Annotated in this window: 42 protein-coding genes and 1 riboswitch (1 of these 43 cut by a window edge); of the genes, 28 read left to right on the top strand and 14 right to left on the bottom strand. The window is 33.1% G+C overall.

Features of this window, described 5'->3' with window-relative positions:
• The 14 genes from BLS90_RS06270 to BLS90_RS06205 form a co-directional block, all read right to left on the bottom strand.
• On the bottom strand, positions 1 to 243 hold the start of the coding sequence (locus tag BLS90_RS06270; protein ID WP_091256811.1) for a LysR family transcriptional regulator. It extends 654 nt beyond the left edge of the window; the window shows 243 of its 897 coding nt (coding positions 1–243); the start codon lies at positions 241 to 243; its stop codon lies off the left edge, out of view.
• A gap of 14 nt (positions 244 to 257) precedes the next feature.
• On the bottom strand, positions 258 to 2,285 hold the full coding sequence (locus BLS90_RS06265; protein ID WP_091256524.1) for a hypothetical protein: 2,028 nt from the start codon (positions 2,283 to 2,285) through the stop codon (positions 258 to 260).
• A gap of 82 nt (positions 2,286 to 2,367) precedes the next feature.
• Complete coding sequence (fabG, locus tag BLS90_RS06260) at positions 2,368 to 3,114, bottom strand: 3-oxoacyl-[acyl-carrier-protein] reductase (protein WP_091256521.1); 747 nt, start codon at positions 3,112 to 3,114, stop codon at positions 2,368 to 2,370.
• A 183-nt stretch (positions 3,115 to 3,297) separates the two neighbouring features.
• Entirely contained in the window at positions 3,298 to 4,620 is a 1,323-nt protein-coding gene (locus tag BLS90_RS06255) for a Na+/H+ antiporter NhaC family protein (RefSeq protein WP_091256517.1), read from the bottom strand.
• Positions 4,621 to 4,674: 54 nt separating this feature from the next.
• A riboswitch (SAM-I-IV-variant riboswitch) is annotated at positions 4,675 to 4,771 on the bottom strand.
• A 132-nt stretch (positions 4,772 to 4,903) separates the two neighbouring features.
• The gene (locus tag BLS90_RS06250; RefSeq protein ID WP_091256514.1) at positions 4,904 to 5,326 is read right to left on the bottom strand and encodes an ADP-ribosylation factor GTPase-activating family protein; all 423 of its coding nucleotides are present in this window, start codon (positions 5,324 to 5,326) and stop codon (positions 4,904 to 4,906) included.
• Between the two features lie 219 nt (positions 5,327 to 5,545).
• A complete protein-coding gene (gene sucD / locus BLS90_RS06245; RefSeq protein WP_091256513.1) occupies positions 5,546 to 6,418 on the bottom strand; it encodes a succinate--CoA ligase subunit alpha in 873 nt (290 codons plus the stop codon).
• Between the two features lie 94 nt (positions 6,419 to 6,512).
• Positions 6,513 to 6,875: a hypothetical protein gene (locus tag BLS90_RS06240; RefSeq protein ID WP_073351280.1), complete on the bottom strand. Its 363-nt coding sequence runs from the start codon at positions 6,873 to 6,875 to the stop codon at positions 6,513 to 6,515.
• 1 nt (position 6,876) lies between these two features.
• The gene (locus BLS90_RS06235; RefSeq protein ID WP_091256510.1) at positions 6,877 to 7,806 is read right to left on the bottom strand and encodes a UDP-3-O-(3-hydroxymyristoyl)glucosamine N-acyltransferase; all 930 of its coding nucleotides are present in this window, start codon (positions 7,804 to 7,806) and stop codon (positions 6,877 to 6,879) included.
• A gap of 85 nt (positions 7,807 to 7,891) precedes the next feature.
• Entirely contained in the window at positions 7,892 to 8,458 is a 567-nt protein-coding gene (efp, locus tag BLS90_RS06230) for an elongation factor P (protein ID WP_066077467.1), read from the bottom strand.
• Between the two features lie 59 nt (positions 8,459 to 8,517).
• Positions 8,518 to 9,303, bottom strand: a complete 786-nt coding sequence (gene lpxA / locus BLS90_RS06225) for an acyl-ACP--UDP-N-acetylglucosamine O-acyltransferase (RefSeq protein ID WP_073351284.1) — start codon at positions 9,301 to 9,303, stop codon at positions 8,518 to 8,520.
• Positions 9,304 to 9,371: 68 nt separating this feature from the next.
• Complete coding sequence (locus BLS90_RS06220) at positions 9,372 to 10,760, bottom strand: bifunctional UDP-3-O-[3-hydroxymyristoyl] N-acetylglucosamine deacetylase/3-hydroxyacyl-ACP dehydratase (RefSeq protein WP_091256809.1); 1,389 nt, start codon at positions 10,758 to 10,760, stop codon at positions 9,372 to 9,374.
• A complete protein-coding gene (gene lpxD / locus BLS90_RS06215; protein WP_091256507.1) occupies positions 10,753 to 11,796 on the bottom strand; it encodes a UDP-3-O-(3-hydroxymyristoyl)glucosamine N-acyltransferase in 1,044 nt (347 codons plus the stop codon). Before lpxD ends, BLS90_RS06220 begins: the two co-directional genes overlap by 8 nt.
• Before the next feature lie 131 nt (positions 11,797 to 11,927).
• Positions 11,928 to 13,157 carry an HD domain-containing protein gene (locus BLS90_RS06210; RefSeq protein WP_091256504.1) on the bottom strand — a complete coding sequence of 410 codons (1,230 nt, stop codon included), beginning with the start codon at positions 13,155 to 13,157 and terminating at the stop codon, positions 11,928 to 11,930.
• 120 nt (positions 13,158 to 13,277) lie between these two features.
• Positions 13,278 to 14,072 carry a 3-keto-disaccharide hydrolase gene (locus tag BLS90_RS06205; RefSeq protein ID WP_091256501.1) on the bottom strand — a complete coding sequence of 265 codons (795 nt, stop codon included), beginning with the start codon at positions 14,070 to 14,072 and terminating at the stop codon, positions 13,278 to 13,280.
• A 239-nt stretch (positions 14,073 to 14,311) separates the two neighbouring features.
• Between BLS90_RS06205 and BLS90_RS06200 the strand changes: the two genes are divergently transcribed.
• The 28 genes from BLS90_RS06200 to BLS90_RS06060 all read left to right on the top strand — a co-directional run bounded on the left by BLS90_RS06200 (position 14,312) and on the right by BLS90_RS06060 (position 57,331).
• Positions 14,312 to 14,809 (top strand): GbsR/MarR family transcriptional regulator, encoded by a 498-nt coding sequence (locus BLS90_RS06200; RefSeq protein WP_091256499.1) that lies wholly within the window; start codon positions 14,312 to 14,314, stop codon positions 14,807 to 14,809.
• Between the two features lie 22 nt (positions 14,810 to 14,831).
• Positions 14,832 to 15,938 carry an efflux RND transporter periplasmic adaptor subunit gene (locus BLS90_RS06195; RefSeq protein ID WP_091256497.1) on the top strand — a complete coding sequence of 369 codons (1,107 nt, stop codon included), beginning with the start codon at positions 14,832 to 14,834 and terminating at the stop codon, positions 15,936 to 15,938.
• Positions 15,939 to 15,971: 33 nt separating this feature from the next.
• A complete protein-coding gene (locus BLS90_RS06190; protein WP_091256495.1) occupies positions 15,972 to 19,142 on the top strand; it encodes an efflux RND transporter permease subunit in 3,171 nt (1,056 codons plus the stop codon).
• Positions 19,132 to 20,532, top strand: a complete 1,401-nt coding sequence (locus BLS90_RS06185; RefSeq protein ID WP_091256493.1) for an efflux transporter outer membrane subunit — start codon at positions 19,132 to 19,134, stop codon at positions 20,530 to 20,532. The genes BLS90_RS06190 and BLS90_RS06185 overlap by 11 nt, the downstream gene beginning before the upstream one ends.
• Positions 20,533 to 21,151: 619 nt before the next feature.
• Entirely contained in the window at positions 21,152 to 21,880 is a 729-nt protein-coding gene (locus tag BLS90_RS06180) for an LOG family protein (protein WP_091256490.1), read from the top strand.
• Positions 21,881 to 22,264: 384 nt separating this feature from the next.
• Positions 22,265 to 25,012 (top strand): gluzincin family metallopeptidase, encoded by a 2,748-nt coding sequence (locus BLS90_RS06175; RefSeq protein ID WP_091256488.1) that lies wholly within the window; start codon positions 22,265 to 22,267, stop codon positions 25,010 to 25,012.
• A 186-nt stretch (positions 25,013 to 25,198) separates the two neighbouring features.
• Positions 25,199 to 27,607 carry an alpha-ketoacid dehydrogenase subunit alpha/beta gene (locus BLS90_RS06170; protein ID WP_091256486.1) on the top strand — a complete coding sequence of 803 codons (2,409 nt, stop codon included), beginning with the start codon at positions 25,199 to 25,201 and terminating at the stop codon, positions 27,605 to 27,607.
• An 812-nt stretch (positions 27,608 to 28,419) separates the two neighbouring features.
• A complete protein-coding gene (locus BLS90_RS06160; protein WP_091256484.1) occupies positions 28,420 to 29,097 on the top strand; it encodes a peptidoglycan DD-metalloendopeptidase family protein in 678 nt (225 codons plus the stop codon).
• A 3-nt stretch (positions 29,098 to 29,100) separates the two neighbouring features.
• Entirely contained in the window at positions 29,101 to 29,577 is a 477-nt protein-coding gene (locus tag BLS90_RS06155; protein ID WP_091256482.1) for a hypothetical protein, read from the top strand.
• Positions 29,578 to 30,417: 840 nt separating this feature from the next.
• The gene (locus tag BLS90_RS06150; protein WP_091256480.1) at positions 30,418 to 30,972 is read left to right on the top strand and encodes a helix-turn-helix domain-containing protein; all 555 of its coding nucleotides are present in this window, start codon (positions 30,418 to 30,420) and stop codon (positions 30,970 to 30,972) included.
• Between the two features lie 15 nt (positions 30,973 to 30,987).
• Entirely contained in the window at positions 30,988 to 34,236 is a 3,249-nt protein-coding gene (locus BLS90_RS06145; RefSeq protein WP_245705053.1) for a PAS domain-containing hybrid sensor histidine kinase/response regulator, read from the top strand.
• On the top strand, positions 34,233 to 34,667 hold the full coding sequence (locus tag BLS90_RS06140) for a response regulator (RefSeq protein ID WP_091256476.1): 435 nt from the start codon (positions 34,233 to 34,235) through the stop codon (positions 34,665 to 34,667). The genes BLS90_RS06145 and BLS90_RS06140 overlap by 4 nt, the downstream gene beginning before the upstream one ends.
• Positions 34,668 to 34,760: 93 nt before the next feature.
• On the top strand, positions 34,761 to 35,585 hold the full coding sequence (locus tag BLS90_RS06135; RefSeq protein WP_091256474.1) for a CheR family methyltransferase: 825 nt from the start codon (positions 34,761 to 34,763) through the stop codon (positions 35,583 to 35,585).
• A gap of 1 nt (position 35,586) precedes the next feature.
• Positions 35,587 to 36,159: a chemotaxis protein CheB gene (locus BLS90_RS06130; RefSeq protein ID WP_091256472.1), complete on the top strand. Its 573-nt coding sequence runs from the start codon at positions 35,587 to 35,589 to the stop codon at positions 36,157 to 36,159.
• 26 nt (positions 36,160 to 36,185) lie between these two features.
• Positions 36,186 to 39,710, top strand: a complete 3,525-nt coding sequence (locus tag BLS90_RS06125) for a response regulator (protein WP_091256468.1) — start codon at positions 36,186 to 36,188, stop codon at positions 39,708 to 39,710.
• 113 nt (positions 39,711 to 39,823) lie between these two features.
• Positions 39,824 to 42,271 carry a response regulator gene (locus BLS90_RS06120; RefSeq protein ID WP_091256465.1) on the top strand — a complete coding sequence of 816 codons (2,448 nt, stop codon included), beginning with the start codon at positions 39,824 to 39,826 and terminating at the stop codon, positions 42,269 to 42,271.
• 199 nt (positions 42,272 to 42,470) lie between these two features.
• Positions 42,471 to 46,646 (top strand): CheR family methyltransferase, encoded by a 4,176-nt coding sequence (locus BLS90_RS06115; protein WP_091256462.1) that lies wholly within the window; start codon positions 42,471 to 42,473, stop codon positions 46,644 to 46,646.
• A gap of 279 nt (positions 46,647 to 46,925) precedes the next feature.
• Entirely contained in the window at positions 46,926 to 47,120 is a 195-nt protein-coding gene (locus BLS90_RS06110; protein ID WP_091256460.1) for a hypothetical protein, read from the top strand.
• 744 nt (positions 47,121 to 47,864) lie between these two features.
• Complete coding sequence (locus tag BLS90_RS06105) at positions 47,865 to 48,203, top strand: DUF892 family protein (RefSeq protein ID WP_091256458.1); 339 nt, start codon at positions 47,865 to 47,867, stop codon at positions 48,201 to 48,203.
• 36 nt (positions 48,204 to 48,239) lie between these two features.
• The gene (locus tag BLS90_RS06100; protein WP_091256455.1) at positions 48,240 to 49,622 is read left to right on the top strand and encodes an NAD-dependent succinate-semialdehyde dehydrogenase; all 1,383 of its coding nucleotides are present in this window, start codon (positions 48,240 to 48,242) and stop codon (positions 49,620 to 49,622) included.
• 453 nt (positions 49,623 to 50,075) lie between these two features.
• Positions 50,076 to 51,164 carry an alkene reductase gene (locus BLS90_RS06095; RefSeq protein ID WP_091256452.1) on the top strand — a complete coding sequence of 363 codons (1,089 nt, stop codon included), beginning with the start codon at positions 50,076 to 50,078 and terminating at the stop codon, positions 51,162 to 51,164.
• Between the two features lie 52 nt (positions 51,165 to 51,216).
• On the top strand, positions 51,217 to 52,278 hold the full coding sequence (locus BLS90_RS06090) for a class I fructose-bisphosphate aldolase (protein ID WP_091256450.1): 1,062 nt from the start codon (positions 51,217 to 51,219) through the stop codon (positions 52,276 to 52,278).
• Between the two features lie 332 nt (positions 52,279 to 52,610).
• Complete coding sequence (locus tag BLS90_RS06085; protein WP_175455438.1) at positions 52,611 to 53,084, top strand: Dps family protein; 474 nt, start codon at positions 52,611 to 52,613, stop codon at positions 53,082 to 53,084.
• 470 nt (positions 53,085 to 53,554) lie between these two features.
• The gene (locus BLS90_RS17300) at positions 53,555 to 54,940 is read left to right on the top strand and encodes an OmpA family protein (protein ID WP_091256447.1); all 1,386 of its coding nucleotides are present in this window, start codon (positions 53,555 to 53,557) and stop codon (positions 54,938 to 54,940) included.
• A gap of 371 nt (positions 54,941 to 55,311) precedes the next feature.
• Complete coding sequence (locus BLS90_RS17070; RefSeq protein WP_245705052.1) at positions 55,312 to 55,524, top strand: hypothetical protein; 213 nt, start codon at positions 55,312 to 55,314, stop codon at positions 55,522 to 55,524.
• A gap of 405 nt (positions 55,525 to 55,929) precedes the next feature.
• On the top strand, positions 55,930 to 56,151 hold the full coding sequence (locus BLS90_RS06070) for a hypothetical protein (protein WP_091256445.1): 222 nt from the start codon (positions 55,930 to 55,932) through the stop codon (positions 56,149 to 56,151).
• Between the two features lie 122 nt (positions 56,152 to 56,273).
• Positions 56,274 to 56,714 carry a hypothetical protein gene (locus BLS90_RS06065; RefSeq protein WP_091256443.1) on the top strand — a complete coding sequence of 147 codons (441 nt, stop codon included), beginning with the start codon at positions 56,274 to 56,276 and terminating at the stop codon, positions 56,712 to 56,714.
• 161 nt (positions 56,715 to 56,875) lie between these two features.
• Positions 56,876 to 57,331 carry a PA2169 family four-helix-bundle protein gene (locus tag BLS90_RS06060; protein WP_091256441.1) on the top strand — a complete coding sequence of 152 codons (456 nt, stop codon included), beginning with the start codon at positions 56,876 to 56,878 and terminating at the stop codon, positions 57,329 to 57,331.
• Positions 57,332 to 57,671: the final 340 nt, after the last annotated feature.

Genomic DNA, 57,671 nt, shown 5'->3' with positions numbered 1-57,671 from the left:
CATATCAAAATCAATCTCGCGGTATACTTCAAAAATGTTTTTAGTATGTTTTAATAACACTTCACCTGCAGGTGTCAATGCGATTTTGGAACCATTCCTGTCAAACAGCTTGATTTTATATTGCTCTTCTAACTCTTGAATATGTTTGGAAATCGCAGGTTGCGTAATGAATAATTCCGTTGCAGCTTTTGTAAAACTCAAACGATTTGCAACAGTATAAAATACTTTCAGTCTAAAATCCATGTTGTTTAATTGTATTAGAGTAATCCATTGTATTTTCGAACAAACCATTCCGTTGCCAACAAAAATGAAATTAAAACCAATAACCAAATCCAATCTATCAAAGGAGTTTTAGTAACAATGTTCTTCTCTATCGCTTTATATTCATCATTTTCCAAAAGCGTTTTAATTAACACATCAACTTGGTCTGTGAAAAAAGCTTTTCCTTGCGTTTGCGTGGCTAATTGCGTCAATTTCTCCACATCGGGATTGACAAATTGCTTTTCGATATCAAAATCAAGAATTTCAAAATTACTGGAATAGGTCGTTTTTGAATTCAATTCTTTGACAGTAAACGCATAAGAACCCGCTTTCAATCCATCAAGATTGACTTTGTAGGAATTATTTCCTTTTAATAAATCGTAATTTTTCGTTTGCTTCGTTTTAGTATTGGTCACCGCAATTGTCAAACGGGCTTTTTCATCAAACTCATAATTTTTATTGAAAAATTGCGCGTTTATTTCAATGGCTTCACCTGAATTATAGAAACTTTCATGTTCTACCACCAGTGATTTTTTAGAATTATTAGAAGCCAAAAATTGAATAATCTTATCAATGAAAACATCATATTTTTCAAAGGATTGATTGTTGACATGAGTTTGCAAACGCCATTTCCAACTGTTTTCTCCTAAAAGATAAGCGGCTCGTTTGCCTTGATTTTCGGCAAAAGCTAACAAAGGTGAATTAGTATTTATAGCTCTGATTTTGGACGAAAGCAAAACAGACACCGACCCTTTTACAGTTACGGTTCCAAAAGCATTTTGCAAAGGCGGTAAATTTTCAAAACCGATATTGTCAGCTGCAAATAAATTAAACTGCTCATTAAAAACCGACAAATAATCTTCTTTTTGTCCGCTCATTTTAAAGTTCAAATTATTCTGCTGCTGAATCAGAAAATTAAAATCAGTGTTGTTTCCAGTAATGATAAATGTATTGATTCCGGCAACTTTATTATTCTCAAAAATAGTTTTGAATTCAGTCGTTGGTTGGTATAAAATCAAAACATTATAATCTTGCAATGTCTTGATTTCATTTGGTTTAACAATCGTTACTTTACGCTGTACATTCGATTCAATTGCTCTTTTCATTGCTCCTAAATCAGGATGATTTATAGCTGAAATAATAGCAATATTTGTTTTTTGGTCAATGACTTCAACCGCAAAATTCTTAGTGTTATTATATGTGTTTTTTTCTTTTTCTTTTGATGATATTGTAGCTTTAAAAACCTGTAATCCTATTTTATCAGCCGGTAAAAATATGTTTACAGTTGCTGTTTTCTTAGATGGAGAAAAAGTAATTGATTGTTTACTGAATACTGAATTGCCTTGTGAAATAACAAAATCAGCTGTTACACTTTTAGTTCCTGAATACTGTAAAAAAGCTTCTACAGGAAATTTATTCTTATGAAAAGCATATTTATTAACATTCAGTTGATTGATTTTAAAATCTAAAAAAGTCGTTGTATCACCTACAATCAAAGGATATACTTTATTTACAGCATCAAAACTATAGACATAATCATTCCCGGAAGTTTGATTTCCATCTGTAATTAAAACCGTAGGATAGATTGTGTTTTTATAAATGCTTTTTAGATTTTTGGCTACAACATCAATATTAGTTTGCGTTCCTTTAAAATCAAATGTTTCAGTAGATTCAAAATCATCAGAGAACTGATACGATTGCACATCAAATTTCTCTTGTAAATCAGAGTTTGATTGTATTTTTTTATACAATTCTAATGCTTTTTCATTGGCATTCAAAAAAGAAATAGAACTCGAATTATCAACAACAATCGGCAAAGGCGTTTTAACTGTTTCGAGCGTATTTTTAGTTACTATTGGATTAATCAACAACAATAAAATTCCAAAAATGGATAAAAAACGCAAAAAAGCCAAAAACCAACCGACTTTCGATTTGTTTTTGGCTTTGTAGATATATTGAAAAAAAGACAAACCACCAGCTATTAGTAATGAAAGCAGTAATAATAGTAGCGTGTTTGTTGTCATTCTTTTTTTATTTTAAATGATGAATTTTAAATTTTGAATTCTTTCACCATTTAAAATTCATCATTTATAATTTATAATTATTTTAAGTAAGCATCCCTCCACAAACATTCATAACCTGTCCAGTTACGTAAGCGCTCATATCCGAAGCGAAGAAAAGACATGCATTAGCAACGTCTTCAGTTGTTCCGCCACGTTTCAATGGAATTCCGTCTCTCCATCCTTTTACAACATCTTCGTTTAATTTAGCCGTCATTTCCGTTTCTATAAAACCCGGAGCAATTACATTACAACGAATGTTACGTGATCCTAATTCTAATGCTACTGATTTAGAAAAACCAATAACACCCGCTTTAGAAGCTGCATAATTCGTTTGTCCACCATTTCCTTTTACTCCCACAACAGAACTCATATTGATAATTGAACCAGAACGTTGCTTCAAAAACGTACGTTGAATGGCTTTAGTCATATTAAAAACCGACTTCAAGTTAACATCAATTACTTGATCAAAATCGCCTTCAGACATACGCATCAAAAGATTGTCTTTGGTAATTCCGGCATTGTTTATTAGAATATCAACTGTTCCAAATTCAGCCAAAACCGCGTCTACAAGAGTTTGCGCTTCATTAAAATCGGCTGCATTTGATTGGTATCCTTTGGCTTTTATTCCAAGAGCGTTCAATTCGTTTTCAAGAGCCAAAGCAGATTCTACTGATGAACTATATGTAAAGGCTACATTTGCACCTTGTTTTGCAAAAACTTCAGCAATTCCTTTTCCAATTCCTCGACTCGCACCAGTAATTATGGCAACTTTTCCTTCTAGTAATTTCATATTCAAAAATTAGTTTAAATTTTATTTGGAGCTATTCCTGCTATCCGTTTCAATCTTTTATGACCGCTATCGCTTACATAAAAAGATTTTCACTACTATCAGGGCTATCTTACACTCGTCAAATATATAATAATTCCTTTTTTAAAAAAAATTCAAAAGCAATTACAGTCAAAAATTCAACTCTTAAATTTTAAAGAAACGCTTTGTCCATTTATCCCAAAACGAACTGTATATAGCCACTAATGTAAAAACTAGTAAAAATAAATGATACCATGCATTACTAATTAAGTCAAAGAAATCTAATTTCCCGTTAGCGTAGCTCAATATAAGCAATACTTGAGCACCATAAGGTAAAATCCCTTGAATTATACACGAAAAAATATCCAGAATTGCAGCCGTTTTTTTAGGATTTAATTCGTACTCATCATTAATTTCTTTAGCAATCGGTCCGGTAATTACAATAGAAACCGTATTATTCGCTATAGCTAAATTAGCAAAACCTACTATAGCGCCAATTCCCGCTTGAGCTGATTTTTTACTTTTAATTCTTTTTTTAATCTGAACTAATAAATACGTTATTCCGCCCGCTTTATCAACCATGGCAGCTAAACCTCCGGTAAGCATAGACAACAAGAAAATATCAGTCATACTAGTAAAGCCTTCATATATCTTTTGCGTGAATTCCATTAGCGTAAATGAGCCACCAAAATATCCTATAATACCTGCTAATAAAGTACCAATAAGCAATGTTGAAAATACATTAACACCCACAACAGCCAATACGATTACTAAAATATAAGGTACAATTGCAATCCAAGAAAAATCACTTTTTGCAATGGCAACAGTCACAATATCCGAGTTTGAACCAAGATAAAAGAAAACCAGAATCGTCAAAAATGCAGCCGGAAAGGCAATAAACAAGTTAATTTTGAATTTGTCTTTTAGATCACATCCTAATGATTGTGTCGCGGCAATTGTAGTATCAGAAATCATGGAAAGATTATCCCCTAGCATCGAACCACCTAATAAAGCACCAGCTATCAGTGGTAATGAAGCACCACTTTTATCAGCTAATGCTACAGCTATCGGGCCAATCGCTACAATTGCACCTACTGAAGTTCCAGTGGCTGTCGATAAAAAAGAAGCAATCAAGAAAATTCCTAACGGAAAATAAGCAACGTCGATAGTATTTATTCCAAGATTCACAACTGCATCAACTCCGCCCATCGCTTTACTTACCACTGCGAACGCTCCCGCTAGCAAGTAAATTAAGCACATGGTCATTATTTTACTTTCCCCACATCCTGCAATTAAAGTTTCAACTTTATCCTCAGTTGAGGATTTGAAAAGTAAAAAAGATGTAATGATACCAACTACAACTGCCACTGGCGATGGAAAAGCATAAAAATCATTCAAAATGATTCCTGCTCCTAAAAAAGTAAAAATGAAAACAAATAAAGGAATTAATGCAAAGGCATTTCCTTTGTCTTTTGAAAATAAAGTCATAAAAATAATTTTAAATTTAAAATTATGACGAAAAACAAAGCTAAAAATGGGAATGTAAACAACATTTTTTCCAAAGGATTTGGCTTATCGTTTTAGCACCTTGCTTGTTGTTGCAGGTTGCTATCCTATTACAGGATTCGTGATAACGGGTGCAAAAGTACTCAATTATTTATGAAATAAATTGGATTTAATTCAAAAATAAGACAATTCAAAAAAAAGCGCTACATAAAAATGTAGCGCAATTATAAAATACTGAAAAACAACTCTAAAATTATCGAAATAATTAAAAAGCTACATTCCATCTTGGTAATCTACCGTTTTCGTCTAAGAAGTTTTGTAAAACTTGTCCTTCTACAAAAGTTGGAATTACTTTGGTCCTGTCATTAAATGTTTCATACCAAACCACTTCTAGCGTACTTATATCTTCAATTTTCATTTGTGCTGGCCAAGAATATTTTCTTCCTGTTTTTGCAAATTGGTGTCCTTCTACAATTTTTTCTTGAAGACCACCATTTTTAATTTTCAAAGTTCCGTTATTTTGAACGGTACCTGTAGAACCAACCATTATTAACTCTTTTTCATCCCCTACTGAATACACTAAAAACACTCCAGATCCTTCTGAAGCATTGCATACTTCTGCCAGACTATCTTCTGCAGTAAATGAAAACTGATTGGTAACTTTGAATTTTTTTAATTCTTTGTACATATTATTTTATTTTTATTTGAAATGACTTCGACAAAAAAATACCCCACAAAATCGTGAGGCCCATTAGAAACCATTCGTTTGTATTTACTTTTATTAGTATTGAATCTGAAAAAAAAAATCCATTTAATAAAGTGCAAAGATATTTCTTTAATTCAATTTATAATTAAAAAAGCCCCACAAATTGCGAGGCTTTTTAGAATATTTAATTGGAGTATAAGATTAACCTAAAACTTCTTTAACTTTTTTACCAATTTCTGCTGGAGAATCTACTACGTGAATACCACATTCTCTCATGATTTGTTTTTTAGCTTCTGCAGTATCGTCAGATCCACCAACGATTGCACCTGCATGTCCCATTGTACGTCCTACTGGAGCGGTAACTCCTGCAATGAACCCTACAACTGGTTTACGGTTACCATCCGCTTTGATCCAATGAGCAGCATCAGCTTCTAATTGTCCACCAATTTCGCCGATCATTACGATACATTCTGTTTCTGGATCATTCATCAACAATTCAACAGCTTCTTTTGTTGTAGTTCCAATGATTGGGTCTCCACCAATACCAATTGCAGTAGTGATTCCTAATCCTTGTTTTACTACTTGATCCGCAGCTTCGTACGTTAATGTTCCCGATTTAGAAACAATACCAACTGTTCCTTTTTTGAATACAAAACCTGGCATAATACCAACTTTAGCTTCGCCTGGAGTAATTATACCTGGACAGTTTGGCCCTATTAATCTTGCTTTTCTTTCTTTAACATAACTATTCGCTTTGATCATGTCTGCCACAGGAATTCCTTCAGTAATTGCAATAATTACTTTTATTCCCGCGTCAGCAGCTTCCATTATTGCATCTGCAGCAAAAGCTGGCGGTACAAAAATGATAGTCGTATCAGCTCCTGCTTGTTCTACAGCATCTTTTACAGTATTAAAAACGGGTCTATCTAAGTGCGTAGTCCCCCCTTTTCCTGGAGTTACACCACCAACAACGTTAGTACCGTACTCAATCATTTGAGAAGCATGGAAAGTTCCTTCACTTCCTGTAAAACCTTGAACAATTATTTTGGAATCTTTATTAACTAAAACACTCATGATATATTTTTTATGTAGTTTTTAAAATGGTTATGCAAAAGTATAAAATAGTAAGCACTAATCCGTATTCAGTATTCAGTTTTTTGACACTAAATTAGGATAATTGGCTCATTTGATAGCCTCGAAATAATTTATTGTCTTTTATTTGCCAAATAACTATAAAATGTGCCAATAACATTTCTTCTCTTGGGTTCTCAATCGTTTTCACAAAATGAGAATAACGTACCGAAATCAAATCATTTTCACCAATAAGATGGCTTATACGAACCTTAGAACGGACATAAGCTTTACTTAAATCATTGGACAAATTTAATAACGAATCATAATTAAGTTCCACAAATCCTGTACTACTATTCCATTCTACGATTACCTCTGGATGCAAAAAATCTTTGATAACTTCACGATCAATCAAAGCATCCGATTTATAAAATTTCTGAACAATTTCTTTAGCAGACATATTATTTTAGTTTATTTAGAATTTCGGGTATCTTTTTGATATTGGCCAGTTGCTTCAATTTTTCTCTTGATTCTTCAATTGGAGTACCAAAATAAGACTTTCCGCCTTCAACCGATTTTGTCACTCCAGTTTGACCCAGAATAATTGCCTTAGCCCCTATAGTAATACCGCTGGTGGTTCCTACTTGTCCCCAAATCGTTACTTCATCTTCAATAACCACACAACCTGCTATTCCAGTTTGAGAGGCGATTAAACATTTTTTTCCAATAACAGTATCATGACCTACATGTACTTGATTGTCAATTTTAGTGCCTTCGCCAATTGTTGTGTCACCAGTTACACCTTTGTCAATAGTACAAAGCGCTCCAATACCCACATTATCTTTGATTACCACGCGACCACCGGAAAGTAATTGATCATAACCTTCAGGTCGCTTTTTATAGTAAAAGGCATCTGCGCCTAGAATCGTTCCTGCATGAATAATAACATTGTCGCCAATTATGGTATAATCATAAATGGAAACATTAGAATGAATTAAGCAATTCTTGCCAATAAAAACATGATTTCCAATAAATGTATTCGGCTGTATCACAGTTCCCTCGCCTATTAAAGCTGAAGTTGCTATGGAAACATTTGAAAATTGAAAAGGCCTGAAATAATTTGTCAATTTATTAAAATCCCTGAAAGGATCTTCTGATATCAGTAATGCTTTTCCTTCGGGACACGCTACATTTTTGTTAATCAAAACTATGGACGCAGCAGAATTTAATGCCTTGTCATAATATTTTGGATGATCCACAAAAACAATATCGCCAAATTCGACAACATGAATTTCATTCATTCCTAAAATAGGAAAATTGGCATTACCTACATATTCGCAGCCAATGATACTTGCAATTTCTTTTAAGGTATACGCTTTTTGGAATTTCATAATTTTAATTGGAAAATGAGAAAATGTGAAAAATTAGAAAATGTTGCTATTAGATAAAGGTCACATTTTCTAATTATCAAATTATCTACTCTTTTACACGTTCCATGTAAGAACCTGACGCGGTGTCAATTTTAATTTTATCTCCTTCATTAATAAACAAGGGAACATTTACACTTGCACCCGTTTCAACAGTGGCTGATTTAGTTGCATTTGTAGCCGTATTTCCTTTGATTCCTGGTTCCGCATAAGTGACTTCTAGGATAACTGAAGCAGGCATATCCACAGAAAGCGGTAAGTCAGTCTCTGTATTGATACTTACCATTACGTTCTCTCCTTCTTTTAGCAAATCTGGTGAGTCTAAAATATTTTTGTTCAATGTAATTTGCTCGAAAGTCTCTGTATTCATAAAATGAAAATCATCACCTTCCGGATACAAAAATTGAAATTTATGATTTTCTACTCTAACTTCTTCTATTTTATGTCCTGCAGAAAAGGTATTGTCTAACACTTTTCCATTAGTTAAACTTCTCAGTTTGGTTCTAACGAAAGCTGGTCCTTTTCCTGGTTTAACGTGAAGAAATTCAATAATTTTGTAAATATCATTGTTGTATTTGATACACAATCCGTTTTTAATATCTGATGTAGATGCCATTATATTTTTTATTTTATATTACTATTTTTATTTTTTTGATAACTGAAATTACTTTATTTTTAGTAGTTCCCAGAATATCCTTTCATTACTCCTCTTGATGAATTTCTAATAAAATCAATAATTTCATCTCGTTCAGGTGTTGCTTCCATTTCAGCTTCAATAATCCCCAAAGCTTGTGTAACGTTATAATTTTTTTGATACAAAATTCTATAAATATCTTGAATTTCTCTGATTTTTTCAGATGTAAAGCCTCTCCTTCTCAATCCAACCGAATTAATTCCAACATAGGACAATGGTTCTTTAGCTGCTTTTGTGTACGGTGGAACATCTTTTCTTAGTAAAGACCCTCCCGAAATCATGGCATGGTCTCCCACACTAATAAATTGATGAACTGCTGATAAACCTCCAACAATAGCATAATTACCAATAGTTACGTGTCCTCCTAGAAGAACCCCATTAACAATAATAGCATTATTTCCTACGTGACAATCATGAGCAATGTGGGCTGTAGCCATAATTAAACAGTTGTCGCCAATTACAGTTTGTCCTGATGCAATTGTCCCTCTATTAATGGTAACGCACTCTCTGATTGTACAATTGTCCCCAATAATTACAAGCGAATCTTCTCCTCCAAACTTTAAATCTTGCGGAACAGCGGAGATAACTGCTCCTGGGAATATATTACAATTTTTTCCAATTCTTGCACCTTCCATAATCGTAACATTGGATCCTATCCAAGTACCGTCTCCAATGACAACGTTGTTATGAATGGTTGTAAAGGGTTCTATTACGACATTTTTGGCGATTTTAGCACCGGGATGAACATAGGCTAAGGGTTGATTCATTTTATTTTGTTTAACCGTTTAACTGTTTAAGCGATTGATCGAATAATCGATAATCAAATCAACAAAAATTATTGTTTTTTAGCAATCTGAGCCATTAATTCCGCTTCAGCAACTAGTTTTCCGTTTGCATAAGCATTTGCTTGCATGTGACAAATCCCTCTTCTGATAGGCGTTATCAAATCACATTTAAAAATTAAGGTGTCACCGGGTAATACTTTATGTTTGAATTTGACATTGTCAATTTTCATAAAATAAGTCAAATAATTTTCAGGATCTGGAACTGTGCTTAAAACTAAGATTCCTCCTGTTTGTGCCATGGCCTCCACTATTAAAACGCCTGGCATAACTGGTGCTTCTGGAAAATGACCAACAAAGAAATTTTCATTCATGGTGACATTTTTCATCCCTACAACATGGCTTTCAGACATTTCAATGATTCTATCAATCAATAAAAAGGGTGGTCTGTGAGGCAATACCGCCATTATTTTATGAATATCCATTAATGGCTCTAGGTTTAAGTCATAAACGGGAACATAATTTCTCTGTTCTATTTTTATAATTTTTGCCATTTTTTTGGCAAATTGTGTATTTACAAAATGTCCTGGTTTATTAGCAATAACTTTTCCTTGTATTTTAGTACCTATTAAAGCTAAATCACCCACTACATCAAGAAGTTTGTGTCTTGCTGCCTCATTTGGATAATGCAAAGTAAGATTGTCTAAAATTCCATTAGGTTTTACGTTAATCGTTTCTTTTCCAAACGCAACTTTCAAGTTTTCCATTGTTGCCTCCGAAATTTCTTTATCAACATAGACTATTGCGTTGTTCAAATCGCCTCCTTTTATCAATCCGTTTTCTAAAAGTGATTCTAATTCATGCAAAAAACTAAAAGTTCTGGATTCCGATATTTCAGTTTTGAAATCAGCAATACTTTTCATGTTTGCATTTTGGGTACCTAAAATTTTAGTTCCAAAATCAACCATGGCAGTTACACAATAATGATCACTTGGCATCACTAAAATTTCACTTCCTGAAGCTTCGTCTGTGAATGAAATAACCTCCTTAACTACGTAAACTTTTCTTTTGGCATTTTGCTCTTCAAATCCTGCTTTTTCAAGTGCTTCAACAAAATATTTAGAAGAACCATCCATTATAGGAAGTTCCGAAGCATTCAATTCGATAATTATGTTGTCTAAATCACAACCAATCAGTGCTGCTAAAACATGTTCTGGAGTTTGAATTTTAACACCCAGTTTTTCTAAATTAGTCCCTCTTTGGGTGTTTACTACATAATTTGCATCTGCTTCGATAATAGGATGTCCCTCCAGATCTACTCGAACAAAAGTAAAACCATTATTCACCGGAGCAGGTTTAAAAGTCATTTTAACTTCTTTACCGGTATGTAGTCCAACTCCAGTTAGCGAGATCTCTGTCGTGATGGTCTTCTGTTTAACCATTGTTTGCATTTTTTTGGTTTAATATTTGTTTCTTTAATTCTTTTATTTCTGCAACAATTTTAGGTAAATTCTTAAAATGAACATACGATTTGCTAAAATCGTTGTATCCAAATGCCGGACTTCCCTGCAAAATTTCGTTGTCTTTTATATTTCTTCCAACACCAGCTTGCGCCTGAATTCGGACATTATTCCCTATGGTCAGATGTCCTGAAATTCCTACTTGACCACCGATCAAGCCATTTTTTCCAATTTTAGTAGAACCTGCAACGCCTGTTTGAGCAGCAATCACTGTGTTCTCCCCTATTTCAACATTATGGGCAATCTGAATTTGATTATCCAATTTTACTCCCTTTCTAATAATAGTTGAACCCATAGTGGCTCTATCAATTGTAGTACAAGAACCTATATCAACGTTATCCTCAATGATTACATTACCAATTTGAGGAATCTTTGTATAAGTTCCGTCTGGATTAGGCGCAAAGCCAAAACCGTCCGAACCAATAATAGCTCCTGAATGAATCGTGCAATTGTTACCAATTACAGTTTCCGAATATATTTTTGCACCAGCGAATAAAACTACATTATCACCAACAGTAACATTGTCTCCCAGAAAACAATTGGGATAAATTTTTACATTTTCACCTAAAACAACGTTTTGTCCTACGTAACTAAAACTGCCTAAATATAGGTTATCTCCATATTTTGCACTTTGCGAAAGAAAGGAAGGTTGCTCAATTCCACTTTTATTAAGCTTAACTTGATTGTAAAATTCCAACAGTTTAGAAAACGCTCCGTATGCATCTGGCACTTTTATTAATGTAGTGGTTACAGGCGACTCTGGCACAAAAGAATCATTCACAATTGTTACTGATGCTTTTGTGGAATATATATAATTGAGGTATTTAGGATTTGACAAAAAAGTCAATGAACCTTCAATACCCTCCTCAATTTTTGACAATCTAAAAACTTCCACCTTCGGATTCCCAACAACTTCTCCTTCTAAAATCCCTGCTATTTGTTCTGCTGTAAATTTCATCTTATCTAATTGTATTTCTTATGGGAATAAGATGGATCTCACTATGTAATGTCCTGATGGTATTAAAAAAAAATGTATTAGCTCGTTTCATTGCGACAAAAATATAAAAAAATAGATTTTAAATGGCGTTTTTATAACAGTTGTTTTGGGAAACAGATATAATACTTGGTCACTAATTTAGATAATGATTTTAAATTCAGCTGATCAGATGATTCAATTACGTCCTCAATTGTGCTATCTTTTTTCAAAATTCGTATTGGTTCCGCTTCTTTACTATAGGCTTGGTTTTTTATTTTCCCTTTAAAGATAAAATAATTGGTTTCCAATAATGAAATATTATTTTCCACTGAAAAACGCTCTTTAAGCGGCTGCAATTCTTCAATCGCTACTTTTTCACTAGTTAGCTTTATTTTTAATAAATCTCGGTTTACTATCATTTTACTCAAAGAGGACAATATAAAATCATCGTTCTTTTGCCACGATTTTAATGCTCCAATGATATCAAAATCATCTAATTGAGCAAATAAATCCAAGGTTTCAGCATCAAAAGTAGCAATAGTGACCTTGTTTTGCATGAAAAACAATAGCGGCTCACTACAAGGTAATTGCACTCCTTTTAACGTTAATTCTTTGGCGCGTTTTAAGATTTTCATCAAAATTAACTCTGCGACTAAACTCGTTTTATGCAAATACGCCTGCCAATACATTAATCGTCTGGACATTAAGAATTTTTCAACAGAATAAATTCCTTTTTCTTCAATCACCAAAAAATCGTCCACGACATTCATCATTTGAATCAGTCGTTCTGAGTTGACATTTCCTTCTGCCACTCCTGAATAGAAACTGTCTCGTTTCAAATAATCCATACGATCCATATCCAACTGACTCGAAATCAACTGCAACATGAATTTTCTGTTGTATTCTCCTTTAAAAACCTGAATAGCCAAACTTAACTGACCGTTGAATTCTACATTTAATTGGTTCATGAATAAAAGCGATATTTCTTCATGATGCACATCTTCAACAATGCTTTTTTCCATAGCGTGCGAAAACGGTCCGTGCCCAATATCATGCAATAAAATAGCAATATACAGCGCATTTTCTTCTTCGGGAGAAATTGAAACTCCTTTAAAACGCAACACATCAACTGCTTTTTGCATTAAATGCATACAACCTAAAGCATGATGAAAACGGGTATGATTGGCACCAGGATATACTAAATACGACAATCCCATTTGGGAAATTCGACGCAATCTTTGAAAATAAGGATGCTGAACTAAATCGTAGATTAAGGCATTTGGAATGGTAATAAACCCATAAATGGGATCATTGAATATTTTCAGCTTATTGATTTGACTCACTATAACTTTTTTTTAGGGTCAACAAATATAAGTAATTTAGATTTCAAAATAGAAACGTTCCTTAATCTGATTTAGAGCCAAAAAAAACGGAGCGTTTGCAGCGCTCCGTTGATATACTATTTAAAGTTTTCTAATCCAAATATTTCTGAATTGATTTTTAGAATCATGGTCTTGAAGCGAAATAACATCATCGCCATGAGACGACGGATAATTGTGTAAACCGATATACAGTGTCAACCCGTTTATGGTCGTATTATTTTGTACTAAAACCCCATTCAAAAACACAGTTATTCTAGCTGGAGCATCAATTTTCCCATCTGTTTTGAACCTTGGAGCCGTATAAATTACGTCGTAAGCATTCCACTCTAATGGAGTTTTTACAGCGTTTACTAATGGCGGATGATCTTTATAAATACTTCCCGCCTGGCCATTGCTGTAGGTTCTATTATTGTGGGAATCTAATATTTGCAACTCGTATCTGTTTTGGAAAAACACACCACTGTTTCCTCTTGCCTGTCCGCCATCTAAAACAACATCTGGTGCGCTCCATTCTAGGTGCAATTGGCAATCACCAAAAGCCATTTTGGTTTGAATGGCTCCAGAACCTGGAACAACTTCCATATAATCTTTGTCAACAATTTTCCATCCTGCAGGTTTGCTGGCATCTTTTTGACTTACCCATTGATCTAAGTTTTTACCATCAAATAAAATAATGGCATCCGAAGGTGCATTTCCAATCATTTTAGCCGGCGTTATAACTTTCACTTCCGGTTCCCAAATTTCAGTCATTTCGGGTTTCATTGGCATTGGTGAAACCTCCGGCGGAGTGTTTACATATTTGTGTTGCGCAATAGCCGCCGATGCAGAAAATAAGGCAATCATTAAAAAAGAGTTCTTAAAGGTTTTAGATTTCATAGTTAAATTCATTTGGTTTAATAAAATATAAATAGTGTATAATAGTTCTCTTTTCAATATTAAGCATTTTTTTTTCACGAACTAACTTTTAATTTAAATATAACTAATTGAGGGTTAAACTTTAGATTTTTATTCGCAAGACAATAAGTAAAGAGAAATCGTTTTCTTAAAAATTAACATAATTTTAAGTTCGTTTAGTTCGGTAAATTACGAACTAACTTTACTTTTGCAAAAAAATCATGGCAACAATCCAAAAAGAAAGAGAAGAACTCATCGAAATGTTCGGAATTCATTTTGAGTTATTATACAATTTACCGCCATTAGGTTCCAGAATTCTTGGATTGTTAATAGTAGATGGTTGTAAAACCGGATTAACATTTGAAGAGATAGTCGAAAAGATGGCTGCCAGTAAAAGCTCTATTTCTACGAACTTGAATCTACTCTTAAAGATGGATAAAATAAATTACTACACAGTAAGCGGTGATCGTAAAAAATATTTTAAACCGTCCCCATTCAGTGAAAGACTTTCTAATTATATCAAAATCCTTGATTTTGAAAAAAAAATAATAGACAAATTAATCACCTACAGAGAGCAAACTATTTCTTGCAAAGAAGAACAATGCAACATGGAAAATGTAAAAGCCTATAAAGCCCATGTTTGTGAAGTAGAGGAACTTTTGATTAAAACCATCGAAAAATTTAAGGAAATAGAAATCAATAATAGCAAAAATAATTAATCAATTTTAGTAAATAGTCCGAATGAAAAAGAAATATTTTATAAGTGCAATTGTGTTATCAATAAGTTTGCTCTCCTGCAAAAAAGAAACCGCTCCAACTGCTCCTCCAATTATGTCCTACAAAGTATTCGAAATAGGAACCTCAAATACTACTTTATTAGCGGAATATCCTGCCAGTTTAGAAGGAGTTACAGACATCGATATTCGTGCGAAAGTGGACGGATATATTGAAAAAATCTATGTACAAGAAGGTCAAGAGGTAAAAAAAGGGCAATTGCTTTTTAAATTAGAGACACAAACAGCAACCCAAGAAGCTGCTGCCGCAAAAGCAAAAGTAGCAGCGGCTCAAGTGGAGGTAAATCGTCTAATCCCTCTGGTACAGCGCAACATTATTAGTGATGTGCAATTAGAAACTGCAAAAGCAAACTTAGCTAGCGCCAAAAGTACTTTTCAAAGTATCATTGCCAGAATTAATTATGCTACTATAAAAAGTCCTGTTAACGGAATTGTAGGGACATTACCATTACGCCTTGGAAGTTATGTAAGCAGCCAGACTGTTGAACCCTTAACGCGAATTTCTGATGTGAGTACCATCTATGCTTATTTTTCAGTAAATGAAAAAGAACAATTGGATATCATGATGAATGCGGAAGGAAAGTCATTTCAAGATAAAATAAACAAAATGGAGGCGGTGAATTTGGTTTTGAGCAATGGTATGCCTTACGAACAAAAGGGCAAAATTGAAACTTTTAGCGGTCAAGCCAATATACAAACGGGATCATTTAATGTAAGAGCACGTTTTGCAAACAAGAACAAATTGTTGCGTTCTGGAGAAAGTGGAACGATACAGATTCCTACTGATTTAGAAGATGTTATTATTATCCCTCAAAACGCAACATTAGAATTACAAGACAAGCGAATTGCCCTTGTTGTGGATAAAAATAACAAAGTGCAAGCAGTTCCAATTGTAGTTCGACCAATTCCTGGAGGCAAATTTTTTGTAGTGGATAGCGGATTAAATACAAACGATAAAATACTTGTTGAAGGAGTTGGAATTGTAACTGAAGGAACAATCATTACCCCTGAAGTTGTTGATTTTAAAACTATAATCGATCCTACAACAAAATAATTCTCACACTAACTATTGAATAAATTACAAAATATGTTTTCAAAATTCATTGACAGACCGGTATTGTCAACGGTGATTTCTATTATCATCGTAATTTTGGGAGTTTTAGGGTTAATCTCACTTCCAGTTTCACAATACCCAGAAATAGCACCGCCTACGGTAACTGTATCAGCAAATTATCAAGGTGCCAGTGCCGAAGTGGTAATGAGCTCGGTTGTAATTCCATTAGAAGAACAAATAAACGGTGTCGAAGACATGACTTATATGACTTCTACATCAAATAATGATGGTTCGGCAGCCATAAATATTTACTTTAAATTAGGTACAAATCCAGATTTGGCAGCAGTAAATGTGCAAAATCGGGTTTCTCGCGCTACACCTTTGTTACCGCAAGAAGTTACAAGAGCCGGTGTCACGACTTCAAAGAGACAAAGTGATAATATTTTGATTTTATCATTGTATAGTGACAACCCAGATTATGATGATACTTTTCTTCAAAATTATGCTAACATTAATATTTTACCAAAAATAAAACGTGTAGCTGGAGTTGGAGAAGCAATGATTTTTGGACAAAAAGACTACTCCATGCGTATTTGGCTTAAGCCAGATGTAATGGGTGCATATGGACTTGTTCCTTCGGACATTACCGCTTTATTGGCAGAGCAGAATATCGAAGCTGCTCCAGGCCAGTTAGGTGAAAGTGGGGACCAATCTTTTCAATATGCCTTAAAATACAAAGGGCGTTTACAAAATGTAAAAGAGTTCGAAGAAATTATTATTCGTTCAACCGAAAAGGGAGAAATCCTCAAGTTAGGCGATGTTGCAAAAATAGAATTGGGAGCTGTAAATTATGCTAGTAATGCCTACACTAATGGAAACAAATCTATTGCGATTGCAATTGCTCAAACTGCAGGATCTAATGCACAAGAAGTAATTGAAGGTTCCTTAAAAGTATTAGATGAGGCGGAAGTAAATTTTCCGAAAGGAGTAAAATATGCCACATTAATTAATGCAAACGACTTCTTAGATGAATCTATTACTAAAGTAATTCATACCTTAATTGAAGCTTTTATATTGGTATTCATTGTGGTTTTCATCTTCTTACAAGACTGGAGATCCACTTTGATTCCAGCTATTTCAGTTCCTGTTGCAATTGTGGGAACGTTCTTTTTCCTTAGTTTATTAGGCTTTACCATAAATTTACTAACGCTTTTTGCTTTAGTACTCGCAGTGGGAATTGTGGTCGATGATGCCATTGTCGTCGTTGAGGCCGTGCATGCCAAAATGGAAGCTGGGGAACATAATCCCAAAAAAGCGGCTCACAGTGCCATGCAAGATATTAGTAGTGCAATTATTTCCATTACGCTAGTTATGTCGGCAGTATTTATTCCAGTTTCGTTTATCAGTGGATCAGCGGGAGTTTTTTACAAGCAGTTTGGAATAACTTTAGCTGTTGCAATCGTATTATCAGCTATTAATGCCTTGACACTTTCCCCGGCTTTATGTGCCATTTTCTTAAAAGAACACGATAAAAGTGCTAAGAAAAAAGGTTTTGCAGAGCGCTTTTTTACTGCATTTAATGTTGGATTTGAAACCACAACCGCTAAATATAAAAGATCTATTGAGTTTTTTATAAAACGAAAATGGTTGGCATTTTTAGGAATTGCCATCTTTGCAGGAATTTTTATCTTATTATTAAATATTACTCCAAAGGCTTTTGTACCGGGTGAAGATACAGGTGCTATTCTTTCAGATATTTCTCTTCCGCCAGGAACTTCATTAGAAAGAACAGAAGAGGTTTTATTACAAATTGAAAATAAAGTTAAAGACATTCCTGAAATAAAAGAAGTGCTTCGTATTTCAGGTCGTAGTTTACTTAGTGGTACCGGTAGCAACTACGGAATGGTAATCGTGAAATTGAAAACTTGGGCAGAACGTAAAGAAACGAATCAAGAAATAAATGCAGTTGTACAGGAATTATTTAAACGAACCGCTTCAGTAAAAGATGCAAAAGTACTTTACTTTGCTCGTCCTACACTTGTTGGTTTTGGTTTTACCAATGGTTTTGAATTTCAATTACAAGACCAAAAAGGAGGAACAATTTCGGAGTTAAGTGAAGTAAATAATAAATTCTTGGCAGCTTTAAACAGCCGTCCCGAAATCAAATATGCAACTACTTCTTTTTCTCCAAATTATCCGCAGTACCGAATTGATTTGAATGTGGCTTCCATAAAAAAATCAGGTTTGACGGTTACCGATGTTTTAGGAACGATGCAAGGATATTATGGTGGCGTTTATGCTTCTAATTTCAACAAATTTGGAAAACAATTTCGTGTGGTTTACCAATCTGAACCTGAATTTAGAAGTAATCCAGAATCATTAAATCAAGTATTGGTCAGAAATAAAAACGGTCAAATGGCACCTATTTCACAATTTGTGACGTTAGTAAAAGTATTTGGCCCTCAAGCAATAGAACGATTCAATTTGTTTACTTCTGTAAAAATCACAGGTGCTCCTAACGAAGGCTTTAGTTCTGGTGATGCCATCAAAGCAGTCGAGGAAGTGGCAAGTCAAAGCTTACCTGTTGGTTTTGGTTATGAGTTTTCAGGAATGACCCGAGAGGAAATAAGTGCAGGCGGTCAAACTTTGTATATTTTCTTATTGTGTTTGGTATTTGTATATTTCTTGTTAGCTGCTCAATACGAGAGTTATATATTGCCTTTTGCTGTATTAATTTCATTGCCTATTGGTTTAGCTGGAGCGTACTTATTTGCTTATTTATTCGATGTGAGTAATAATATTTACTTACAAATAACACTTATTATGCTTATTGGATTACTCGCTAAGAACGCCATTTTGATCATCGAGTTTTCTGTAGATTCCAGAAAAAAAGGAATGAGTATTACGCAAGCTGCAATTCATGGAGCAGTCGCACGTTTGCGTCCAATATTGATGACATCATTTGCATTTATCTTTGGATTATTGCCTTTAATGTTAGCTAAAGGAGCTGGAGCTATTGGAAACAATGCTATTGGAACAGGAGCTATTGGTGGAATGTTAATAGGAACTATTTTTGGAGTTTTTGTTATACCGGTATTGTTTATTGTTTTCCAAACCTTACAGGAAAAAATTTCTACAAAACCACTTCCTGTAGAAAATCAGGATTCAGATGTCGCACTTTTAAACAAAGAAAATGAAGAATAAGTTAACTAAAATAGCAGTACTTGTTGCAACCGCAACAGTAATGCAATCGTGCTTTGTTGCCAAAGAATACGACCGACCAGAATTAAAAACGGAAAATCTATACCGCAACGAAATCATTTCAACCGATACCGTTTCACTTGCCAATGTTGCCTGGGAAAACGTTTTCACGGATCCGCTTTTACAAGGATATATCAAGAAGGGGTTAGAAAATAATTTGGACATCAAAATTGCCATGCAAAATATTGCAGCGGCAGAGGCATCGATGAAACAAGGAAAAGCGGGGTACTTCCCTACTCTTTCTGCCGGTGCCGATTGGACGCATCAGGAACTTTCTAGGAATAGTCAGTTTGGCGCCTTATTACAAGACAGAAGTACCAATCAATATCAGTTAACTGGAAGCCTATCTTGGGAAGCTGATATTTGGGGAAAAATAAGAAGCAACAAACGCGCTGCAAACGCTGGATATCTGCAAACAACTGCTGCAAATCAAGCCGTAAAAACACAGTTGATTGCTAATATTGCCGCTACTTATTATCAATTGCTTTCGGTTGATGCGCAAATAAAATTAGCGGAGAAAACCTTGGTAAACAGAGACAAAAGTGTTGAGACTATTATAGCCTTGAAAAAAGCGGGAAATGTAACTGAAGTTGGCGTTAAGCAAACCGAAGCTCAGAAATATGCTACTCAAATCATCATTGCCGATTTAAAGAACAGCATTATCATTCTTGAAAACACCATCAGTATTCTTTTGGGTCAAGGTCCTGCCAAAGTTGAAAGAAGCACTTTCGAGTCTCAATCCATGCAACCTACAATTACACTTGGGGTTCCTGCAACTTTGCTACGAAACAGACCTGATGTGATTGCAGCTGAATACAACTTAATTTCTAATTTTGAACAAACTAATGTAGCCAAAAGTAATTTTTATCCAACATTGAAACTTACTGCTTCCGGAGGGCTTCAGAGTATCGATTTGAAAGAATGGTTTAGTGCCAATTCGATTTTCGCCAATGTAATTACTGGTTTAATACAGCCTATTTTCAATCAGCGCCAAATTAAAACGAGATTCGAAATTGCAAAAGCCAATCAAGAAAAAGCTTATCTACTGTTTGAGCAGTCACTTTTAACCGCTGGAAAAGAAGTTTCAGATGCTTTGGCGCAATACAATAATGAGACCTATAAACTTACCGTAAGAGAAAAGCAAGTGGACGCGTTAAATAAAGCCACCGATTATTCAGATGAATTATTGACGTATGGTTTAGCTAATTACTTAGAAGTTTTGACCGTAAAAGACAATGCTTTGAATGCCGAACTAAGTTTAATGGATAATAAATTTCAACAATATAAGGCGATAATTCAATTGTACAGAGCCCTTGGAGGTGGCTGGCAATAATAAGATTGCTAGACTAAATAGAATTGATTCCTGTTTGTTTCAAAACCACTGCTTATGTACCGGCAGTGGTTTTGTCGTTTATAGCTTTGATGATCCAGATTTACTTTAGATTAAATAAAATCTATAATTTTATATCAGAACTGCAATCGTGTCAAAATTGAAAAAAATTACAAACAAGTAGATTTATAGGAGACAATCTCTTCTTTACTAAACTAATTATAGATTGAGATCATAAATAAACAAGCGCTGGCAACTTATAAGCAATAACTTCTATACCACTGCTTATAGTTAAATCAAAAATTGATAGTTCTTATGTTGAAACAAAATATTCTCTGATTCTTTCTATTTATAAAAAAAATAAAGGAAGACGCTCTTGTATTGGAAACAACAAATCCGCAAAAAAATATAAAAAATAAAAAAAGTGATACTGTGCCATTCTTGAAAAAAGAATTACTTTAGTCGATTGGAGCTCTAACCAAAACCGAAGTCGGATTCCTTTACAATATTACTACTACACTTACGGAACTAGTAAAATAAAAAGATTGAAAAGAAAATCCAGAATTTGGTTAAGGGGAGCATGGCTCAAAAAAAAATTAGATATTAAATTATATTTTAGAAGATGAGATTAGAAGATTTTGACAATGATGAGGATAAAGTAATCCAAGACCGATTGAAAAGAAAGACTTGGAATGAGATTAGAACCAATGATAGTTGGGCCATTTTTAAAATTATGGCTGAGTTCGTGAACGGTTATGAAAGTATGGGGCGAATAGGCCCATGTGTGAGCATTTTTGGTTCAGCTAGAACAAAACCGGAGGATCCATATTATTTACTGGCTGAAAAAATTGCCTATAAAATAAGCAAAGCAGGGTACGGTGTGATTACAGGCGGTGGACCAGGCATCATGGAAGCAGGTAATAAAGGCGCACATCTTGGAGGTGGAACATCAGTGGGACTTAATATTGAACTCCCGTTTGAACAACATTTTAACCCCTACATTGACAATGACAAAAACTTAAACTTTGATTATTTCTTTGTAAGAAAGGTGATGTTTGTCAAATATTCTCAAGGTTTTGTCGTAATGCCAGGAGGTTTTGGTACTATGGACGAATTGTTTGAAGCAATGACTTTAATTCAAACAAAAAAAATAGCAAAATTTCCCATAATATTAGTAGGCACCAGTTTTTGGTCAGGATTGATTGATTGGATAAAAACGGTATTGGTTGAGAAAGAAAAGACCGTTCATATTGAAGATTTGGAACTCTTTAAAATTGTTGATACCGAAGAGGAAGTAGTTGAAGTCCTTAACAAATTTTACAAGAAATATGATTTGTCTCCAAATTTTTAACGGCAAGAACTTTAGTCCCTTTTATATGTGATTTTATTCCACATAAACGCCATAGCTAATAAATTGATTTTGTAATCTAGTTCGTAATTATTCTGAAATACAGCAGGCTTTTCTTGGACTAGAAAAACAAAAAGTAATTAGCATGACTTTAAATTGTAGGATTTAGAAAAAATTTACTCCAAATTAGCCAATTATCATAATAATTGTTTGAATTTTATGTTGAAAAATTTGCTAATTTGCGGTAAATAAATCGTTAGATAAACAGACAACTACTTTTATTCCTTTACATTTTAAAACAGATACTTGAAATCAATTTATAAAATTTTCCTTTTTATTCTTGTTTTATTGACTTCCATAAAACAGCACGCGCAACACCATTCTAAGATGACTGTTGAGCTCAATACGGAAAATAAAACCTTGCTCATCAAGCAAGAAATCACCTTCTTCAATGAGTCAAACGATACTTTGAAATCAATTGTTTTGAATGATTGGAATAACGCCTATTCTACTAAAAATACACCATTGGCCAAGCGATTTTCGGATGAATTTTATAGAGGTTTTCACTTCGCAAAAGAGGAAGAACGAGGTAGCACCAGCAATCTAATTATTACTACTACCGATCAACACTTTTTACCGTGGAATAGAACAGAGGAAAACCCTGATTATGTGGTTCTACAATTACAAGAGCCATTACTTCCCAATCAAAAAAGCACGTTCCATCTCTCCTATCTCTCTAAGATTCCTAGTGATAAATTTACAAAATATGGCTACAATAACAATGGAATTTTACACCTGAAAAACTGGTACTTAACTCCTGCACGTTATGAAAATCATGCTTTTGTTACAAACAGTAACAACAATTTAGATGATATTGCCAATGCTATTTCTGACTTTGAAATCGAGCTAACAACACCTGCGACTTTAGAAGTAACATCAGATTTAAACGTTTCAAAGGCTATTGTCTATAAAGATCTTAAAAACTACAAATTTTCAGGACAAAACAGAATGGATTTTAGTATGATTTTAGAGCCTAAATCTACTTTTGATAGTTATAAAAACGCTTCCGTTGAGGTTCTTACTGATTTAAAAAATAATAAATTAGATGGCATTCAAAAAGCAATTGTAATTGACCGCATCGTTACTTATGTAAATAATTTGATAGGGAAATATCCTTATGATAAAATTGTGGTGACCCAAACAAATTATGATAGAAATCCATTTTACGGACTAAATCAATTACCCTCCTTTTTAAGTCCGTTTCCTGATGAATTTATTTTCGAAATAAAATTTTTGAAAACTTATCTGAATGAATATTTAAAAACTAGTTTACATCTAGATCCTAGAAAAGACAATTGGATTTATGATGGAATTCAGGTTTATACCATGATGAAATATATGGATGAACATCATCCCAATACAAAAATGATGGGAAGTGCATCCAACATTCGATTATTAAAAAGTTTTAATCTCACTAATATTGATTTCAACGGACAATACAGCTATTTCTATATGTTAATGGCACGTAAAAATTTAGACCAACCTGTAAGCTCGCCAAAAAACACTTTAATTAAGTTTAACGAGCAAATTGCAAGTAAATACCGCGCTGGATTAAGTATTCGATTTTTGGATGATTATCTTCAAAATAACACGGTACCCAATAGCATTAAACAATTTTACGTATTAAATAAGACCCAACAAGTAGCGCGATCTGATTTTGAATATTTATTAAAATCAAATACAACTAAAGATATTTACTGGTTTTTTAAAACTATTATTGATTCAAGAGACATTATTGATTTTAAATTCTCAACCGTTGTAAAAACAAAAGATAGTATCACTTTTTCTGTTAAAAACAGAACAGGAACACCAATCCCAATTCCTATTTATGGAACAAAAAAAGGAGAAATCGTATTCAAGCAATGGCTGGACATTCAAGAATCTGGCAGTACGTTCACCATTCCCCGCAACACCATTGATAAAATTATTTTAAATTTAAAAAATGAAGTTCCCGAATATAATTTAAGAAACAATTGGAAAAAAATTGAAGGTTTTTTTCCTAATAATCGGCCTGTAAAATTTGTTTTTATGAAAGATTTAGAGGATCCTTATTACAATCAAGTCCTCTATGTTCCCTCGATTTATTATAATCTGTATGATGGAGTAGCTCCGGGAATTAGGTTGCACAACAAGACCATCTTGGAAAAACCATTTATCTTTGATGTAAATCCTTCCTACTCTACAAAATCTAAAAATTTATCAGGTTCAGCCATATTTGTAGTCAATCAAAATTTCAGGAACAGTACTCTTTATAATGCTAGGTATTCTATAAGTGGTTCCTATTTTCATTATGCAGAAGATGCTGCCTATTTAAGATTGAATCCGTCTTTGCAATTGCGCATTCGGGAACCCAATTTTAGAGACAATAGAAAACAATTATTTTCTTTCCGACAAGTCATTGTAAACAAGGAAAAAAGTGCTTTAGTGATAGATAATTCTCCTGAAAATTATTCCGTTTTTGATGCAAGATATATTAATACAAAAACAGAAGTTACGAATCATTTCAATTTTATGACTGATTTGCAAATTTCGGGAAAATTCGGAAAAATAACTGGTGAAATAGAATATCGAAAACTATTTGAGAACAACCGTCAAATTAATTTGCGTTTTTATGCCGGAACTTTTTTGTACAACAAAACCCAATCGGATTTCTTTAGCTTCGCATTGGATAGACCAACAGATTATCTTTTTGATTACAATTATTTTGGAAGATCCGAAAGCACAGGCCTTTTTAGTCAACAATATATAGTAGCAGAAGGCGGATTTAAATCTAAAATTGCCACCCCTTTTGCCAATCGCTGGATTACGAGCATAAATGCAAGTTACAGTATTTGGAATTGGATTGAAGCTTATGGCGACATTGGTTTAATCAAAAATGCAGGCACAAAAGGAAGGTTTGTTTACGATAGCGGCATCCGTCTCAATTTAGTTACAGACTACTTTGAATTGTATTTTCCAATCTATTCTAATAATGGATGGGAAATAGCACATGATAATTATAACGAAAAAATACGTTTTATTGTTACATTTTCTCCTAAAACATTAATCAATCTTTTTAATCGAAAATGGTTCTAATCGAATATAATTATCATTATTTATTACGTTATTAGTAATAAAAAGTTATTTAAATTACACATAATAAAAAAATAAAGTTCTTTTTACTAGAATAAATTGCAATAATTAAATTCTATTTTTTTCAATGTGCTATGAAAATAGGTTGTTTTTAAGTAAATTTGCTTCATAAAGTTATACTTTTCAATTATGATAAAAGAAAAAACCAATACTACATTGACATTTGAAGATTTCAAAATCGAAGTTTTAAAGGACTACACCACAGCCATAATAAGCAGAGAATGCAGCCTATTAGGACGCAAGGAAGTATTGACTGGAAAAGCTAAGTTTGGTATCTTTGGAGATGGTAAAGAAGTGCCACAATTAGCCATGGCTAAAGCATTTCAAAATGGAGATTTCCGCTCTGGCTACTATCGCGATCAAACTTTTATGATGGCGATTGGCGAATTAACGATACAACAATTTTTTGCAGGTTTGTATGGACATACTGATATTGAACATGAGCCTATGTCAGCAGGAAGACAAATGGGAGGCCACTTTGCTACCCATAGTTTAAATGAAGATGGTTCTTGGAAAGACTTAACAAAACAAAAAAATTCAAGTGCTGATATTTCTCCTACAGCTGGGCAAATGCCAAGATTATTAGGACTGGCTCAAGCATCAAAAATATACAGACAGGTTGCTGGAATTCCAAATGCTGCAAATTTTTCTAATGAAGGAAATGAGATAGCGTGGGGAACCATTGGAAATGCAAGTACCTCCGAAGGGTTGTTCTTTGAAACTATTAATGCCGCAGGGGTTTTACAAGTTCCTATGGTTATGAGTGTTTGGGATGATGAATACGGAATTTCTGTGCATGCAAAACACCAAACGACAAAAGAAAACATATCCGAAATTTTAAAAGGATACCAAAAGGAACACGACACTAATGGATATGAAATCCTGAGAGTCAAAGGTTGGGATTATGCTGACTTAATTACAACGTATGAGAAAGCTGCCGATATAGCTCGAAAAAATCACGTTCCTGTTTTGATCCATGTTAATGAATTGACGCAACCACAAGGACATTCTAGTTCTGGTTCGCATGAACGTTACAAAGATGCTGATCGCTTGGCTTGGGAAAGAGACTTTGATTGTGTTCGTCAAATGAAATTATGGATGATTGCTATAAATATAGCTTCTCCAGAAGAAATTGAAGCAATTGATGCACAAGCAAAAAAAGAGGTTTTAGAAGGCAAAAAAGCTGCTTGGAATGCCTTTATAGAACCTATTGCTGAAGAGCAAAAAGAGTTGGTTACACTATTACAGAACATAGCGGAAACCAGCAAAAACAAAGATGCCATTCTAAAATTCTCTTCTGATTTAGGTAGCATTAAATCTCCTATAAAAAAGGAAATTCTAGTAACTGCACGTAAAGTTTTGCGTTTAGTACTTAATGAAAATGGCAAAAAAGCACTTTCAGAATGGATTGTAGCCTATACCGCAAAAACACAAAAGAACTTTAGCAGTAACTTATTCTCAGAAACAGATTTAAATGTGTTTTCTATCAAAAAAGTCCTGCCAGTCTACTCTGAAGATGCTAAGGAAGATACCGATGGACGCATGATCTTACGCGATAATTTTGACGCTATATTTACCAAATATCCAGAGGCTTTAATCTTTGGGGAAGATGCAGGAACTATTGGTGATGTGAATCAAGGGCTGGAAGGAATGCAGGAAAAATATGGTGAATTACGTGTTGCTGATGTTGGAATTCGAGAAGCTACCATCTTGGGTCAAGGAATAGGAATGGCACTTAGGGGCTTACGTCCTATTGCCGAAATTCAATATTTAGATTATTTATTATATGCAATCCAAATCATGAGTGATGATTTGGCAACCTTGCGATACAGAACGGTCGGAAAACAAAAAGCACCCTTAATTATACGGACTCGCGGTCATCGTTTAGAAGGCATTTGGCACTCAGGCTCTCCTATGGGTATGATTATCAATGCCATCAGAGGAATCCATGTTTTGGTTCCTAGAAACATGACACAAGCAGCTGGTTTTTATAATAGTTTGCTAGAATGCGACGAACCTGCTTTAGTTATTGAATGTTTGAATGGCTATCGATTGAAAGAAAAAATGCCGTTAAATTATGGCGAATTCAAAACTCCTATTGGTGTAGTGGAAGCTTTAAAAGAAGGTTCAGATATCACACTGGTTTCTTATGGCTCTACCCTCCGATTAGTGCAACAAGCGGCAAAAGAATTGCTTGAAGTAGGTATTGATTGCGAAATTATTGATTTACAGTCTTTACTACCATTTGATATAAATCAAGATGTAGTCAAAAGTATTGCCAAAACAAATCGTTTGCTGGTAATCGATGAAGATGTTCCGGGTGGAGCTTCAGCTTACATTTTGCAACAAATTATTGAACAACAAGATGGATACAACTATTTAGACAGTAAACCTCAAACGCTCACAGCTAAAGCACATCGTCCAGCTTATGGCACAGATGGAGATTATTTCTCTAAACCATCTTCCGAAGATATTTTTGAAAAAGTGTATTATATGATGAATGAAGTGAATCCTTCTAAATATCCAAATTTATATTAAAACTTAAGTATTATCTATACTAATCCTAATCGGTAACGGTTAGGATTTTTTTTTTAATAGTAATTAAAAACAATCTTCTACTAAGCAGTTAGACCTATTTAATGTCGTACTATAAAATGAGTGAAATACTATTTAACATAGGAGTCATATAAGCATTAAACCTTAAATGACCTTATTGTTGCTTAATGTATATAAGCCTAACAAATTAAACTTAAATGACTTATATGGTAAAAAAAATGCATCATTGTTTTATTCTTATTGCCTATATACCGGCGGTAAACAAAAGTTAAACTATATAAATCTAAAAATTGAAATCACTACTTATAATTTTACTAAAAATTACGATTATGGAAAAATATGCTTTATTAGCACGATTAGAAGCTAAGCCTTGAAAAGAAGAAGAAGTTGCCGCATTTTTAAAAAGCGCATTACCGTTGGTATTAGATGAACTGGATACCGTAAACTGGTACGGATGGCAAATCGGCCCCTCCACGTTTGGAATTTTTGATACTTTTGAAACTGAGGAAGGTCGAAAAACGCACCTTTCCTGAAAAATTGCAACAGCTCTAATGGCGAATGCTGACGAATTATTGTCTAAAGATCCTGTTATTGAATTTGTTGATTTATTAGCAGTAAAATAATAGCAGTCTAAGGCAAGGCTGCTAAACAATAAATTAAGCTAAACTTAAACTCATCTATTTTTTTTGGGAAATGTAAATGTGCTAATGTAAATTAAAAGTTATAATGCCAGCGTAAAATTTTTATGTTGGCATTTTTTAATTAAATTTAGTGTTTTATAAAACGAACAGTAAATGAAACCATTAGAAACCATCTTACAAGACCAAGAAAACGTTAAAGTAATAGATGCAAAAATTGAATATAAGCAGTATATCCCCTTGGATTTATCCATCACAAATGAAGCTTTTAAATCGCTTAACATTGATAATGCACTAGACTTTGAAGATTATATTGAAAATTACCTGACTGAAAATAATGCAAAAGTAGCTTATGGAGGATACAATGAAGTTAGAAATCTGTATAAAAGAAGTGAAATTTTTAATGACACAAACACAGAAGAGCGCAACATTCATATAGGTTTAGATTTATGGATTAAAGCAGGAACTCCCGTTTTAGCAGCCGTTGATGGTTTTGTTCATAGCTTTAATTACAATACGGGCGTGGGTGATTATGGTCCAACAATAATTTTAGAGCATAAAATAGAAGAACAAAAATTTCATACTTTGTATGGTCATTTATCTTTAGAAAGCATTAGTGACATTACAATTGGAGATTTTTATGAAAAAGGACAACAATTAGCTACTTTGGGCGATGCTTCCGTAAATGGTGATTATGCTCCGCATTTGCATTTTCAAATTATAAAAGAGATCACGAATAGTTTTGGAGATTATCCTGGTGTTTGCAGTAAAAAGGATCTAACTCACTATTTAGAAAACTGCCCCGATCCCAATATCCTATTAAAAATTAAATAAATCATGAAAAAAATAATTCTAGTTTTAAGTATCCTTTTACTCATTGGATGTAAATCAAAAAAAGTGACTGCCATACCAGAGCCTGAAGTTGTAAAAACTGTTAGATTGGGCTTGTCAGAAGTTAGTGAAAGCCAAAAAAGTAAAGCGTACGAATTAGGAAAAAGAGTATTAATGACTTGCAATACATCTAAATTCAAACCATTTACATTGAGTGAAGCGACTCCATCTGTTATTAAAAACACGACTGAGGCAAGATTAACAAAAACATGCACTCGTTTTCGTCAATATTACGGCACTTTTATAGATCTGGAATTAATGGAAGCTTTTAAAAATAACTTTGACCAATCTATCGTTTTTCGCTATAAAGCATCGTATTCAAAAAAAGTTGCTAATAAAGAGCTGCGGGTAACGATGAATGCGGAAAATAAAGTATCCTCTATAAAATCGCTGGATTGGGTAAATGCTTTTCCTATGAATTAAGAGGAAAACTTAATCCCTCTTGTTAATTCAAGTGCACCGCATAAAAGCAATCTCTTGTAATTGCTATTCATTAAAATTTTTACTTTTACCACGGCTTTTCATTATAACTATAGTTACATGTTATAATTTGTGATATATTTTTTCTAAACTATTGATACCAGCTTTCAGTCTGTTACCAAATTTTTGAAATTTCTGTTCAAAAAAGTGCATTGCCGCTTATAAGTTGTCGTTTCTCTAGTTTAATCCTTTCGAAAATTAACCAAAATGTGCATCTAATTTTAATCGTCGAAAACTGTTTATCGAAAGTAAATTTGATTCATAGTGAAGTTATGTTTCTAATTTTTTAATACACACTTGGCCTTAAAAAAATAAAGTAATAATTTAACAACTATTGAAAATAATTATATAACAAAAATAAATTTTGAGATTATAGATTTAGCAATTGAAAAAGAAATATCTAAATCAATTAACAACTGAACTATGTACTTAAGATTTAAATCAATAACCACATTCAAACAAATTAAAACAACGATAAAAAACAGCGCTAAGTATTGAACACGAGACTATGATTCAAAAAGCAAATATTTACGTCCCCAAAATTAAAAGAACTGATATACTAGTTTCCTCAATAAAAAAAAATAGGAATTGCCAACCGATAATCTAACTATTCCATAGTAAATTGGGTTTTTCTTTAGTTATTTGTTCGGATTATTAGGAGTTATTCTTGATTGCGAATTATATTATAACTTATTTGTAAAATTTTATAATGTATCTTTATTCCGAAAAGTTACATTTGTGCAAACTGTAAATTGAAAATTTTTGAAACTATACATAAAATACATGGTAAGTAACCGCTGCAAAATGGCGGTAAAAGAAGAATTAAAAAAGCTTAAACTTCACTACATGGTTGTTGATTTAGGTGAAGTAGAAATTATGGAAAATATTTCTATGGAGCAAAGACAACTCTTGAAAGCGGCACTTTTAGATTCAGGGCTTGAATTGATGGATGATAAAAAATCCATGTTGATAGAGAAAATAAAGAACGTAATTATTGAAATGGTGCACCATTCGACGGAGCCTATCAAAATCAATTTTTCTGATTATTTGAGTCAAAAATTGAATCACGATTATACGTACTTATCCAACTTGTTTTCAGAGGTTCAGGGAACTACAATAGAACAATTTATAATTTCCCATAAAACGGAACGTATAAAAGAGTTAATTATCTATGGTGAATTAAATATCACTGAAATTGCATGGAAAATGAATTACAGCAGTGTAGCTCATTTATCTAGTCAGTTTAAAAAAGTAACTGGCCTATCCCCTTCTCATTTTAAACAGTTAAAAGATAAAAGACGGAATCCAATTGAAGAAATTGGAAATGTAAATGACTAAATGAAAAGTATTAGTATGCTCAATTCCCCCGATTCAATTGAAACCAGTGTAGGTTCCTTTGTTACTATTAGTGCCGAAGGAAAAATCACTGACATTAATGAAGCGTCAATAAAAAACATAGGAATTGAAAGAGATGTATTGATAGGAACTAATTTCTCTGATTATTTTACAGAAAAGCAGGAAGTAAAGAACAGATGGCAACACGTTTTTGAAAAAGGGTTTATTGAAGATTATTCGTTAACGGTAAGGCATCAAAACGGCGAATTAACAGACGTAGTTTACAATGCATCCATCTATGAAGATTCTGAAGGAGTTACTCATGGTTTTTTTACTGAAGCAACAAACGGTACCGCTCAAAAATTAGCAGCACAATATTCAAAAAGTTTAATTGAAGCAAGTCTTGACCCGTTAATTACGATAAATAGAGAAGGCAAGATCACGGATATGAATGAAGCATTAGTAAATATTACTGGTGTAACGCGAAACGAACTTACTGGCTCAAATTTCTTCGATTATTTCACAGACAAACAAAAAGCACAAAAAGTATATCAACAAGTTTTTCAAAATAATGCCATAGAAGATTCTCCGTTAACACTTCGGCATAAAAGCGGCAAATTAACTGACGTACTTTTCAATGGCTCTGTTTATAAAGACAATCTTGGCAAGGTTCAAGGTGTAGTTATCGTAGCGCGAAATATTGGCGGACAAAAATGGGCTTTGGATTTACAAAATGCTAATAAAGAATTGGCGTATCAAAATGATGAAAAGGAAAAGAGAGCCGCAGAATTAGTTATAGCAAATCAAGAATTGGCATTTCAAAATGAGGAAAAAGAGAAGAGAGCTAACGAATTAATTATTGCCAATAAAGAACTTCTTTTTCAAAACCAAGAAAAGGAAAAAAGAGCCTCTGAGCTTGTAATAGCTAACAAAGAATTAGCCTTTCAGAATGATGAGAAAGAGAAACGTGCTGCTGAACTAGTGATAGCTAACAAAGAGCTTGCCTTTCAAAACAACGAAAAAGAGAAAAGAGCGAACGAATTAATCATTGCTAACGAAGAACTTATTTTTCAAAATATAGAAAAAGAAAAAAGAGCAGCTGAATTAGTAATTGCCAATAAGGAATTGGCGTTTCAAAATGATGAAAAAGAGAAAAGAGCTAACGAGTTAATTATTGCCAATAAAGAACTTCTTTTTCAAAACAAAGAAAAAGAAAAAAGGGAAATTGTTAATAAAGAGCTTGAAGAACTTAACTACACTACAAAATTAGATTCTCAATATACGCTTAGTTTGATTGAAGCTAGTCGGGATCCTTTAGTAACCATAAATACAAAAGGTAAGATTACGGATATGAATGAGGCTTTAGTCAACAGTACCGGAAAAACCCGCGAAGAACTCACAGATTCTGATTTTTTCCATTATTTTACAGAACAACAAAAAGCGCGTGAAGTATACCAGGAAGTATTTGAAAAAGGCTCTGTTGCTGATTCACCACTTACACTGCGTCACAAAAACGGCAAATTGACTGATGTATTGTTTAACGGTTCCGTTTATAAAAACGAAGCGGGAAATATTCAAGGCGTGGTGGTGGTTGCCCGCGATATTACAGATCAAAAAAGAATTGCTACTGAATTGATTGAAGCGAGAGTTTTTGCAGAACTTGCCACAGAAATAGCAGAAGAAGCTAAAAGAAGTGCAGAAAAAGCCACTATTATAGCTGAAAATGCAGTAAAAGCAAAACAACAATTTTTGTCGAATATGAGTCATGAGATTCGTACCCCGATGAACGCGATTATTGGTTTTACCAAAGTGGTACTGAAAACAGATTTGACGTTGAGACAAAAAGAATATTTAGATGCTATCAAAATGAGTGGAGATGCATTAATCGTACTTATAAACGACATATTAGATTTAGCAAAAGTTGATTCCGGCAAAATGACATTTGAAAAAACCCCTTTCAAATTAAATTCTTCGGTATCTGCGATGCTTCATTTATTTGAACCTAAAATTCAAGAAAAAAATTTAATATTAATTAAAGAATACGATCCTCAAATTCCACAAGTTCTTATTGGTGACCCAGTTCGTTTGCACCAAATAATTTTAAATTTAGTCAGTAACGCAGTCAAGTTTACATCCAAAGGAAAAATTACAGTTAGCGTCAATTTAATACATGAAGATGTTGATACAGTAATTATCGAATTTGCTGTCACGGATACCGGTATCGGAATACCAGAAGACAGAATAGGAAAAATATTTGAAAATTTCCAACAAGCATCCAGCCGAACTTCACGTTTGTATGGAGGAACAGGATTAGGTTTAGCCATTGTCAAACAACTCATAGAACCACAAGGAGGAACTATTCGTGTGCAGAGTGTTGTAGGTAAAGGTTCCACCTTTAGTTTTACACTTAGTTTTCAAAAGACAAATTCTGATGCCGAAAGTGGAAATGAGATTAGTGCATTGGATAGCGAAATAAAAAATATAAAAATTTTAGTTGTTGAAGATATTCCGTTGAATCAATTGTTAATGAAGACACTTCTTGATGATTTTGGATTTGAGCGTGACATCGCCGAAAACGGTAAAGTAGCAATTGAAAAATTAAAAGATAAGGAATATGATGTCATTTTAATGGACTTGCAAATGCCCGAAATGAACGGATTTGAAACAACAGAATACATTCGAAATACACTGAAATCACAAATACCAATTATTGCTTTAACAGCAGATGTGACTACAGTAGATTTAGCTAAATGTAAAGCAGTGGGAATGAATGACTATCTTGCAAAACCCGTGGATGACCGCCTTTTATACAGTAAGATAATTGGACTCTTAAAAAAAAACATTTCTAGTGCTATAAATATTGAACGTTTGAAAGAAGAAGAAGAAGAAGTTGTATTAAAAAAAGTAAAGTGCATTAATCTGACGTATTTGAAACAAAGAACAAAATCAAATCCCGTTTTAATGGAAGAAATGATCAAACTCTATTTAACCCAAACGCCTGCTATAATAAAAACGATCAAAGAAAGTTTAGCCAACCAAAATTGGTATTTAGTAAGCGCTGCGGCACACAAAATGATTCCGTCGTTTGCAATTGTGGGAATAAGTCAATATTTTGAAAACATAGCCAAACAAATTCAGGAGATAACAACAGCGCCAGAAAATATAGAAGAAATTACGGCTTTAGTTCAACAACTTGAAGAAGTTTGTGAGCAAGCTTGCAGTGAATTAGAACAAGAATTAAACATAATTAAAAATACCATAAAATGAACGACAACAAGAAAGTAAAAATATTTCTAGTAGATGATGATGCCTTATTTTTAAAATCTTTAGAAATTGAATTTTTAGAAAATGCTGATTTTATAGTAGAAACGTATCCTACAGGAGAACTTTGCATTGCAAACTTATCAAACAATCCGGATGTAGTAATCTTAGATTATCAACTAGATGGTATAGTAGAAAATGCGATGAACGGTCTTGAAACTTTAGATAAAGTTAAAGATTTTAATCCAGAAATTCCTGTGGTAATGCTTTCCTCTCAAGATAAAATTGAAGTGGCTATAAACTGCATGCACCACAAGGCATTTGATTATGTAGTGAAAAGTGAAACTGCATTTGTTCGCTTGCAAAAAATAATTACTGCTATTTTTAAATACCAGAAAATGGAAAAAGAATTAAATTGGTACATGGATCGCATGTAAAGTAATCATACAAGTACTTATTCCCAACTTATTACTAATAAAATTAATCAAACTTAAATTTGGTTCTATTAAAACCAATATTATTTAAGAAAAATGCAGTATAAAGACACATCAGATCTGGAGATTTCATTGCTTTTGGAAGCAATCTATCGGAAATACGGGTACGATTTCAGAGAGTATTCGCAAGCGCATATTAGGCGTCGAATACTGAATAGAATGGCACTTTCTGGCTTTGAGGATATAGCTCAAATGCAATCTATGGTTTTAAATAATGTACCATTCGCTTCAGAACTCTTACAAGATTTATCAATAACAGTAACCGAAATGTTTCGCGATCCTGCATTTTATAGATCATTGCGAGAAAAAGTTATTCCTATTTTAAAAACCTATCCATTTATAAAAATATGGCATGCTGGATGTGCTACAGGAGAGGAAGCGTATTCGATGGCAATTTTATTGCAAGAAGAAGGTTTGTATGATAGAACAACAATATATGCTACTGATTTTAATCAGCTGGCGTTGAATCGTGCTAAAGAAGGTATTTTTTCGAATAAATTAATTAAAGAATACACTTCTAATTATCAATTATCAGGAGGAAAAGAATCTTTTTCAAGTTATTATACGTCACATTACGATAATGTTATTATGAATCAATCTTTAAAAAAAAATATTGTTTGGGCTAATCATAATTTGGTAACCGATAGTGTTTTTGCCGAAGTAAATTTAATATTATGTCGGAATGTATTAATTTATTTTGATCAAAATTTACAAAATAAAGTTCAATCTCTTTTTTATAATAGCCTGATAAATGGAGGTATTTTATCGCTGGGATCTAAAGAAAGTATTCGGTTTACCGATTATTTTGAACATTATAGTGAATTAGATCTTAAACAAAGAATATTTAAAAAGAAATACTAAAATGCAGTACGAAGCAATTGTAATAGGAGTTTCTTCTGGTGGTATGAATGCTATGAAAATTATATTCTCAGCCATGCCAGCACATTTTAGTATACCCATGATTATTGTGCAACATCTAGGCGCACACTCTGATGGTCAATGGATCACTCTTTTGAATGATAAAAGTCAGCTTGAAATCAAGGAAGCAGATGAAAAAGAAAAAATTGAAAAAGGCACCATTTATATTGCTCCTCCTAATTATCATTTGTTGATAGAAAAAGACAAAACCTTTTCCCTGACGATAGATGAACGCGTAAATTACTCAAGACCATCTATTGATGTGTTATTTGAGTCGGCCGCTGAAGCCTATAGAAACAAATTAATTGGAATAGTACTCACAGGCGCTAATAATGACGGTACAAAAGGCATCAAACGAATACAAGAATGTGGTGGTCTAACTATAATTCAGGACCCAAAAACTGCAGAATCAGCCTATATGCCAAAGGCGGCAATCTCAGCTATTGAACCGAATTTTATTGGGTCATTAGACGAAATCGCCGAATTTTTAATAAAAATAGAACAACAAAAGAGATAATCAAAATCAATTTTACAACTAACAAAATGAAAATGACCCTTGGTAAAAAAATAGCGACAGGATTTATTACTTGTGCAATAGTACTTTTAGGAGTGGCAATTTTCTCCTATAAAAACAGCGAAAAATTCATCGACTCTAATACCTTAGTCAATCGTTCCAATTCTGTTTTGTATGAATTCGAGCAAATTTTGATGTTAACTGTTAATGCGGAAACAGGGATTCGAGGCTATGTAATTACTGGAAATGATGATTTTTTAATTCCTTTTACCTCTGCTAATGTTAATATAATTCCACAGCTCAATAAAGTCAAAGAACTAACAAAAGACAATCCAAACCAGCAAAAGAATATTGAAGAGCTAAAGAAGAAAACTAAAATGCGTTTTGATAATTTTAGGAAATGTATCGTTCTTCGTAAAAAAGGTTATGCACAAGCCCAAGAATTTGTTGCTTCTGGTGAAGGAAAACAGATCCAAGATGAAATCAGAAATTTAGTTGATCAGGCTCAGGAAACTGAAAATCTTTTACTTACAGAAAGGATTCAAGCTAGTGAACAAGATGCAAGCAGATTTAACATTGTATTTGCTATTTTATTGTTAATCATTACTTTAATTCTTGTAGTAGTTTATACCATAGTGACTACCAATTTGAAAGCACTGAAAAGTTCCGAATTAGAAACGGCTAGCAAAAACTGGTTGCTTACAGGAAACGCAATGCTTAATGAAAAATTAATAGGAGACCAAAGTATGATCGAATTGGCAAACAATACCATTAGCTTTTTATGTTCCTATCTCCAGGCCAACATAGGCGCAGTTTATTTATTAGATGAAAAAGAAAATACTCTTTTACTTAGCGGAAAATTTGCTTTTACACCTGCAAATGAAGCTAAAGAAAACTTTAAGTTGAACGAAGGATTGATTGGACAAGCTGCTTGGGAACAAAAACAACTTTTATTTACAGCTATTACTGATGATCAAATTCGCATTACTTCTACCGTCCTAAATGCCAAACCAACCAATGTTCTGATTACTCCTTTTTTATTAGACGGAAAAACAAAAGGAGTGATAGAAATTGGAAAGCTCACTGATTTTACCGAAACTGAAAAGGAATTTATTACTGTTTCTATGAGTAGTATAGCAATAAGTGTGAACACGATTCAACAAGCCGAAGAAAAGGAAAAAAGGGCTGCTGAGTTGGCTATAGCCAATACAGAACTTGCTTATCAAAATGAAGAAAAAGAAAAACGAGCCGCAGAATTGGGAATTGCCAATAAAGAATTAGCATTTCAAAATGAAGAAAAAGAAAAACGAGCAGTCGAGTTGTTTTTTGCTAATAAAGAACTTTCTAATCAAGCTGAAGAACTTCAAATACAACAAGAAGAACTTAGACAATTAAATGAGGAATTAGAGCAACAAGCACAAAATCTTAAGCAACAACAAGAGGAATTGCAGATGACCAATGAAGAATTGGAAGAGCAAACACAATCGTTAGAAGAGCGAAACAAAGAAGTAGAGGCTTCTAAAGATAATATCGAGAAAAAAACAAAACAACTTGAAATTAGCAGCAAGTATAAGTCGGAATTCCTGGCTAACATGTCCCATGAACTAAGAACGCCACTTAATAGTTTACTTATTTTGTCCAAAGATTTATCAGAAAACAGAAAGAAAAACTTAGATGACGTACAAGTTGAAAGTGCTGAAATTATTTATAAAAGTGGTCATGATCTTCTGGTATTAATAAATGAAGTACTAGACCTCTCTAAAATTGAAGCAGGAAAAATGTTCATTAATGTTGAAAAAGTATTCTTGAAAAATTTCACAGACGAACTACTGCTCAATTTTAAACATCAAGCAGAACAAAAAGGATTGCTACTCACCTGCCAATTGGCTGCTAATTTACCAGAATTTATTCACACCGATTTACAGCGTTTAAATCAAATATTGAAAAACTTATTATCTAATGCTATTAAATTCACAGAAAAAGGAAGTGTAAACATACATATTGACCCAGGTACTCAAACTACATTAGTCCTATCGGTTTCTGACACTGGTATTGGAATATCAGAAGACAAACAAGCTGCAATATTTGAAGCTTTTCAACAAGCCGAAGGCGGTACTTCACGAAAATATGGCGGTACAGGATTAGGACTTTCAATTTCTCGTGAACTTGCAAAACTATTAGAAGGCGAGATTAGAGTAACGAGCACACTGGAACAAGGATCTACATTCTCACTCCACATCCCGCTAGAAATTCATCCTGAACAAGAGCCTACTTCATTAACGGCAAGGGAACCTTTACTCTATATTCCGCGTGCAGAAAATAACGTAAACTTTCTCAATTATAAAACAATTGAAGATGATAGAGATACCATAAACGCAACAGACAAAATAGTGCTCATTATTGAAGATGATCGAAATTTTGCAGGAATACTTTTAAAACAGGCCAACAAAAAAGGATTCAAATGCTTATCAGCAGCCAGTGGTGAAGATGGTTTGACACTTGCTTCAAAATACTTACCACAAGCCATTATCCTTGATATGGGCTTGCCAGGAATGAATGGGAAAGAAGTGTTGCAGGAGTTAAAAACAAATCCAATTGTAAGACATATTCCCGTTCATATTATTTCGGCAAACGATCGTTCACTCGAGCCAATAAGAGAAGGTGCGGTAGAATATTTAATGAAACCAATCTCTAAAGAGGGTCTAGAAGAAGCTTTCAACCGAATAGAAAATTTTGTTAATAGAAAAATAAAAAACCTCTTGATTATTGAAGATAGTGAAAATTCCAGAAAAGCAATGAAAATACTCATTGGAAATGGTGATGTACAATGTTTTGAAGCAGCAACAGGTATGGAAGCGTTGAAAATTTATCAAGAAAATCAAATCGATTGTATCATATTAGACATTGGATTACCGGACATGAGCGGATTTGATCTTATTCAAAACCTCGAGGATATAAAAGGAGACAACATGCCTCCTATTATTGTCTATACAGGAAAAGAACTTACCAAAGAAGAAAATAATCTACTTCATAAATATGCTGAGAGCATTATTATAAAAGGAATAAAATCAGAAGAACGATTACTGGACGAAACGGCTCTTTTTCTGCACCGTACCATTAGTAATTTGCCCAAATCAAAGCAAATAATGATTAATAGTTTGCATGATAAAGACAACATATTTAAATCAAAGAAAATACTTTTAGTAGATGATGATATGAGAAATGTTTTTGCATTATCTAAAATATTACAAGAACGAGGAATCGAAGTCATCAAGTCAGAAAACGGCAATAATGCTCTAGAGATGCTAGCTACACATCCTAACATTGATTTAGTTTTGATGGATATTATGATGCCAGAAATGGATGGTTATGAAGCAATGAAACGAATACGATCTCAAATGAAGTTTAAAAAATTGCCTATAATCGCACTCACCGCAAAAGCCATGAAAGACGATAAACAAAAATGCATTGATGCTGGAGCCAACGATTATATTACAAAGCCAATTGATATAGAACGCCTCTTATCTTTGATGCGCGTATGGTTAAGTAAATAATATAATGCAATAGAGCAGGATCTGCATCGAAAGATAATACGCTTATTTTTATGTTGAAACTTCAAAATTCGTTTTTGAGTATTTAACATTCAAACATTTATTTCAAAATAAAAATGAAAATAAACAGCCCAGTCAAAATTTTAATGGTAGATGATTTACCAGAAAATTTATTTGCCTTAGAAGTAATACTTTCTAATGAAAATTATTTATGTGTTAAAGCAAATTCAGGTAATGAAGCCTTAAAAATTCTGCTACACCAGCAAGATTTTGCCATCATTTTAATTGATGTTCAAATGCCAATGATGGACGGGTTTGAAACAGTAGAATTAATTCGACAAATCGATAAACTAAAACATGTTCCCATTATTTTTTTAACAGCCAGCATCGATAATTCTTCACAAATCTTCAAGGGGTATCAAGCCGGTGCCGTAGATTATATGATTAAACCACTTTCGCCAGAAATATTAAAAGCAAAAGTGGCGATTTTTGTGGATTTACATAAAAAAAACCAGGAATTATTAGTTCAGGCAGAACAACTGAAAAAACTAAACACCGACCTTACGGCCGAAAAACTATTATCAGAATATTCCCTTAGTTTAATAGAAGCAAGTCATGATCCTCTATTTGCTATTAGTCCAGAAGGAAAAATAACGGACATGAACAATGCCTCTGTAAAAGCAACGGGGGTATCTCGCAAAAAATTAATAGGCACTGATTTTTTTGATTATTTCACAGAACCGCAAAAAGCGCGAGAGGTGTATCAAAAAGTGTTTGAAAAAGGACTTATAACTGATTCTCCTTTGATCCTTTGCCATAAGAAAGGAACGTTGATTGAGGTGTTATTTAATGGCTCAGTGTATCAGGATGACAAAGGGAAAGTGCTTGGAGTAGTAATTGTAGGCAGAGATGTTACGGATCAAAAAAGAATCGCAACGGAGTTAATTGAAGCCAGAGTCTTTGCAGAATTAGCCACAGAAATTGCAGAAGAAGCAAAATTAAAAGCAGAAAATGCCACTCTTATTGCTGAAAATGCAGTGAAGGCAAAACAGCAATTTTTGTCCAATATGAGCCACGAAATTCGGACACCTATGAATTCAATAATAGGATTTACAAAAGTGGTCTTAAAAACAGATTTGAATGGTAAACAAAAAGAATATTTAGAAGCTATTAAAATAAGTGGAGATGCATTAATAGTACTTATCAACGACATTCTGGATTTAGCAAAAGTAGATGCAGGTAAGATGACATTCGAAAAAACACCTTTCAAAATGAAATCCTCTATTTCAGCCATGCTTCATTTATTTGAAACTAAGATTCTGGAAAAAAACTTAAAATTAGTAAAGGAATACGACGATAAAATCCCAACTGTTTTAATAGGAGACCCCGTTCGTTTGCACCAAGTTATTTTAAATCTAATCAGTAACGCTGTAAAATTTACGACAAAAGGAAAAATTACAGTTAGAGTAGATTTACTACATGAAGATGATGATAAAATAATTTTAAAATTTGCAATAACAGACACAGGAATTGGAATCTCTGAAGAAAAAATAGGAACCATATTTGAAAATTTTCAGCAAGCAACCAGCGAAACTTCAAGGTTATATGGCGGAACCGGATTAGGACTAGCAATTGTAAAGCAATTAATAGAGCCCCAAGGTGGCAGTATTCGAGTAACAAGTACGCTAAATGAAGGTTCGACCTTTAGTTTCACATTACCCTTTCAAAAAACAAATGCCGATGCAGAACTAGACAACGAAATAAATGAAATCCATTCAGAAATAAAAAATGTGAGCGTGTTAGTAGTTGAAGATATTCCGTTGAACCAATTATTAATGAAAACACTTTTAGATGATTTTGGATTTATTAGCGACATGGCTGAAAATGGTAAAGTAGCAATTGAAAAACTAAAAAAACAAAAGTATGATGTCGTACTAATGGATCTACAGATGCCGGAAATGAATGGTTTTGAAGCTACGCAATACATTAGAAATACGCTAAATTCTACTGTGCCCATAATTGCATTAACCGCTGACGTAACTACTGTGGATTTAGAAAAATGCAAAGTGGCGGGAATGAATGATTACCTCGCTAAACCTGTTGATGAGCAACTTTTATATAGTAAAATTATAACTATTGTAACAAAAGCCCAGCCTGTGAAATTTATTGAAAATTGGAAGAAAACTAAGAATTTAAAGGTAAAAGAAAAACACATTGACCTGCAGTATTTAAAACTCCGCACAAAATCAAATCCAAAATTAATGATGGAAATGATATCATTGTATTTAGTTCAAACCCCACCATTAATAGATGCAATGATTCAAAGTTTAGAGCAGGAAAATTGGACTTTATTAGTGGCAGCGGTACACAAAATGCTTCCCTCTTTTTCAATAATGGGAATCAGTTCAGATTATGAAACTATAGCTAAAAAAATTCAGGAATATGCACAAGAACAAGAAAATAATGAGGAAATACAAAGTTTAGTATTACAACTGGAAGATTCTTGTTTAAAGGCATGCAAAGAATTAGAGGAAGAGCTTCTGCTACTTAAAATTAGTCAGTAAAATCAATATTTCTTATCCACATTCAATATTTATTGGTCTACTGTTTTATAAATCATAGCGATGTTATCCTCTTACAAAACATATTTCCTTACATTTAATGAATATTTTTTTTAGCTTTTTAATGTGTGAGACATCCTCAATTTCTGGATGAAAAAAATTTATAACCAATCTCATAACTATAGAATACAAATTTATTATTATGGAATTAGCTCAAAAAGTTACTTTGAATAAATTAAACCCCGAGAAAGAAGTAAAAAAAAATTCTTTCCCCATAGTAGCCATTGGCGCATCAGCTGGAGGACTAGAAGCTTTTAGTATTTTACTTAAAAATCTACCGGTAGATACTGGCATGGCTTATATCTACGTTCAACACTTAAGTCCTAACCATAAAAGTTTACTCACCGTAATTCTTTCAAAGATTACTAAAATGAAAGTCCAGGAAATTGATAACATGGAAAAGATGGAACCAAACAATGTATATGTTATTCCACCCAATAAAGTACTCGAGGTAGTAGATGGTCATATTCAATTGTACCCACGCATCAATAAAAACAATCCAAATCTTTCTATAGACCTTCTTTTTTCCTCACTTGCTGAAACTCATAAATCAAAAGTGATTGGAGTCATACTTTCCGGTTATGCTAGTGATGGTATGATGGGTCTTAAAGCCATTAAAGATGCTGGTGGTATTACTTTTGCGCAAGACGAAACCGCTCAAGCCAGTAGTATGCCAAAGGCAGCAATTTCTTCGGGCGTAGTAGACTATATTTTATCTCCTTTGGAAATAGCCAACCAAATAGTTCGCCTTAGTAAAATAAAAGTAACGAAAAAGGTAAGCTCTGGAGAAGAGACCACTAAGCAAAAAACTCCTCTTAAAAATAACAATTACGATATAAATACTATTTTTGAACTTTTACTCAAGGAGACAGGCGTAGATTTTAGTCACTATAAAATGCCGACTATTAAGAGAAGAATTAGCCATAAAATGAATCAATATGGAATAAAATCGATACACGAATATGTAAAACTTTTAATTCAAAAAAATAACGAAATTGGAATTCTTTACACAGATTTACTAATAAATGTAACTAGTTTTTTTAGAGAAAAAGAAACTTTTCAATTTTTAAAAACTAATTTATTAACAAAAGTTTTAAAGAATAAGACGATTGATGAAACACTGCGAATATGGGTTCCAGCGTGTTCTACAGGTCAGGAAGCCTATTCCATTGCAATGATTATTGCCGAATTGCAAGAAGATAAAACGAATAAAATACCCATTCAAATTTTCGCCACTGATTTGAGCGAAGATGCCATTCGAGATGCCCGAATAGGAGAATATTCCCAAAGTGATATTGAATCCATTCCTAAAAAATATTTGACTCGATTTTTTACTAAAACGGGTGAAAATTACCGCATTGTTAGAGAGCTAAGAGAAATGTGCATCTTTGCTCCACACAATATTCTACGTGATCCTCCTTTTTCGCGAATGGATTTAGTAAGTTGCTGCAATCTTCTAATTTACTTTGATTCTGCTGCGCAAAAGAAAGTTTTTGCATCCTTACATTTTGCTTTGAATGACACTGGATATTTGATGCTTGGTAAAGCTGAAAGTGTAGGGACCACATCACAGCTTTTCACGTTAGTTAACAATAAATTTAAAATCTATTCTCGAAAAAATAATTTGGGAGTTCGAAAGATACTTGAATTAACACCACGTTTTACACGTACTTCTATGTCCAATAAAAAAGTAAACACTACCTCTAAGAACATAAGCGTCAATCAAGAAAGTATAGAGAATGCTATTGACTCTGAACTTCTTTCTAATTACATGCCAGCCTGCGCTGTAGTGAACAAAGAAATGGAAATACTCCAGTTTAGAGGCCCAGTCTCCTCCTATTTAGAGCATTCATCAGGTAAAGCAAGCCTTAATATATTAAAAATGGCCAAACCGGAATTTGCTTTTGAACTCCGTAATGCCATTAATAAAGTAATCGAAACAAAAAAAACTGTATCTAAATCAGGAATTGAAATCAAAATTGAATCCGTTTTAAGGTTGATGTCTTTTGAAGTAAGCCCACTTAAAATTGAGTGGGACGAACCGTTGCTTTTAATTGTTTTTAAACCACAAGAACAAGTAGAAAAAATTATTGAACCTGAAGCAGATGGAACAAACAATGCTAAACTCAAAGATTTAAAAATAAAAAAACTAACTGAGGAACTCAATACTACGCGTGCTGAAATGATAAACATCATTGAATCACAAGAAAATATTTATGAGGAATTACAGGCTGCTAATGAAGAAATTGTTTCCTCAAATGAAGAATTCCAAACTTTAAATGAAGAACTAGAAACCTCAAAGGAAGAAATTGAAGCTACTAACGAAGAACTTATTTCTACCAATCAGGAATTGCAAATGCGCCATGATTTATTAAAAGAATCACATGCCTATTCGGAAGCTATTATAGCCACCATTCATGAACCTATGCTTATTTTAAATAAGGATTTTCATGTTATATCCGCTAATAAATCTTTTTACAACAAATTTTTAGTAGATAAAGAAGATACCGAAGGAAAATTATTATTTGATTTGGGTGATAAACAATGGAACATTGCAAAACTTCGTGGAGTACTTAATGATATCCTTTCGAAAAATATTAGTTTTGAAAATTTTGAAGTAACCCATACTTTTTCTGGCATTGGAGAACGAATAATGCTTTTAAATGCGCATTTGATTGTTCAAAAGACAAATAGTACACCACTCATTCTTCTGGCTATTGAAGACATAACGGATCGTTACAGATACTATCTCAAAGAAAAATATTCTCTCAGTCTCATAGAAGCAAGCCTAGATCCGCTGACAACAATAAACAATGAAGGGAAGGTTACGGATATGAACAGCGCAACTGTAAATATCACGGGACTTTCACGAGAGCAACTTAAGGGAACTGATTTCTTTGGCTATTTTACAGAGCCTGAAAAAGCTCAAGCTATTTATAAGGAAGTCTTCGCAAAAGGATTTATCACTAATTCTCCGCTTAAACTCCGCCACAAAAGCGGCAAACTAACTGATGTTTTATTAAACGGTTCTGTGTACAAAGACGACCAAGCTAAAGTACTAGGAGTAGTCATTGTGGCAAGAGATGTAACGGATCAAAAAAGAATTGAAGCTGAATTAATAGAATCAAAAGTATTAGCAGAATTGGCTACCTTAACAGCTGAAGAAGCACAAGTCAAAGCTGAAGAAGCGACAAGAGCTGCCGAAGATGCTGTGAAAGCAAAACAACAATTCCTTTCTAATATGAGCCATGAGATTCGGACGCCGATGAATGCAATTATTGGATTTACCAGAGTGCTCTTAAAAACAGAACTAACGACTAAACAAATAGAATACTTGAGTGCCATACAATTAAGTGGTGATACTTTGATCGCATTAATAAACGATATTCTTAATTTAGCAAAAGTAGATGCTGGAAAAATGATTTTCGAAAAAAAATCATTCGAAATGGCCGTTTCAATAGCTTCTATGCTTCAATTATTTGAAACTAAAATTCAAGAAAAAAATTTAAAACTTGTCACTAAGTTTGACAAAAAAATACCTGAAGTTCTTTTAGGAGACTCCATTCGATTGCATCAGATTATTTTAAATCTAGTGAGCAACGCTGTTAAATTTACTGCTCAAGGCACTATTGTGTTTAGTACCAATCTATTGTTTGAAGATGCTGATAAAGTAATAGTTGAATTTGTAATTGACGACAGTGGAATTGGTATTCCTGAAGACAATATCGATTTAATTTTTGAAAATTTTCAACAAGCTAGCAATGGATCTTCTGGTCATTATGGAGGAACGGGTTTAGGATTAGCCATTGTGAAACAATTGGTAACATCACAAGGAGGTAGTATTCGCGTCAAAAGTAAAATAAATGAAGGCTCTACGTTTAGTTTCACTTTACCTTTTCAGAAAACAAAAGAGGATACTGAGACTGAAACCGATTTAATTGAATCTAACACTGTAGTAAACAATATAAAAGTTTTGGTTGTGGAAGACATGCCACTTAATCAATTATTGATGAAAACAATATTGGCTGATTTTGGTTTTGATTGTGAAATTGCCGCTAATGGTAAAATAGCTATCGAAAAACTGGAAAAAAAATCATACGATATTATCTTAATGGACCTTCAAATGCCTTTAATGAATGGCTTTGAAGCTACAAAACACATTCGAGAAATCATGAAATTAGATATCCCTATTATTGCAATAACGGCTGATGTTACAACGGTAGATTTGGGAAAATGTAAAGCTGTTGCTATGAATGATTATCTCGCTAAGCCCATAGATGAAAAATTATTGTATTCCAAAATTGTCGAACTGATATAATAAATTCCATATACTTTATTCAATAAATTTAGAATATTATAGTGAACTTTTTAATAAAAATGTTAATTATATTCCTAAACAATCCTCTTTTATACTGAAGTGTGAATGATATAACTTTTATTAACAATTGTATAACACTTGCAAGTGAAAATCAAAATATATTTGTAATATAATTGGTGTACGGTAAAAGTCATACTAGTTAATTTAAAGGTTCGCTTATAAACCAGTCGGTTTTTTAAAAAACTTTTAAAAAAAGTATTAATCTTAAAATTAAAAATCATGAATCTTAAAAGAATCTTTGGGGCGTTATTAACAGCTCTTGGAATAGGTGGTCTTATCTACACAGCAGTTATTTTTGCTGGAACTTCAGGTGGAACGACAGATGTTAAATCGTTAATCATATATGGAATATTAGGAATTATTTTCTTTATATCTGGAATTAGCTTAGTTCGTACAACAAAAGACGAATCATAATTGTAATTCTTTTACAAAATATAGGATTCAGAGTAAAATCTAGTATCGGACTACAATTAAACTTTACTATAATTTGAGTGGGACTCATAAAATGAATCTTTTAGATTAGTATTTTTTAAGTAAAACCAGGTAAAATATTTATTTGTAGGAAACAGAATTAAAGACAGAATGAAACAGACTCTTTTTCGTTAGAAAAAGGGTTAAAGAATAGGTATTAATTTGCATTCAATACTAATAATTTCAAGACAATAAACACGTCCTCTCTGGTTTCTAATCAGAGAGGATTTTATTTTCATGTCAATCCTATTTTTTTTTATTTCAGTACAGCCTTTATTATCAATAAATAATGTAAACTCCTATTTTTAGTAATGCGATCCATTTTATTAAGGCCCTAAGAAATATCTTATTTATCGGTAAAAACCAACTTAATTAGTACCAGACAAAAGAAAAGGATTTATTATTTATGAAAAATATTGTTCACTTATAGTCTAAAGACTTGTAAAAATGTTAAGCTCTTACCAAAGAAACAATAGGCCAAATTACCATAACAATTTTAAAAAATCATACCAGATTTAAAGATCATTTTCCTCTAGAAAATGAAGTAAAACACCACTACTCCATTAGTTTTTTATGTTGCTACCTGTGAATATTGCAAATCCTTTCTAATATTCTGTAATGAATTTGGGGTTCTAAAGAACGAACTTTACCATATTGAATTGAATTGCTGTCTAAAACCGTTAGCACATGAAAAATAGTATCAATAAAGCCGATAAAACAATAGTTTTGCAAGAAGCGAAAGGAATTTTGGACGAATCGGACCTCAAACCTAAAAAAGAATATCGGAATATTTTTATAGAGGAACTAAAAGAGATTTACTTTTCAGAAAAAGCATTACTAATTTCTATTCCCATATTGATAAAAAATGCGGCTACCGAAGAATTAGCTTCTGCACTCCAAGTGCACCTACAATTTACAGAGGAACATATTAAGCGTCTTGAAGATTTTTTTAATTCAATAGGTGAAGCAAATATTATTTTGAAATATGAAGCAATGTATTGCTTATCCTCACCACAAAAACCATAAACAAAATACAATTAATAATACTAAATAAATAAAAAAATGGCTATTCAAACTGTTAATCCTTACACAAATAAAGTCGAGAGTACCTTTGATGAGATGACTGAAAAAACTGTTGATTTGCTGATTACTCAATCCGCAAAAACATTCACTTCTTGGAAAGAAACGAGCTACGAGGAACGTGCTCAAATATTGCATAAAGTAGCTGCTTTAATGCGAGAGAAAAAAGAACATTTAGCTACACTAATAACTACCGAAATGGGCAAACTAATTGCTCAATCTGAAGGTGAAATTTTGCTAAGTGCTGCTATTTTTGATTATTATGCTACTAATGCAAAGACCTTTTTGGCTGACAAGCCCCTGGAACCTGAAAATGGAAGCGCTTACATTAAATCCAGTCCGATAGGCGTGATATTAGGTGTCGAGCCATGGAATTTTCCTTTCTACCAAGTAGCGAGATTTGCCGCTCCTAACCTAATGGTAGGAAACACTGTCCTTGTAAAACATGCCTCCATGGTACCACAATGCGCACTTGCAATTGAAGAATTATTTAAGGAAGCTGGTGCACCTAATGGAATTTATACTAATTTGTTTATTTCTGGAAAACGAGCATCAGCTTTGGTTTCTGATAAAAGAATAAAAGGAGTTTCACTAACAGGAAGTGAAGCGGCCGGAGCTAGTATTGCAGCAGAAGCTGGAAGCTATCTAAAAAAATCAGTTTTAGAATTGGGTGGTAGTGATGCTTTCATAATTCTTGAAGATGCTGATATTGATAAAACTGTGGAATGGGCAGTGGTTGGTAGAATTAACAACAATGGTCAAAGTTGTGTTGCGTCCAAAAGATTCATCGCCGTAGAAGCTATAGCGGATGAATTTATTGAAAAATTTAAAGAAAAGCTATCAAACTTAATTGTTGGAGATCCGATGGATACGAAAACAGAATTAGGACCAATGAGCAGCGAAGAAGCCGCAGTCACTATCATTGACCAAATAAGAAGATCCGTTGATGCAGGAGCAACTATTTTATTGGGAGGAACACGTGCTGATTTGCCGGGAGCTTTTGTGCAACCAACCATTTTAACCGATTTAAAACCAGAAATACCTGCTTATTACGAAGAGATATTCGGCCCAGTTGCCTCTTTTTATCGAGTGAAAGATGAATCAGCTGCTATTATTTTAGCCAATGATTCTGATTTTGGACTTGGTTGCTCCATTTTCACCAAAGACATAGAACGAGCAGAAAAAATGGCTAATCAAATTGATGCTGGAATGGTATTTATCAATCATCCCACTTGGACGCAGGCTGATTTACCATTTGGAGGTACAAAAGGGTCCGGTTACGGAAGAGAATTATCGGAATTAGGAATTCAAGAATTTGTCAATAAGAAACTGATCCGTATCAGCGGTCTTTCAGATCCTTTGTAGATTAAATTAGACTAAAATAGAAATTTATTTTGTTAGGCAGCATTGTTTCTAATTTGCCAGATTGGCGCAACGGCATCAAGAACATAGGGGTTTTCCAATCTTCCGCCTATGACCAACGAAGTGGTACACGAGCTTGATACCCGTTAATTAGAATGATATAAAAATGTTGCCTAACTAAATTTTAATCTTTAGTGTAATCAATAATTTCACTTAAAATTACCTTTAAACAAAAAGTATAATTAGATAACGCTTCTTCGTTTGTAAAAGTAAAATCATTTTCTAACGAAATGACGTCTAATTATTAGTTTAGATTTTTAAAAAAGCTTTTTATCTACAATATTTTTAAAGCTAAAGAACATGTTACAAGACCACAATGTTATTTTAACCGGTATTTATAATTTATAATTTACGAAATATAAGTACCTTTATATCAATAATTTATAAACAAAAATCATGGATAAATTTAAATTATTTACACCAAAAAAATGGGGTTCCATCGACCTTAAAAACAGCATAGTAATGGCGCCCATGACAAGATGCAGAGCGATAGAAAATATTCCCAATGAACTAATGGCTAAATATTATCAGCAACGTTCTGCTGCAGGACTAATTATAACCGAAGGAACCTCTCCATCTCCAAATGGATTAGGATACGCAAGAATTCCAGGTGTTTTTAATGCTGAACAAGTTGAAGGGTGGAAAAAAACCACAAGTATTGTCCATAAAAATGGAGGGAAAATAATTGTTCAACTCATGCATTCCGGAAGAATCAGTCATCCACTGAATATGCCCAAAGGCACGCAAATATTTGCACCTTCGCAAGTCAAGGCAGCTGGCCAAATGTGGACAGATGCAAATGGTTTACAAGATTTTGTAGTTCCAAATGAAATGACTCTTCAAGATATTTTACATGCTAAAACTGAATATATTTCTGCTTCGGAGAATGCTCTTTTTGCAGGATTTGATGGTGTCGAATTACATGCTGCCAATGGATATTTATTAGAAGAATTTCTTTCACCTGTAAGCAATATTCGAACAGATGAGTATGGAGGAAACATAGAAAACCGTTGTAAGTTTGTGATAGAAGTAGTTGCCGCCGTAGCGAAAGCCATCGGAAAAGAAAAAACCGGAATTCGACTTTCTCCTTATGGTGTAGCTAGTGATATGCCACATTATCCTGAAATTGAGGCTACCTACGATTATTTATCCAAAGAGCTTAACAAACTTGATATTGCACACATCCATCTTGTAGATCATTCCGCTATGGGTGCTCCTGAAGTTCCTTTGGAAATCAAAAAATTAATTCGTCATAACTTCAAGAATACTTTAATTACCTGTGGTGGTTATACTAAAGAAAGTGCAGAATCAGCTCTGGAATCTGGACTTACGGATCTAGTTGCTTTTGGAAGACCTTTTATCAATAATCCAGATTTAGTAGAAAGATTTCAGAACAATTGGCCTTTATTTCAAGATCTTGATATGGATTTGTTTTATACTGCTGATGAAAAAGGATATACTGATTATCCAGTTTATAAAATCTAATTCCACTCTATTTTTTTCGCTTTTTAACAACTCATTTAAAATCAAAGTATAAATGAAAGATATATCTCAATTGCTAGCTTTATTAGGAGACGAAAAAGACGTGTTGCTAACTCACGTTTGTAAGACAATTGCAAAAGAGCAACTTCATTTGCCGAAATCATCTCACTTAGATTCCGTTTTTTTAGATAGCAATCGAAATGCACAAACCATTCGGAGTTTGAAACAACTATACCATCACGGCCGACTTTCGAATACGGGTTATCTTTCAATTTTGCCGGTAGATCAGGGAGTAGAACATACAGCAGGAAGTTCATTTGCTCCAAATCCTATCTATTTTGATCCAGAAAAAATAATAAAGTTAGCGATTGAAGCGGGATGCAATGCAGTTGCTTCAACAATGGGCGGTCTTGCAATGCTTTCTAGAAAATATGCCCATAAAATTCCGTTTGTGGTAAAAATAAATCATAATGAACTATTGACTTATCCTAATAAATTTAACCAAATCATGTTTGGGAGTGTTCGAGATGCCTGGAATATGGGAGCTGTAGCTGTAGGCGCAACAATTTACTTTGGCTCAGCCGAATCTGATAGGCAAATAATTGAAGTTGCAAAGGCTTTTGAAGAAGCGCATACTTTAGGAATGGCAACTATTCTTTGGTGTTATTCAAGAAATGATGCATTTATAAAAGAAGGAATCGATTATAACACTGCGGCAGACATCACCGGTCAAGCCAATTATTTAGGGGTTTCAATTCAGGCAGACATCATCAAGCAAAAATTACCAACTAATAATGGAGGTTTTAGTTCTATACATTTTGCCAAAACAAATCCGGAAATGTACACGAAGTTAAGCAGTTCAAATCCAATAGATTTATGCCGTTATCAAGTAATCAATTGTTTTTCCGGCCGAATTGGGTTGATTAATTCAGGAGGCGAATCTAAAGGTGAATCTGATTTGGCGGAAGCTATAAAAACAGCATTAATAAATAAAAGAGGCGGTGGAGCCGGAATGATTATGGGAAGAAAAGCTTTTCAAAGACCGTTCCATGAAGGTGTTGAGCTCATACATGCCGTTCAAGAAATTTACTTAGCCAAAGAAGTCTCAATTGCGTAAGTCATTTTTAGGTTAAAACGTATATAATCACCACTGAAATTATTTCTAGATAAGCAAAAATCTACATGTAAATGTATACTTCTAAATCTACTAAAATTGCAATTCGAAGTAGTTTGTTTCTATTTAAATTACTGTTTAACAAATAATTAATAAATTAAAAGTGTGAAAAATGTAACTAATTCTTATAATCTTATAATACTTTTTTAAAGCAATAAAGAGATCTTTGTAACAAGCACTTCTTGGATAAAACATAAACATGTTTTTAGTTTTACTTGGAAGTTTAAAACAAATTATTTTACAACATAAGAATAATCAAATAAAATTTAGAAAACATGAAAATTCAAATTGGAATTACAGAAGCACATTTAAAAAACAGCATTTCAATCCTATCCTCCATTTTAGCAAATGAAATGACTTTATACATTAAAGTAAGAAAATTTCATTGGAACGTATCCGGTCAAAGTTTCATGGAACTCCATAAGTTATTTGAAGGTCAATATACACAACTCGAAGTATCAATCGACGAAACTGCGGAGCGAATAAGCAAATTAGGTGGAAAGACTATTGGAACAATGAAAGAGTTTTCCGAATTAACGATAATCAAGGAATCTCCAAATCAATATCCTGCGCAAAAGGAAATGCTTAAAGAATTATTAGAAGATCATGAAACACTGATTGTTCAATTGCGAAAAGATGTGGATGCAAGTGCAGATGATAATAAAGATGCAGGAACAGCTGATTTCCTTACAGGTTTGATGCAAGATCATGAAACCATGGCATGGACATTACGTAGGTATTTAGAATAATTTAGTAACGATTAAGTACGAATAAAATGGAAAGTAGAGAATCAGAGGTTTATTTAGTTTCAAGAAGTAATTGCAGAGTAGGAGCGATTACCCCTAAAAGAGATGTTGAAGAAATTAAAAAAACTAAAGAAACGGACCCTAAACAGTAGCATTTTATAAGTAGTAAAAATACTAAGCACGTATTATTATTTTAGTATTTCATAAAATAACTACTTCGTTTATTTGAATAAGCAGAACCATTTAAAAACTTTTTTCAAAACGGTCTCCCAGAGCGGTTCAATGAAAATCATTTTTTTAAATGGTTTTATTTTGTTTTTTAATTAAGGTCAAAAAGCAAGTATCCTAATAGTCTTGAAACCCTAAGTATACCTGCATAAATGTGGGAAATATACAAAATATTACAATAGTTCTATAACATATAACATCCTAATCTTGATGACCTTTGTAGGGAATAATTTAACATAAATAAAATGAAAAAAATCCTATTAGTATGTACTTGCTTAGCATTTACATTTATCGCAAAAGCGCAAACTGAGGACAAGAAATGGAACATTGGTCTTCATAGTGGTGTGACACAGTATCAAGGTGATTTAGGAAATAATTTTTATAAAACTGATAAAGCATTTTACGGTTTTGGAGGTATTTCAGTTTCTCGATACTTAGGTCGTTATTTTGATTTGAACTTTTTAGCTTCAAAAGGAACAATTGGATACAACGATGGAACAGTAAGAAGTTTCAAAAGTGACTTCAACTCTGTAGCATTAAATTTAAGATTTAATATGACGGGTCCAGAATCTGTAGTTAGACCTTATGCTTTTGCAGGAGTTGGTGCTATTTTATTTGACAATGACGTAAACTTTGATCAAGATAGAATTGATTACGCATTGCCTACTGCCGGTGGTGGATTAAATTTTAGATTGAGCGATGTAATTACACTTAATTTACAAGAAACGTTCAGTTTTTCTAACAAAGACAGAAGAGACGGTGTTAATGATAATGGTAAAAAAGATGCTTACCTTTCTCACATGGCTGGTTTGACTTTCAATTTAGGAGAGAAAAAAGATGCTGATAATGATGGTGTTGCTGATCGTAAGGATACGTGCCCTGATACTCCAGCAGGTGTAGTCGTTGATGAAAATGGTTGTCCATTAGACAGAGATAAAGATGGTGTTGCTGATTATTTAGACACTTGTCCTGATGTTGCAGGAACTGCACTATTGAATGGTTGTCCTGATTCAGATAATGATGGAGTAGCTGACATTAATGATAAATGTCCTGATACTAAACCTGGAACAAAAGTTGACGCAACAGGTTGTCCGATGGATAATGACAAAGATGGAATACCAAATGACATAGATCGTTGTCCTGATGCTGCAGGACCTGCAAGTTTAAATGGTTGTCCTGATACTGATGGAGATGGTGTAGCTGATATGGATGACCGTTGTCCTACTGTTAAAGGTACTATGGAAAACAAAGGGTGTCCAGAAATTACAAAACAAGATGTTGAAAGAATTACGTACTTAGGAAGTAAAATATTCTTTGAAAACAATAGCGACAAATTAAAAGTTGGTTCATTAGTACAATTAGATGAATTAGTAGGTCTAATTAATAAATACGATGCGTCAAACTTAGTTATCGAAGGACACGCAGATAGTAATGGTAGTGATGCTTTTAATTTAGAATTATCTCAAAGACGTACTGAATCTGTTAAAAAATATTTGATGGAGAAAGGAATTACTGGATCAAGATTAACAGCAGTTGGATACGGAGAAAGCAAACCTATTGCAACAAATGCAACGGCTATTGGACGTGCAAAAAACAGAAGAGTAGAGTTGAAAATGACTTACGAAAAATAAGAAGATAAGGCTGGGTTTTGGTTTGGTTAGTTGAGGGCTGTTGGAAACAACAGCCCTCTTTTTTTGTTTAATTATTAGATACTTAGAAATATAATGCAAAAATAAAAGAGCCTCTTGCGTTCTATTTCCCTAATTAAAGAGTAGCTTTTTATTATAAACTGTATTTAGGAGTGCCCTATTTGTCACCTGTTTCTAATTAATTTTAAATTTCAAAGACTTTTATCTACGAAAAACGTGTGAATTATATAACTTTTTAATAAATTTATATAATAAAAAAAGAGATCAAATAACTGAACTTTAGATAATTATAAATATATTAATTATCATTTAATGTTAAACCACGTAGCATTGAATAATCCAAGAAACAAATTATGATAACAACGAAAAAAAAATTGGGTATTTGGATGGATCATTCCTTTGCTCATCTAATGGAATTTACCTCCAAACATTTTGAGATTGAAACTATTGAATCAGAATTTGAATTAAAAGATAACAACAGCCATTTGCTCAAGCCCGCCAATTTAATGCAGGACAAAGAAAAAAAAAACTGTACGACTATTATAAGAAAATTGGAGAAACAATAAAAGATTACAAAAGAGTCATCCTCTTTGGACCAACCGACGCAAAAATTGAACTCTTTGATCTCTTGAGTGAAGATGAGCGCTTTCTAAAAATTAAATTTGAAATTAAACACACGGATAAGATGACTGTAAATCAGCAGCACAATTTTGTCAAACAATATTTTTCTGGCGTTTAATAAGAAGTTAGAACTATTTAATGTCGTACTATAAAATGAGTGAAATAATATTTAACATAGGAGTCATATAAGCATTAAACCTTAAATGACCTTATTGTTGTTTAAGTTATATAAGCCTAACAAATGAAAATTAAATGACTTATATGGTAAAAAAAATGTACCATTGTTTTATTCTTATTGCTTATACCAATCACTTAAAATAAAAATAAAAACAAAATAAATTGTACATAATATGAAATCAAAAAGTATCGGTATCATCCTGATCATCTTAGGAATAATAATGGTGTTGTACAACAGCTTTAATTTTACAACCACTGAAAAAGTAGTAGATATAGGCCCAATAGAAATCAACAAAGAAGTAAATCATCCCATGGCCTGGTCACCAATAATTGGCATTGTACTTGCCGTAGGAGGAGTTGTATTGTTAGGGACTGGCACTACCAAAAAAGCATAAAATTTAAAGAAGATATTGTTCAGTTATATGTGAATAATACAACATTTAAAAATATTTATATAACCTATTTTGCTTTTTGTTCAATTATTTTTGTAAGATAAAATAACTTAAATTAATTAATTATGCCAATTCAATTAAAATCCAACATTAAAAAATTGTTATTAGCGGCAGCAGCTTTACTCTTGATTGTTTCATTTTCTTCTTGTGGAAAAAATGTAGCCTTTCAAAACTCCTCTATAGTTCCTGCAGCAGAAGGGAATGTAAGTGTCAAAAAAGATGGTAATAAAAATTATTCTATCAAAATAAAAATAACAAATTTAGCAGAAGTAAACAGATTACAGCCTGCAAAAAATGTCTATGTAGTTTGGATGGAAACAGAAGAAGCGCTTGTTAAAAACATTGGACAAATAAAAAGTGATAGTGGTTTTATATCCTCAAAACTTAAAGCTAGTTTTGAAACTGTTACTTCATTTGAACCATCAAAAATATTTATTACAGCTGAGGATCAACCAGATGCACAAACTCCTGGAATGCAACTTATCCTGTCCACAAACAGATTTTAGTTTTATCTAGAATTTTATAACATAAGGGTTAGTACTCTTTTTAAATCAAAGATTTCGAATTGTCGTAGCAAAAAAACAAAAAGACCAGTACTCCTTTTTATTACCAGTAGCTCTAAGTAAAAATACTATCTATTTTCGTTTAATTTATAATAGTTAAGGTCATGAATAAAGAAAAATCAATTGTAGTTTTAAATAATCTTATCGAAATCAATACGGAAAGAATTGAGATTTATAAAACAGCTAAAAAAGTAACAGAAGAGCATGATTTAAAAGATTTGTTCGCTGAATTCGAAGAAACTAGTACCATTTTCAAATTAGAACTTGTAGAAGAAGTTCAAAAAATGGGAGGCGTTCCAGTACATGTTGTAAAAAGGAATAGTCTATTTTCAAGATTTTGGATTAATTTTAAATTAACTGTCGGTGGAAAAGATAGAGAAGATATTTTGAACACTTTAGAATACAATGAATTTGTCGCGATAAAAAGCTATAAAGACACGTTGTCAAACAATCTAGATTATCTTACTGCTGAACTGCACATTAGGCTTAAATCACAACAAATTATGCTGACAAAGCACCATGATAAAGTCAAAAAATTAGGAGATTTAATGTTATCCTAAAATTGAATAATCGTTTTTGATTAGTCAATCTCTTTTTAAGCGATATTAATTAAAACTAGTAGTAGTTTTTCCTATTCTCTGTTGCAGTGAATACTAAAATAGCAACTAATTTTAAGGCCGTTAGAGAGCAATACTCATTATGAAATTTTTTAAAAGAAATCTGTTTTTTTTATAAAATCCCATCGCTAATTTTATGGAAGAACTTAAAATTATTGATTCTATCTGGACAAAGTATATTAGTCCTCAATATTCTCAAAATAAGTTGCGATACAAGCAGAAATAAATAAGCACTATAGAATTATGTTATTTTTCCTCCACTACCCTACCAAAAAATCTGCAC

Source organism: Flavobacterium omnivorum (assembly GCF_900099915.1).
GTDB lineage: Bacteria > Bacteroidota > Bacteroidia > Flavobacteriales > Flavobacteriaceae > Flavobacterium > Flavobacterium omnivorum.
This window is presented reverse-complemented; position numbering and strand designations above follow the sequence as displayed.

Excerpts from the sequence above, each read along its gene's own strand:
- BLS90_RS06090 (WP_091256450.1), top strand. The coding sequence starts at position 51,217 with ATGAAAGATATATCTCAATTGCTAGCTTTATTAGGAGACGAAAAAGAC.
- BLS90_RS17070 (WP_245705052.1), top strand. The coding sequence starts at position 55,312 with ATGATAACAACGAAAAAAAAATTGGGTATTTGGATGGATCATTCCTTT.
- BLS90_RS06220 (WP_091256809.1), bottom strand. The coding sequence starts at position 10,760 with ATGGTTAAACAGAAGACCATCACGACAGAGATCTCGCTAACTGGAGTT.
- BLS90_RS06185 (WP_091256493.1), top strand. The coding sequence starts at position 19,132 with ATGAAGAATAAGTTAACTAAAATAGCAGTACTTGTTGCAACCGCAACA.
- BLS90_RS06120 (WP_091256465.1), top strand. The coding sequence starts at position 39,824 with ATGAAAATAAACAGCCCAGTCAAAATTTTAATGGTAGATGATTTACCA.
- BLS90_RS06205 (WP_091256501.1), bottom strand. The coding sequence starts at position 14,072 with ATGAAATCTAAAACCTTTAAGAACTCTTTTTTAATGATTGCCTTATTT.
- BLS90_RS06115 (WP_091256462.1), top strand. The coding sequence starts at position 42,471 with ATGGAATTAGCTCAAAAAGTTACTTTGAATAAATTAAACCCCGAGAAA.
- BLS90_RS06175 (WP_091256488.1), top strand. The coding sequence starts at position 22,265 with ATGACTGTTGAGCTCAATACGGAAAATAAAACCTTGCTCATCAAGCAA.
- BLS90_RS06235 (WP_091256510.1), bottom strand. The coding sequence starts at position 7,806 with ATGAAATTCCAAAAAGCGTATACCTTAAAAGAAATTGCAAGTATCATT.
- BLS90_RS06135 (WP_091256474.1), top strand. The coding sequence starts at position 34,761 with ATGCAGTATAAAGACACATCAGATCTGGAGATTTCATTGCTTTTGGAA.
- sucD (WP_091256513.1), bottom strand. The coding sequence starts at position 6,418 with ATGAGTGTTTTAGTTAATAAAGATTCCAAAATAATTGTTCAAGGTTTT.
- BLS90_RS06240 (WP_073351280.1), bottom strand. The coding sequence starts at position 6,875 with ATGTCTGCTAAAGAAATTGTTCAGAAATTTTATAAATCGGATGCTTTG.
- BLS90_RS06150 (WP_091256480.1), top strand. The coding sequence starts at position 30,418 with ATGGTAAGTAACCGCTGCAAAATGGCGGTAAAAGAAGAATTAAAAAAG.
- BLS90_RS06200 (WP_091256499.1), top strand. The coding sequence starts at position 14,312 with ATGGCAACAATCCAAAAAGAAAGAGAAGAACTCATCGAAATGTTCGGA.
- BLS90_RS06160 (WP_091256484.1), top strand. The coding sequence starts at position 28,420 with ATGAAACCATTAGAAACCATCTTACAAGACCAAGAAAACGTTAAAGTA.
- BLS90_RS06110 (WP_091256460.1), top strand. The coding sequence starts at position 46,926 with ATGAATCTTAAAAGAATCTTTGGGGCGTTATTAACAGCTCTTGGAATA.
- BLS90_RS06170 (WP_091256486.1), top strand. The coding sequence starts at position 25,199 with ATGATAAAAGAAAAAACCAATACTACATTGACATTTGAAGATTTCAAA.
- BLS90_RS06105 (WP_091256458.1), top strand. The coding sequence starts at position 47,865 with ATGAAAAATAGTATCAATAAAGCCGATAAAACAATAGTTTTGCAAGAA.
- BLS90_RS06130 (WP_091256472.1), top strand. The coding sequence starts at position 35,587 with ATGCAGTACGAAGCAATTGTAATAGGAGTTTCTTCTGGTGGTATGAAT.
- BLS90_RS17300 (WP_091256447.1), top strand. The coding sequence starts at position 53,555 with ATGAAAAAAATCCTATTAGTATGTACTTGCTTAGCATTTACATTTATC.
- BLS90_RS06195 (WP_091256497.1), top strand. The coding sequence starts at position 14,832 with ATGAAAAAGAAATATTTTATAAGTGCAATTGTGTTATCAATAAGTTTG.
- BLS90_RS06190 (WP_091256495.1), top strand. The coding sequence starts at position 15,972 with ATGTTTTCAAAATTCATTGACAGACCGGTATTGTCAACGGTGATTTCT.
- efp (WP_066077467.1), bottom strand. The coding sequence starts at position 8,458 with ATGGCATCTACATCAGATATTAAAAACGGATTGTGTATCAAATACAAC.
- BLS90_RS06180 (WP_091256490.1), top strand. The coding sequence starts at position 21,152 with ATGAGATTAGAAGATTTTGACAATGATGAGGATAAAGTAATCCAAGAC.
- BLS90_RS06250 (WP_091256514.1), bottom strand. The coding sequence starts at position 5,326 with ATGTACAAAGAATTAAAAAAATTCAAAGTTACCAATCAGTTTTCATTT.
- BLS90_RS06125 (WP_091256468.1), top strand. The coding sequence starts at position 36,186 with ATGAAAATGACCCTTGGTAAAAAAATAGCGACAGGATTTATTACTTGT.
- BLS90_RS06255 (WP_091256517.1), bottom strand. The coding sequence starts at position 4,620 with ATGACTTTATTTTCAAAAGACAAAGGAAATGCCTTTGCATTAATTCCT.
- BLS90_RS06085 (WP_175455438.1), top strand. The coding sequence starts at position 52,611 with ATGAAAATTCAAATTGGAATTACAGAAGCACATTTAAAAAACAGCATT.
- BLS90_RS06155 (WP_091256482.1), top strand. The coding sequence starts at position 29,101 with ATGAAAAAAATAATTCTAGTTTTAAGTATCCTTTTACTCATTGGATGT.
- lpxD (WP_091256507.1), bottom strand. The coding sequence starts at position 11,796 with ATGAAATTTACAGCAGAACAAATAGCAGGGATTTTAGAAGGAGAAGTT.
- BLS90_RS06100 (WP_091256455.1), top strand. The coding sequence starts at position 48,240 with ATGGCTATTCAAACTGTTAATCCTTACACAAATAAAGTCGAGAGTACC.
- BLS90_RS06265 (WP_091256524.1), bottom strand. The coding sequence starts at position 2,285 with ATGACAACAAACACGCTACTATTATTACTGCTTTCATTACTAATAGCT.
- lpxA (WP_073351284.1), bottom strand. The coding sequence starts at position 9,303 with ATGAATCAACCCTTAGCCTATGTTCATCCCGGTGCTAAAATCGCCAAA.
- BLS90_RS06145 (WP_245705053.1), top strand. The coding sequence starts at position 30,988 with ATGCTCAATTCCCCCGATTCAATTGAAACCAGTGTAGGTTCCTTTGTT.
- BLS90_RS06070 (WP_091256445.1), top strand. The coding sequence starts at position 55,930 with ATGAAATCAAAAAGTATCGGTATCATCCTGATCATCTTAGGAATAATA.
- fabG (WP_091256521.1), bottom strand. The coding sequence starts at position 3,114 with ATGAAATTACTAGAAGGAAAAGTTGCCATAATTACTGGTGCGAGTCGA.
- BLS90_RS06140 (WP_091256476.1), top strand. The coding sequence starts at position 34,233 with ATGAACGACAACAAGAAAGTAAAAATATTTCTAGTAGATGATGATGCC.
- BLS90_RS06060 (WP_091256441.1), top strand. The coding sequence starts at position 56,876 with ATGAATAAAGAAAAATCAATTGTAGTTTTAAATAATCTTATCGAAATC.
- BLS90_RS06065 (WP_091256443.1), top strand. The coding sequence starts at position 56,274 with ATGCCAATTCAATTAAAATCCAACATTAAAAAATTGTTATTAGCGGCA.
- BLS90_RS06095 (WP_091256452.1), top strand. The coding sequence starts at position 50,076 with ATGGATAAATTTAAATTATTTACACCAAAAAAATGGGGTTCCATCGAC.